The sequence below is a fragment of the Paenibacillus sp. FW104-T2 genome, from assembly GCF_058789975.1.
This window is the reverse complement of sequence record NZ_JBYTCE010000015.1, coordinates 1-57,671: the sequence shown is the minus strand read 5'-3', so window position 1 is coordinate 57,671 and position 57,671 is coordinate 1. Positions and strand designations below refer to the sequence as shown.

Annotated in this window: 39 protein-coding genes and 1 pseudogene; 8 read left to right on the top strand and 32 right to left on the bottom strand. The window is 47.3% G+C overall.

The annotated features are described in order from the left end of the window. Positions 1-45: 45 nt before the first annotated feature. The 3 genes from AC3WQ3_RS18870 to AC3WQ3_RS18860 form a co-directional block, all read right to left on the bottom strand. Complete coding sequence (locus AC3WQ3_RS18870; RefSeq protein ID WP_336781812.1) at positions 46-1,182, bottom strand: response regulator transcription factor; 1,137 nt, start codon at positions 1,180-1,182, stop codon at positions 46-48. Next, the gene (locus tag AC3WQ3_RS18865) at positions 1,179-2,939 is read right to left on the bottom strand and encodes a sensor histidine kinase (protein ID WP_492473139.1); all 1,761 of its coding nucleotides are present in this window, start codon (positions 2,937-2,939) and stop codon (positions 1,179-1,181) included. Before AC3WQ3_RS18865 ends, AC3WQ3_RS18870 begins: the two co-directional genes overlap by 4 nt. A 161-nt stretch (positions 2,940-3,100) precedes the next feature. Further along, the gene (locus AC3WQ3_RS18860) at positions 3,101-5,044 is read right to left on the bottom strand and encodes a glycoside hydrolase family 127 protein (protein ID WP_492473138.1); all 1,944 of its coding nucleotides are present in this window, start codon (positions 5,042-5,044) and stop codon (positions 3,101-3,103) included. A 141-nt stretch (positions 5,045-5,185) separates the two neighbouring features. Between AC3WQ3_RS18860 and AC3WQ3_RS18855 the strand changes: the two genes are divergently transcribed. Then, positions 5,186-6,031, top strand: coding sequence for an AraC family transcriptional regulator (locus tag AC3WQ3_RS18855; protein ID WP_336781815.1), 846 nt, complete (start codon positions 5,186-5,188; stop codon positions 6,029-6,031). Between the two features lie 15 nt (positions 6,032-6,046). Here the strand turns inward: AC3WQ3_RS18855 and AC3WQ3_RS18850 are convergent, their stop codons facing one another. From AC3WQ3_RS18850 to AC3WQ3_RS18760, 19 genes are all read right to left on the bottom strand, one after another. Then, entirely contained in the window at positions 6,047-6,505 is a 459-nt protein-coding gene (locus AC3WQ3_RS18850) for an EVE domain-containing protein (protein WP_492473136.1), read from the bottom strand. Further along, entirely contained in the window at positions 6,505-7,062 is a 558-nt protein-coding gene (locus tag AC3WQ3_RS18845) for a DinB family protein (protein WP_492473135.1), read from the bottom strand. The genes AC3WQ3_RS18850 and AC3WQ3_RS18845 overlap by 1 nt, the downstream gene beginning before the upstream one ends. A 68-nt stretch (positions 7,063-7,130) precedes the next feature. Continuing rightward, positions 7,131-8,078, bottom strand: coding sequence for a helix-turn-helix transcriptional regulator (locus AC3WQ3_RS18840; RefSeq protein ID WP_492473134.1), 948 nt, complete (start codon positions 8,076-8,078; stop codon positions 7,131-7,133). A gap of 75 nt (positions 8,079-8,153) precedes the next feature. Beyond that, entirely contained in the window at positions 8,154-9,167 is a 1,014-nt protein-coding gene (locus AC3WQ3_RS18835) for an alpha/beta hydrolase family protein (protein ID WP_492473133.1), read from the bottom strand. Between the two features lie 33 nt (positions 9,168-9,200). Further along, positions 9,201-9,836 carry a GNAT family N-acetyltransferase gene (locus AC3WQ3_RS18830; RefSeq protein ID WP_492473131.1) on the bottom strand — a complete coding sequence of 212 codons (636 nt, stop codon included), beginning with the start codon at positions 9,834-9,836 and terminating at the stop codon, positions 9,201-9,203. Then, positions 9,833-10,633 (bottom strand): MerR family transcriptional regulator, encoded by an 801-nt coding sequence (locus AC3WQ3_RS18825; protein ID WP_492473130.1) that lies wholly within the window; start codon positions 10,631-10,633, stop codon positions 9,833-9,835. The genes AC3WQ3_RS18830 and AC3WQ3_RS18825 overlap by 4 nt, the downstream gene beginning before the upstream one ends. 192 nt (positions 10,634-10,825) lie before the next feature. Next, on the bottom strand, positions 10,826-11,287 hold the full coding sequence (locus tag AC3WQ3_RS18820; protein ID WP_492473129.1) for a GNAT family N-acetyltransferase: 462 nt from the start codon (positions 11,285-11,287) through the stop codon (positions 10,826-10,828). A 70-nt stretch (positions 11,288-11,357) separates the two neighbouring features. Further along, the gene (locus AC3WQ3_RS18815; RefSeq protein WP_492473128.1) at positions 11,358-11,963 is read right to left on the bottom strand and encodes a zinc dependent phospholipase C family protein; all 606 of its coding nucleotides are present in this window, start codon (positions 11,961-11,963) and stop codon (positions 11,358-11,360) included. A gap of 159 nt (positions 11,964-12,122) precedes the next feature. Further along, positions 12,123-12,992 carry a putative RNA methyltransferase gene (locus AC3WQ3_RS18810; protein WP_492473127.1) on the bottom strand — a complete coding sequence of 290 codons (870 nt, stop codon included), beginning with the start codon at positions 12,990-12,992 and terminating at the stop codon, positions 12,123-12,125. Positions 12,993-13,282: 290 nt separating this feature from the next. Then, positions 13,283-15,073, bottom strand: coding sequence for an L-fucose isomerase (locus AC3WQ3_RS18805; RefSeq protein WP_492473126.1), 1,791 nt, complete (start codon positions 15,071-15,073; stop codon positions 13,283-13,285). Between the two features lie 5 nt (positions 15,074-15,078). Next, positions 15,079-17,877 carry a family 78 glycoside hydrolase catalytic domain gene (locus AC3WQ3_RS18800; protein ID WP_492473125.1) on the bottom strand — a complete coding sequence of 933 codons (2,799 nt, stop codon included), beginning with the start codon at positions 17,875-17,877 and terminating at the stop codon, positions 15,079-15,081. A gap of 20 nt (positions 17,878-17,897) precedes the next feature. Beyond that, positions 17,898-20,918 (bottom strand): glycoside hydrolase family 2 protein, encoded by a 3,021-nt coding sequence (locus AC3WQ3_RS18795; RefSeq protein ID WP_492473124.1) that lies wholly within the window; start codon positions 20,916-20,918, stop codon positions 17,898-17,900. 28 nt (positions 20,919-20,946) lie between these two features. Beyond that, complete coding sequence (locus AC3WQ3_RS18790; protein ID WP_492473123.1) at positions 20,947-23,988, bottom strand: family 78 glycoside hydrolase catalytic domain; 3,042 nt, start codon at positions 23,986-23,988, stop codon at positions 20,947-20,949. A gap of 104 nt (positions 23,989-24,092) precedes the next feature. Next, on the bottom strand, positions 24,093-25,841 hold the full coding sequence (locus tag AC3WQ3_RS18785) for an extracellular solute-binding protein (RefSeq protein WP_492473122.1): 1,749 nt from the start codon (positions 25,839-25,841) through the stop codon (positions 24,093-24,095). A gap of 81 nt (positions 25,842-25,922) precedes the next feature. Continuing rightward, on the bottom strand, positions 25,923-26,843 hold the full coding sequence (locus AC3WQ3_RS18780) for a carbohydrate ABC transporter permease (RefSeq protein WP_227779495.1): 921 nt from the start codon (positions 26,841-26,843) through the stop codon (positions 25,923-25,925). A 26-nt stretch (positions 26,844-26,869) separates the two neighbouring features. Continuing rightward, entirely contained in the window at positions 26,870-27,811 is a 942-nt protein-coding gene (locus AC3WQ3_RS18775) for an ABC transporter permease (RefSeq protein WP_492473121.1), read from the bottom strand. Between the two features lie 278 nt (positions 27,812-28,089). Continuing rightward, a complete protein-coding gene (locus tag AC3WQ3_RS18770; protein WP_492473120.1) occupies positions 28,090-29,913 on the bottom strand; it encodes a cache domain-containing sensor histidine kinase in 1,824 nt (607 codons plus the stop codon). Next, positions 29,913-31,532, bottom strand: coding sequence for a response regulator (locus tag AC3WQ3_RS18765; RefSeq protein WP_492473118.1), 1,620 nt, complete (start codon positions 31,530-31,532; stop codon positions 29,913-29,915). The genes AC3WQ3_RS18770 and AC3WQ3_RS18765 overlap by 1 nt, the downstream gene beginning before the upstream one ends. A 3-nt stretch (positions 31,533-31,535) precedes the next feature. Then, on the bottom strand, positions 31,536-32,930 hold the full coding sequence (locus AC3WQ3_RS18760) for a glycoside hydrolase family 140 protein (protein ID WP_492473117.1): 1,395 nt from the start codon (positions 32,928-32,930) through the stop codon (positions 31,536-31,538). 280 nt (positions 32,931-33,210) lie between these two features. On the opposite strand from AC3WQ3_RS18760, the gene AC3WQ3_RS18755 reads away from it, so the two are divergent. Then, complete coding sequence (locus AC3WQ3_RS18755) at positions 33,211-36,816, top strand: chitobiase/beta-hexosaminidase C-terminal domain-containing protein (RefSeq protein WP_492473115.1); 3,606 nt, start codon at positions 33,211-33,213, stop codon at positions 36,814-36,816. 227 nt (positions 36,817-37,043) lie between these two features. After that, complete coding sequence (locus AC3WQ3_RS18750) at positions 37,044-38,261, top strand: NAD(P)/FAD-dependent oxidoreductase (RefSeq protein WP_492473114.1); 1,218 nt, start codon at positions 37,044-37,046, stop codon at positions 38,259-38,261. Positions 38,262-38,410: 149 nt separating this feature from the next. On the opposite strand, the gene map is transcribed toward AC3WQ3_RS18750, so the two are convergent. After that, positions 38,411-39,151: a type I methionyl aminopeptidase gene (gene map / locus AC3WQ3_RS18745; protein WP_492473113.1), complete on the bottom strand. Its 741-nt coding sequence runs from the start codon at positions 39,149-39,151 to the stop codon at positions 38,411-38,413. A 101-nt stretch (positions 39,152-39,252) separates the two neighbouring features. Next, positions 39,253-39,456 (bottom strand): annotated as a pseudogene (locus AC3WQ3_RS18740) (VOC family protein); the annotation flags it as partial. Between the two features lie 436 nt (positions 39,457-39,892). On the opposite strand from AC3WQ3_RS18740, the gene AC3WQ3_RS18735 reads away from it, so the two are divergent. Beyond that, positions 39,893-40,348, top strand: coding sequence for a CBO0543 family protein (locus tag AC3WQ3_RS18735; protein WP_492473111.1), 456 nt, complete (start codon positions 39,893-39,895; stop codon positions 40,346-40,348). 115 nt (positions 40,349-40,463) lie between these two features. Here the strand turns inward: AC3WQ3_RS18735 and AC3WQ3_RS18730 are convergent, their stop codons facing one another. Continuing rightward, complete coding sequence (locus AC3WQ3_RS18730) at positions 40,464-40,997, bottom strand: hypothetical protein (RefSeq protein WP_336781837.1); 534 nt, start codon at positions 40,995-40,997, stop codon at positions 40,464-40,466. Positions 40,998-41,101: 104 nt separating this feature from the next. Then, positions 41,102-42,370: a DUF418 domain-containing protein gene (locus AC3WQ3_RS18725; protein WP_336782065.1), complete on the bottom strand. Its 1,269-nt coding sequence runs from the start codon at positions 42,368-42,370 to the stop codon at positions 41,102-41,104. Positions 42,371-42,528: 158 nt separating this feature from the next. On the opposite strand from AC3WQ3_RS18725, the gene AC3WQ3_RS18720 reads away from it, so the two are divergent. Both AC3WQ3_RS18720 and AC3WQ3_RS18715 read left to right on the top strand, forming a co-directional pair. Then, positions 42,529-43,257 (top strand): response regulator transcription factor, encoded by a 729-nt coding sequence (locus AC3WQ3_RS18720; RefSeq protein WP_492473110.1) that lies wholly within the window; start codon positions 42,529-42,531, stop codon positions 43,255-43,257. 41 nt (positions 43,258-43,298) lie between these two features. Further along, positions 43,299-45,053, top strand: coding sequence for a sensor histidine kinase (locus AC3WQ3_RS18715; protein WP_492473109.1), 1,755 nt, complete (start codon positions 43,299-43,301; stop codon positions 45,051-45,053). A 201-nt stretch (positions 45,054-45,254) separates the two neighbouring features. Here the strand turns inward: AC3WQ3_RS18715 and AC3WQ3_RS18710 are convergent, their stop codons facing one another. Beyond that, entirely contained in the window at positions 45,255-46,226 is a 972-nt protein-coding gene (locus AC3WQ3_RS18710) for an aldo/keto reductase family protein (protein WP_471771509.1), read from the bottom strand. 134 nt (positions 46,227-46,360) lie between these two features. On the opposite strand from AC3WQ3_RS18710, the gene AC3WQ3_RS18705 reads away from it, so the two are divergent. Then, on the top strand, positions 46,361-46,738 hold the full coding sequence (locus AC3WQ3_RS18705) for a MerR family transcriptional regulator (protein ID WP_095286613.1): 378 nt from the start codon (positions 46,361-46,363) through the stop codon (positions 46,736-46,738). A gap of 72 nt (positions 46,739-46,810) precedes the next feature. On the opposite strand, the gene AC3WQ3_RS18700 is transcribed toward AC3WQ3_RS18705, so the two are convergent. Then, a complete protein-coding gene (locus AC3WQ3_RS18700) occupies positions 46,811-47,209 on the bottom strand; it encodes a YkvA family protein (protein ID WP_336781843.1) in 399 nt (132 codons plus the stop codon). A 287-nt stretch (positions 47,210-47,496) separates the two neighbouring features. Here AC3WQ3_RS18700 and AC3WQ3_RS18695 point away from each other — a divergent pair, with 287 nt between their 5' ends. Continuing rightward, positions 47,497-48,855 (top strand): alkaline phosphatase, encoded by a 1,359-nt coding sequence (locus tag AC3WQ3_RS18695; protein WP_473828644.1) that lies wholly within the window; start codon positions 47,497-47,499, stop codon positions 48,853-48,855. Between the two features lie 105 nt (positions 48,856-48,960). Here AC3WQ3_RS18695 and AC3WQ3_RS18690 read toward each other — a convergent pair whose 3' ends face one another. The 4 genes from AC3WQ3_RS18690 to AC3WQ3_RS18675 form a co-directional block, all read right to left on the bottom strand. Beyond that, entirely contained in the window at positions 48,961-49,149 is a 189-nt protein-coding gene (locus tag AC3WQ3_RS18690; RefSeq protein ID WP_095286610.1) for a hypothetical protein, read from the bottom strand. Positions 49,150-49,460: 311 nt separating this feature from the next. After that, positions 49,461-55,553, bottom strand: coding sequence for an S-layer homology domain-containing protein (locus AC3WQ3_RS18685; protein ID WP_492473108.1), 6,093 nt, complete (start codon positions 55,551-55,553; stop codon positions 49,461-49,463). Positions 55,554-55,781: 228 nt separating this feature from the next. Continuing rightward, positions 55,782-56,813, bottom strand: coding sequence for a ketopantoate reductase family protein (locus tag AC3WQ3_RS18680; RefSeq protein ID WP_492473107.1), 1,032 nt, complete (start codon positions 56,811-56,813; stop codon positions 55,782-55,784). A gap of 13 nt (positions 56,814-56,826) precedes the next feature. After that, positions 56,827-57,573 carry an acetoacetate decarboxylase gene (locus AC3WQ3_RS18675; protein WP_492473106.1) on the bottom strand — a complete coding sequence of 249 codons (747 nt, stop codon included), beginning with the start codon at positions 57,571-57,573 and terminating at the stop codon, positions 56,827-56,829. Between the last annotated feature and the right edge of the window lie 98 nt (positions 57,574-57,671).

Genomic DNA, 57,671 nt, shown 5'->3' with positions numbered 1-57,671 from the left:
TTGTTAACGCTTACAATCCATTCATCCTACCTTCTCTCCATTCGTCTACCCTCTTCTTGGTGTATTGCGGTACTCGCTTGGCAGCATGCCTACCTGCTCACGGAAAATCCGGCTGAAGTATTTTTCGTCCGCATAGCCCGTATGTTCCGCGATCCAGACAATCGGTTTGGCTGTTTGTGTCAGATAGTCTTTCGCCTTATCGATCCGAATTTTGCGCAGATATTCGTTAAACGAATAACCCATCATTTCTTTAAAACATTGATTGAAATAACTGCGGCTGAGGTTGACCCGCTTCGATACATCGCTGGCGAATAGCGGATTCTGCAATTCATCATGTATGATTTTGACGGCGGTCATGATACTGCTGCTGACCTCCTTGCGCAGATACTGTCCACCCGATAAACGTAGTGCTTCTGCACGAAAGTTCGCCATCCATTCCACCACATCGTTCCATGATGCAAAATGAACAGGTATCGTCATTTCCGTGCTGACGATGTTTTTAAACGTCCGGTTCCAGTCTTCCGTTACACCGTACAGCAACTGCATCAATCGGGGAACAGGCAATCTCATGGTTTTCAAATCATCTAAAAGTTCAATCATATAAGACTCTTCATGTACCCAGCGAAACGAATGCAACTTGTCCTTAACGCTCACATCGCTCGCTTCAACGACTGATGACTCGAACCGTTCACGTTCACAGCGCGAGTCACCGAACGATTGAGTTTCTTTTCCTTGCTCCCCATAAAATAACGCATCCTTTCCGGATTCCATCGTGGCTTCGTCATTGAACCGTTTTCGCCTGTCGGCCTGGATACGATCATGAATGCGCCCAAGCACTTCCTCGAACCGTTCTTTCTCAAGCTGTACTTTGGCAATGTAATCGATGGCGCCCAGACGGAGTGCCTCCTGAATGTATTCAAAATCCTGATGAAGGGTCAGAACCGCAATTGGCAGATCCGGGTATAGCTTACGAGCGGTACGGATTAACTCGATCCCTGACATGACCGGCATGGCCAGATCGGTAATCAATAGATCGACGTGGTTTTCAGACAGAAATTCAAGCGCCTTCTCTCCGTTTCCCGCTTCGCCAACGATCCTCATTTCAAATCTGTCCCAAGGCATTGCGAGCATAAGGCCTTTGCGCACGAGTTGATCGTCATCGACGATGAGTACGTCAATCATGATTTTTCCTCTCCTTCACAGTGAATTGGCAGCTCAATGACGATCCAGGTTCCTTGCCCCGGTTCGCAGGATACGTTCATACTGGCTTGGCCTTCATAATAAGACTCCAGCATACGCTTGACATAATTCATGCCAATCCCCATTCCGACCCGATGACGCTCGGCCTGTTCTTGTTCCAGCAGCGCTTTGATCTTTTCTTCGGAGATTCCCCTGCCGTTGTCTCTGATCGAAATTTCAAGCCTTTCGTTGTGCCTGCTTACTTCAACTTCGATTCTTCCTTTGTCATCCAGCCCATGGTACAGCGAATTTTCAACGAGCGGCTGCAAAATAAACCTCGGCACGGGCACGTTAAGCAGCTTGTCATCAATATGAATACCAACATCGAATTGAAAATTATACCGAATCTGCTGCAGGATCAGATACTGCTTGAGCGAATCAATCTCCTCCCGTATGGTTGAGCTCTGTCCGCCCATGCGCAAATTATAATACAGCAGCTTGTTCAGCGAAGTAACCAGCCGGTCGATCTCCTCCTGTCCATTCATGACCGCCAGCCAGTGCGCAGTATCGAGCGTATTCATCAGAAAATGCGGATTGATCTGGTAGAGCAGCTTTTCAATTTCCAGGTCTGCCCTGCGCTTCTCCTTTAACTCCACTTCGGAATATAACCTTGCAATGTGGGACTTCATTCGTCCAAATTGTGTCAGCAGCATTTCAAATTCAGGTATGCGCGAGTTCGCGTCGACCACGTTAAAGTTGCTGTTCAGCATCAGCTTCATTTCCCGGTGGAATTGGGACAACGGCCGATATACCATTTTCCACAACAACCAGCCGATGGCCAAGCTGACTGCCGCGAATAACACGGTTAACAGAACCATCTGCATGATCCAGCGGTTTTTCTCCTGATCATAATCTGCCTTGGACACGAGCGACACTACGCTCCATCCCTGGTTGCTGTATTGCTGGTACCAATAATATCCCGAAGTGATTCCCGACGTTGTAGAAGGTTCGGAGAGCTGGCCGGAAACCGGGAAATTTGCGTTCTCAGGGAAAGAGTCCCTTAACTCACTGTAAGAGATGCGTCCGTGATTATCCAAAATGAGGTGGGCCGTGTTTTTACTGACATCATCCAGATCAAGAATGCTCTGTGTCAGATTAAACCCGGTTTCAATGTATACATAGGCATCCTCCCGTTCGGGCAGATCCACCTTTCGCAGCGCGGAAAGAACATATTGATCGTTGAACCTGTCGTTACTGATATGAGGCCCGAAATACGTGATACCGTAATAACTCGCCATGATCGGCAATTTCTCCGGATCGAATGAGTCCTTCACCCCCATGGTTTCAAAGAGATAGGTGTCGTCTTCACGAAAATAGTACATCGATAACCCGATATTGGGATTGGTAAACGCAATCAGGTTCAGCTGATTTTTGATCTGGTCGGTCAAATAACTACGGTCATACGGTTGATCTGCAAGCATGAGCTGCTCCAGCTGTTTACCAATGCTTCCCTCGAAGGCGAGCTGCTGAGACACATGGTTCAGGTTGCTGAGAGTGTTTTCCAAGGAAAGTGTCACCTGTTTCAGGTTACTTTGGATACCGGATTGCAATTTCGTCGTCAAAATGGAATGGATTGTTCGGTAGGATAGATAGCAGGATAAAAGGAAAGGAATGAGGGCTACTGCCGCAAAAAGGAAAAGAATTCGATTTTTGAGCGTAATTCGTTCGATACGGGATCTTCGTACATGTTCTGGTTTCATGCATTCATCTCCGCTTCCGGGTTTCGAGATGGCCAGACATGGCGGAAGTCCCTCGGATAATATACGAGGGACCTTCTGTCCTGCCAATATTGAAACCACGCGTTATGTTCAGGTGCCATTCAACCTCTTCAAACAGTGGAGCTGCTTCGATGACCCACGCTTCAGCTGCGCAGCCAGACGCTCATTTCACCCGGTTCACGGTTCCCCCACAGATAATAAGGAATGGCGGTAAAACGTACCGGAATGCGAGGTTTGCGAATCGCTTGGTACAGTTGATTCTCCGGCCATGCTGACCCATCCGTAGTCAGTCCGTCGCCCTCGATAACAACGCATCCGCCAAGTAATTCCGGTGCATCGCGCTCCGTTAAGTTCGCTGCTTCGGCAATGGATAATGAAGCCAGCGGCGCTCCGTTATCCGCCTCTTCCACGCAATATACAAGTGGTCCGCGCTGAATGGCTGCTTTGCCTGCATCAGCTCGAATCTGCGGATGAGCTTCTATCAAGTGTGTTTCAAATGGCAGTAACCACTCTAATGAATCTCCTTCCGACCAAAGTCGTTGGATATGAGCATAACCATTGTTCAATGTATATGCCTGCTCTTCGCCATTCACTCGCAAAACAGGCTGGACAATCTGGAACCAGTTGGGAATTCTGAGCGCGAGTGTGAATGCAGCACCATCTGAGCTGTCTGGAGCAAGCGAGATATTGAAGTTGATTTTTCCGTTCCATGGAAGCTCGGATTGTTGACTCAGCTTGACTGTCCTGCCTTCGGCAGACGTAAATTCTACCGTACTGCCAATGTATAAATGAACATGAACCGTGTTCCCTTCCGCAGAGACATCATAAATATAATCGTTCAGCGAGCTGAGCAATCGCGCGACGTTTGGCGGACAGCAGGAACAGCCGAACCACTTCTGACGGACCGGTTTCACATGATGCTTGTCCGGATTGCGCATGCTGGCCTCTGGCCATACTTCAAGCGGGTTGACATAGAAAAAGTGTTTGCCGTCCTTGGACATGCTGCCAAGCACGTTGTTGTACAGCGCACGTTCCATCACGTCCGCATACTCACTCTTCGCCTCCAGACGAAGCATGCGGCGAGCCCAGAAGATCAGTCCGATGGATGCGCAAGTTTCCGCGTAAACCGCGTCATTCGGCAGATCATAATCGAAAGTGAACGCCTCGCCCAAATGTGTCGCGCCGATGCCTCCCGTAATGTACATCTGTTTGCGAGTTGTATTGGCCCACAGCCGTTCGCACGCTGCTCGCAAGCTCTCATCCTTCGTCAAACGGGCGAGATCGGCCATGGCCGTATACATATAAACGGCACGTACGGCGTGCCCAACGGCTGCTGTCTGTTCCCGTACCGGAAGATGGGATTGGTACATTTCCAAGTTCGGTGAACCGTGCGACCAGATGTTTGTTCTGCCTCCCCGTTCCCATTCCTGGATGAAATAACTTGGGCTGCTGCCCCGCTCATCAATGAAATATTGGCTTAGATTTAAATAACGTTCCTCACCGGTTGCATGATATAACTTGACAAGAGCCAGTTCAATCTCCTGGTGCCCGCAGTATGCCCGTTTCTGGTTCTCTCCCGTACCGAAGAGATTGTCGATTAAGTCAGCGAAACGGCAGGCAATGTCCAGCAGCTTACGTTTGCCCGTTGCATCAGCGTAGGCCACCGCAGCTTCGATCAGGTGTCCGGCACAGTACAGTTCGTGGGCTTCATACAGGTTTGTCCACTCTTTGCCCGGTTCCTTGATTGTAAAATAAGTATTGATATATCCGTCATCCCGCTGAGCCTGCCCGATGAGGTCGATTGCCCCATCTGCGGTGTTCTCCAATTCGGGATCAGGATGACTCCGCAGCGAATAAGCAACCGCTTCCAACCATTTATATAAATCGCTATCCTGAAACACCCATCCGCCGAATTCTCCCTGTTCCAGACCGGCAGCAATTCGGAAATTGCGAATGGCATAGCTGGGTTCCGCCCCTTCGATACGATCATTCAATGCCTCCCATTGATAGGGTATGACGGTTTGACGTACCAGTGCGGAATAATCCTCCCAAAATGAGTCCCGGATATGAACCTGTGTTGTCTGCATCAGTAGTACCTCCTATATTAATTGACTCTTTACGAACTCAATTATATGCTTGGTATAACCGACTTAACAGGAATGGAATGAACCATTTTCTATAAAATATGACACAAGCGAAAGGATGCGAATGTTCTGGGTGAAGACACCATGATTGAACTTCATATGCCCCCGCTCCCCTATTATTTGGGATCAGGCCTGACAGAGTATAAAAGCGGGGACCAGCATCCCCATCGCAGCAACATCGGGGCGTATGATTTGCTGATCCTTGTCCGCGGAGAGATGTATATCGGCGAGAACGGATCACAATGGACACTAACCGAGGGAGACATGCTGCTGCTGCTGCCTGATGGAGAACATTATCCGATCCGACCTTGCGATCAGGATACCGTTTTTTACTGGGTTCACTTTGAGCATGCACCAAGACGGGATGCATTAGTGGCAGAGGAAGTGGAGAACCATACATCACCTTACACAACCAGGCCATTTATTAACCCTTACACGCTGCGATTGCCTAAATACATGCATTTGCCTGACTCACGTACCGTGTTCGGTATGGTAGAACAGCTGCTCACCCAGCCGTCCACGCTTTCCTTTTGGCAGGAACAGCAGCTTCTCGGAGAACTGCTCAGCTTGCTTGAAGAAGAATGTTTCGGCAGAACGGATTCGGTGGCTTCCCGATTGGCTGAACGGACTGTAGCTTACCTTCAAGCTAATTATCGGGAGAAAATAACGAATGAAGCCATCGCGTCCGCCCTGCACTTTCATCCGAATTATATTGTACGATGCATGAAATCGAGATACGGATGTACACCATCCGATTATCTGCAGCAGTTTCGGCTGGAGAGAGCCAAACGACTTCTGGTCACAACCGACTGGTCCATTGACCGGGTCGCGGAGGAAGTGGGCTTCCGTTATTCCCCGTATTTCTCGTCCTGCTTCAAACAGGAATTCGGCTCTTCTCCGCTGCAATTTCGCAAGCAATACTTCAAATAGAATTGAGCTTCATTCCTAACAGATTTGAAAGTCTTCATGATCAGTCATGGAGGCAGCGATTGTCATGAAATCTTCGACCCCAATTTCAAAATGTCCTTTGCGGAATGTAAATCCCCAATTTCGATTTCCGCGTGTAAAGTCGAGTTCGTTTAATAGAGAGGCAATCTTTACTTCCCGACACGGAACATAACGGATATCCCGGCGGAAGGGTACAAATGATTCCGTCATCTGATATTTGTAGACTGGGCTGTCCTTCACCTGGCCAATAGCGGTAAATGCCTGGAGTGGCTTCCCTGTCGACATGTCTGTGCGCGGAGAATAGTATATCAGCCAATCACCTGGGGACATCAGACGCAGTGATACTGCCTTGCCGTGACACAACTGTGCAAATCCGCCTTCTACGGCTGTATGGACATGAGAAGCAGAAACAACGCCAATCCAATATCTGCTTGTCTGATTTGTTATAACCGACATTAGATTTCCCCTTCTCTCTGCCCAATGCCTAATTCCATCTTCAAACGATCCAATTGCAAAAAGTGATGTCTGTAATGCATTTCGATCAATAAAAACCATTCCTGGGCGTCCAGTGCCCCAAGTCTTGGGTGAATGACTTTATCCGTTGCTGGCGATGGACGTAAAACAGCTTCCATGTCCCTCATTCCTGCGATGACTTGATGCAGCCCTTCAACCAGCTGCTCCTTGTTCTCCGGTGACTTCGGAGTGTATTGCGGTGAAGCAGGGACTTTAACACGAATGGCCGGAAATTGTTCTTGCTCGAACACGCTTTCCCCCAGCTCCGTTTTTCCCATATTCGAATGTACCGATGGTTCGCTGTGAACCAAACATTGTTTCGTATTAGGCAGGTGCATAAAGAGCGCTGATTGAATCAAATGCATATACATCTGTCCTATGGACCATTCCTCCTCATCCGTCTTTCTATGTAATTGCTCCATATCCAGCTGTTTCAATTCAGCCAAATACCTCTCTACCGCATTTTCAAAAGATTTTAATACATGAAGTGTGTTTTTCATTCTTCCAGCAACCCCTTTTCATCTTAGATATAATCAAAGTATAAAAAAACACTACTGACAGGGGTATGTCAGTAGTGTTTTAAGATATTTTTCGCAGCTTCTTGAATTCGCAAGCGCAGAGACTCCGGCTCAATCACTTGAATATCCCCACCCCAGCCAAGCAAATGATGCAATAGTTCTTCCGTATGCCGGACACGAAAATGAAAATTCACACCGTCCACATGATCCTCTATGGATTCGATATAGAAGTTGACTCCCTCTATAATCTTGTCTGCTATTTCAGGGTTTGCCCTGATCAGTACCCGTTCATTCCGATCATCAGACGGCCGATATTTGCTTAAGTCAAAACTATCCGGTAAAAGGAAGTGATCCTCCAATACTTGAAGTTCCGTCATACGGGACAGTCGGAAATGACGAATGTCTTGTCGCATATCGCAGTGCGCGATTAAAACCCAATGTTCATGCAAAAGGGATAATCCATACGGAGAAACCTCCCGGAGATGGCTTCGACTCCCGTCTGCCCCCGGCATTTTTTTGCGGTACATAAAACGAATCTTGTGCTTTTCCAAAATGGCGTTGCGTATTTGCATAAGGTACGTTTTAACGGTCTCCCCAGTTAATGGATCACTTCCATGAAGGAGCCGCATGGTTTCCCGAACACGAGTAGATTCATTTCGAATGGATTCTGGTAAAATAGCTTCAATTTTACGTTGAGCCGATTCGGCTTCATGTGCGTATGTATGATCCAATCTCTGTTCAATAAAATCTGCCCCCATGAGCAGGGCTACGGCTTCCTCGGCTGTAAAGCTAACCGGGGGAAGAAAGTATCCCTCCATTAGTGAGTAACCCTGACCAGGTGCTCCTATTATTGGCACCCCAGCTTCGCTTAGTGCTTGCATATCCCGATATATCGTTCGTACACTTGTCTCAAACCGGGAAGCCAGATCTTCTGCCCTTAGCGTTTTGCTGCGCTGTAATTCAAGGGTAATTGCAAGATGCCGCTCCGTTTTATTCATACTTCTATCCTCCGCTTATCCATCATCCAAACTGCATTCATTTTATCATAGTAAGACGTTCATGGAATTCTTACTTTAATTTGGAGTAATGGATCGCAGAAAATCCTCGATTTCATCCATATATCCCTTCACTGTAATGTTACGCGGTGCAAACAAACTGATTAATAATGCACGCGCCGGTGATTCGGCCATAGAGACGGACAGCATGGAGTGCTCTGTGTCTGGCAGGAGTTTGACTCGTAATAATTCCGATGGTGATACATGTTCCCTGTAAACCCTCTCTGTTTCCTGCACGTCGACGTTTATATCCTGATCGCCGAGCATTAGCAGGACAGGGGACTCAAAATTCGAGATATCGTTTGTTGCATCAGAAGTGTAGTTCCGGCTCACGAATCTCCATCGTTCTCTGGACATGGCATCTTCTTGCCCAGCGAGGCACACATATTCTTCATAGGAACTGCCTGCGATCAGCAGCTTCTTAATCCGGTTATTCTCATTAACCTGTTGCTCAATCTCATTCATTGGGCGTCCTTCCTTAGCCATTTCACTCCGTGTGTTGTACTCTCCCTGCTTCAGCCAGTTGATTGCTGGAGAGACCAGAATGCTGAAGGCTAGCCGTTCTTTGCCAGCCAGCTTGGGAATGACCCATCCTGCCTGACTTGCGCCCCATACACCCATGCGACTCGCGTCGATTTCCGGTTGCTGCCTAGCCCACGCCAGTGCCTGCCGTGCTTCCTCTACCCGATCATCCATATGCTGGTCAAGCCAGCTGCCTTCCGATCCGCCGATTCCCCTCTTGTTCAGCGACAGTGAAGCATAACCAAGCCCAGCAAGCCGCTCCCACAGCGGTTTATAGCCGTCGTTGTGTGTGGCGTCGATCGGCCCGTCGCCATGTATGAATAATACTAAACCCACTTTGCCGCTGTATTTCACGGGAAGCGTTAACACCCCCGTCAATTGACCTTGGGGCGTATCTATTTGCACCGCTCGTTGGACCATGTCAAAGCTATTTTGCCATAAAATAATTGTACCCGTCCCTCCTATCAGTAGCAGGATAATCAAGAGCATCGTTCCCCATTTTTTCTTCACGTTTTTTTCTACATCCCTTCCTCTTAAAAATGGCTATCCTTCATGGATCATGTAATTCCATTCCGGTTCGTCAAACAACCATGTCATGAAGGAGCTGCGCTGTACTTCAAGCGTGCGGAATCCCATGCGCTCATACAGTCGTTTGGCTCCGAGGTTACTGCCTGACACATGCAAGCTTGCATATCGTACTCCCGTCCTTGTAGATGCTTCGCGAAGGGTCCATTCCAGCATCGCTCGGCCTACTCCAGTTCCCCGAAACCGTTCATGGACGGTTAGATCGGCAATATACATTTCTCCACGTACCGGACGATGGCTCAAACATGCCAATCGTAGGGCAAAACCGATTGCTCTCCGCCACCCAACGTCTTGAATTCCTTTCCACAAGGGAAGCAGTTCTGTTACTGTAATACTCGAACGGAACTCACCTGACCGAGCCTTTAACTGAAGGCTCAAGCTGCCGAGGATGGCGTCTTCCTTCATGGCAACGATGCGCTCGCTTTTCCCCTGTTGTTCATCCAGCGAGAGACACATTTCAAACAACATCATCATTTGTGCGTTATTCAAATGTGCACCGAATTTGCTGCAAAACCTTTGAAATAACAGCTGGCTGACCGAAGCTTGATGTTCCTCTTTCATTCGCTCCATCTGAACGACAGGACGGATGATCATCGTTTTCCGTCACCACCCACTGCATCGCTGCCTTTATGTTCAATACGTGCAAACAATTCATAATATAAGCTTTCTTGGGTGAACAGCGAGAGATATGACTTCTCCGCCAGAATCCGTGAACCATGTAGTATGAAGCCACTGCGGTCAGCAAAGGCCTGGAATTGACTAAAGTGCTGCTCCAGGTCTTCTTCGCCATGTACTGTAAACCGGTAAGATAAGTATTCGCCTGCTGGTAAAGCGATATCGCCTTTCACGTCATGCACTTCAGTGCACAGCAATACACGGTCGTCTCCCTCATAAACGTAATGTATGTCCGCTTCAAATAACTCTGGCAGCGTATCCCCCTCCTGAACCAACATTCGAGCATCCAATTCACTCTCCATGTGCGTCTCGAACCATGTAGTCAGGACAAGCTGATCACGTTGAATAACCTGAAAGGAAGTGCCCTCCTGTCCGTAGTGCTCGTTCTCGTCCAGCACCTTACGGATAAAGCCGCTTAACGATCGAAGCCTGTCTATTTCAGCTTCCAGCTTGGAAACCGATTGTACAAGCAATTGCTGCATATCATCCGGGGTACCTTCTTCACTCCATTCCCGGATGGCTTTTACCGGCAACCCAACTTTACGGAGAAGTAAAATATGCGCCAATCGGTAAATCTCATTCATCCCATACATGCGATATTGATTTTCATCGATATACGACGGCAACAATGTGCCTTTTTCCTCAAAATAACGAATTTGATGGACCGACACGCCCATCAGTTTCGCTAACTCGCTGATCGTAATTTCCTTTTTCAATTGCTTTCCCCCTCAGTTACGTGGAATATGAGCTAAGCATATACCTTAGGTCAGACCTAAGGTCAAGTCGTGAAAGATACCGTGAACTAAGACTACCTCGGAGGGCAAACGTTCTGATGTATCATAGAGCTGCTGCTCCAATATAAAAAGACCATCATCAGATGGCCCGGTTACGTCACTATTTTTTCTGAATTACTCTATTCGTTTCTCGTATTTGAATAAAATCAGCTTTTGAGTGAGCTGAACCTCTTTAGTCTTTTGGTATCCAAACTTTTCATAAAAGTAATGATTACGAAAGCTTAAATGCGGTGTATATAAGGTCCATAATTTTGTATTCGGAAAATGTGATTCCACAAATTGAATTGCTGCAGTACCTACGCCCTTACTCTGATTAGAAGGAGAAATGAACACCTTATCAATGTGCATGCGCTCATCGTTGCCTCGTACATCAATTGCACCTATAATTGTTTTTTCCTCTACAATGGTAAAGTGTTGATATTTTCTAATATTTTCAGCTAATTTTTCATAGGTTTCACATGCCGGATTAGATTCAAAGTCTTCGTACTTTTCCAAATCCTCTTGAAACGCTGCTTTTTGAAGAAGAAGCAATGTTTCAATATCTTGTAATGTTGATTTCTTAAATGTTATAGACATCTTTTACTCTCCTTTTCCATAAGAAAGCCAGTATACTTATCCGCTTGTCTAAAAGAGCATAGAGGTTCACTTAAGTAAGAATTGTACCTAGCTGTGATCGACATACATCCAAGGCACGATAGGCGGAGCGTTCCATGTATGCCAAGATCTCGTCTAATGAAAAAACACTCAACTCCTGCTGGACATGTTCCACTGGATAATTAAAGTCCTCCAGCGCCTGTTTTTTCAATACGAATACATTCTTCTCATCGAGTTCATCCATAACTGGTATGTATACAGCGGAATTGAGTGCCTCGTACAGTCCCTCAGAAATAAACATCTCATTCAGCTTCGCATTGCACAATCGAAAGTCATGGTGATAGCGATCGTACAGTGCAGGCTCCGTATTCAGTCGCTCTTCCAATCCGCTGAAGTAAGATTTCATTGCCCAAACTTCATCCGCCACCAAATGAGTTAAATAACCCAGCATAAAAGGCTCAGTAATACGCTCCTTATATTTAGTGATGAAACGCCCGTACTCCCATCGCCTGTTGACGCCATACTTGAATTGATCGCCTAGAAAATGGGTATCTCCTTTTTCGGAGGCTGCATCTGGCGCTATGGCGCCAAGGAGCATATCACCACGCTGCTTGATAGACAGCTCCTTACATACAAAATCTGAAATCAACAAATGCATCAACCTAGAGCCCACCTTATCATCTCCTTGATCCATTTCAGATGTTCGTATTCCAATGATAGTACCACATATTGGGATTAACGCTCAAAAAAAAAGCCGATCCATTGATCGGCTGCCTTGATAGAAACTTTGGTGTTAGTTAATCGTAAGCAAAGACCACTAATTCTGTGATGGCTTCATACCCACTAATATCTTAAAGTCCATCGTAATTTGTCTCAGATCCATCCGTAAAATCTGTTCTCTGGACTTTTGTGAAGCCCCCCAAGATAACGGAGTCATCCCAAGCAAAGGTGGAATGAGGTGCTCACTGAGGCTAACTTGATATTGAATGTCTTCAACAGCTATTAAATCGAAACGTTCGTTAAAATAACGAATTGTAGGTGTATTGGAATAGACCTGTTTACCTGTTCCTTTGTAGAGGATATCTCTTATTTCTTTTAGATAATGCTGCTCTGGAACCACTTTAATCACCAAACCGCGATCTGTGAGCAATCTCTGGAATTCGGAATAATTGGCTGGGGATAGAATGTTAATGATGAAATTGAATTGCTGGTTAGCCAGTGGGATGTTTGCAATATCTGCAACACACCACATGACATTTGAATATTCCGCTGCTGCAAGACTGATCCCCTCTTTGGAGATATCGATCCCAACGGCCAATAAAGGGTAACGTTCTCTCTGATTTATTGTAGTTTGTATGCTGTTCAAATGAGAACCTTCTCCGCAACCTGCATCCAGTAAACGTATTGCTTCTTTGGTCTTGTTTTGACTCACCGTTATTTCACTTACTGCAGCCTGCAAGGGATGAAATAACCCGCTCTGACTAATTAATCTTCTTGTTTCAAAGGTTTGTCTATCATACTTAGATTTAATGGAGCGTGAGGATAGATTAATATATCCTTGCTTGGCAATATCGAAACAATGCTGATTCATGCAGATTAAGCTCTGCAAGTGAATCAAGCTCATCGGTTTACTGCATAACGGGCAACGAAATATCTCTTGCGACTCCCTGATTCTCTCAATACTCATCCGCTTTTTACTTTTGTTGAACACAAAAAAGCACCCTTTCATTCGTTTTAGGTTAACGAAAAAAGGCACAGTCAAACAAACCCCGCTTCTTGTTCTAAAAATTCCGGGGGATGTGAGCTGTACCTGTCATTACCTTAAACGAATGAATTGGATGATCATATTTAAGCGCTCCCTATCATGATAACTTTAAAGCACTTAAATACTACCATGTTTCTCTTGTGTGGGGAACGATTACATTCTCTTATTTAACTTAATAGCAATTTCACGTGTACAAACAATGCGTATGCTGCTCATCCATAGAGCGGCCCATACACGGAACAAGCTCTGAAGTCGGCTCCCTCCAGGTCTTTTGTTCCAAAAGCAGACCAGGCGCTAGGCCGGAAAATGCGATCAGCTTCAATATTGTGCATGTTAACCGGAATGCGAAGCATGCTCGCAAGGGTAATTAGATCTGCACCGATGTGCCCGTAACTTACAGCGCAGTGATTGGATCCCCATGCTTCCATCACACCATAGACGTCATCAAAGACCGGGTCACCCGCTAGCCGCTTGGGTACGAACCACGTGGTCGGCCATGTTGGTGTAGTTCGCAGATCCAATTGACGATGCACATCTTCTGGCAATTCCACGGTGTAACCTTCCGCAAGCTGAAGCACAGGTCCCAAACCCGCAACCAGGTTGATTCGTGCCATCGTGACGGGCATGCCACCTCTCGTTGTGAAGTCGGTTGAATACCCGCCTCCTGAAAACTGATCCATATAGGTTGGTCGCCAGCTTACAGCATCCAGGCACGCTTGAACCTCTTGATCCTCAATCTCCCAATGTGGTTTCATCACGGGCTTACCTTCACGTTTCTGTTCTCCTGTCCCGTCGAGCGCAGCGGGTCCCGAATTGATCAGGTGAATGAAACCAGCCGCGGCCAAGCCATCAGGCTGCCAATCAGTAACCCGTTTCACTGCCTCTGGACTCCAGAATGCACGCACATCAGCAAAAATCTGAGCGGTATGCGACAAGTAGTGATTGAACAGCATCGTGACTGCGTTTAGATTGTCATTCTCCGTTGCAACCATGTAAGGCTCACGAATGCCATTCCAGTCGAAGGAACTGCACAGGATAGCTTCCAAGACATCTGCACTGGGCTGGTAATCGGTCCACTCACGCTGACCCTGAAATCCCGATGCAATGGCGTTATAACCATAAGCTTCTTCCTCGTATCCCATCTCGGCAAGTTTTGGGTTACCAATCATCAGATCACGTACGATCAGTGTCATGCCAATAGAGATTTCCCAGTTTTTCTTTTTAATCTCTGGATCAATCTGTACCGATTCCGGATTAGGATCAGGTCCTTCCTTACAGTGCTGTGCAGCCCAGGCTAATGCTGACTGTAATTCCTGCTTGTCGTAGATATGATTCTCCAGCCTTCGACTAACTTCGGTCATGTCGACGTAGGCGTTGCGCATCCCCAGATAACGCTGGTAGAAATGTTCGTCAACAATACAGCCTGCGATGCCCATGGAGACAGAGCCGATGGACAGGTAGGATTTGCCTCGCAGCAGTGCAGCGGCCATACCCGCTCGGGCGAACCGGATCAGCTGATCGCGTACGTCCTCTGGAAGCTTCCGTTCATCCTGGTCCTGTATATGCTTGCCATAGATCTTGAATATGGGCAGCCCTTTCTGATTATGTGCCGCTTGGAGTGCAGCCAGGTAGACCGCACCGGGCCGTTCCGTGCCGTTGAAGCCCCAAACCGCGTGCGGCAGGGTTGGATCGGTCTCCATGGTTTCAAGCGGATAACACCAGCCGCTCGCAACAGTGACAAGCACGCCAACACCTTCCTTGCGAAATTGCTCAGCGCAGCGAGCAGCTTCGGTCATTCCGGAGATGCATGGTTCAAAAATGACAACTTGCACTGGCGAGCCATCCGGATTGCGAAGAACGGAGGTGATCTCGGCCGCAGCCTCACGGGCAAGTTCCAGCGTACTTTCAGCCAACGCTACCTTTACTAGCTTGCGGCGATCCACGATTGGACGAATACCGATTTTGGGAAATCCGCCTTCATAGCGATGTGTCATGTCAAGCATCACGGTTAACCCCTTTGCTGTATTTTAGTCGATGGTTCACATGGAATGGAGAAGGAGTGTTGTCCCGGTTTCAATTCGTGAACACGGGGCCGCTTTGCTGCTGTTACCAGATCATGTGGCAAGACAAGCGTAGCAGCGGTTCCTTCAGGAATCACCACCTGGATATGCAAATATTCGTGTTTCTTTTTCCAGGCTACTTCGATGGTTCCATATGCTGTCCTGAGCGAAGCACGTACCGCATCCAGTTTGGAAGGAATGACAGGTTCAATCCTTATCCTTTCATAGCCAGGGGATTCTGGTGTGATGCCTGCAAGTCGGGTATAAAAGGAAGTACTTATTCCGCCAAACATTGCATGATCGTGGGAATGCATGCCGCCCTTCTCACTCCATTGTTCCCAGAGTGTGGTGGCTCCGCGTTCTATTTGATAGCCGAATCCGGGATACTCCTTCTTGTTCAAAAGCTCCAGAGCAACATCGATATGTCCATGATCAGCCAAAACGTCCATCAGATATCTCGTGCCATAAATGCCTGTGTGAAGATGACCGCCTTTTTCCGCAATAGCTTGCACTAGACGGTCCGCGGCAAAAACGCGTTGTTTTTCTGGCACCATGCCGAGAGCGAGCGGCAGCAGCTGAGCAGTCTGGGAACCACTGCCGTAGACGCCTTCCCCGGAGTACCAACGACGATGGAAGGCATGATTAATCTGCCGGGCAAGTTTGGTATAACAATCACGATCTGCATGGATATCCAGAATTGCAGCTGTTTCGGCAACAATGGAAGTGATTTTGTAATAGATACTGGTATTTACAAGTTCGACTTCATGAAAGTAGTTCTCCCAACCATCGTCGTTAGGAGGACACCAGTCTCCAAAGCCATCTTTCACTTCATGTTCAGGCCATCGCTCATGCAGGTGGTCAATGTAGCCCTTCATGAATGGATAACTTTCACGTAGCGTATTCAAGTCGTTATAGTGCATATAGAGATGCCAGGGAAGGGAGACCTTGTCTCCGCTCCAGTCCGGATTGGTTATGCTGTCTTCGATATCTCCAAGCCACTTACGGTAATAAGAATGCATGTTGAAATGGTGCATCCCCGCTTCCTCAACCACAGCCGAGTCCATAAGACATGGGGTGCGCTCATCACGCTGGCAGCAGTCCGTTGGTATGCTCACCAAATTGTTAAGATAGGACCACCGAATGTTGCTGTATAATCTATTGATGCCTTGATCAGAGCATTCAAAGGTACCTGCCTGCTCTACATCTGCATGAACCGGAACAGCCTGTATGGAGAGCTGAGTTGTCTCCCCGCTGACCTCGACATAACGAAATCCATGATATGTAAAGCGCGGTTCATAGCACTCCCCTTCTTCCCCGTTAAGGATGTATACATCCATCGCTTTGGCGTTTCGATTCGTCCATGGGTCGATGTTGCCTTGTTCATCTACCAGCTCACTGTATCTCAGCCGAACTTCACTACCTGACTGACCTGTTACCTGAATACGGACCCACCCTGCCATGTTTTGACCAAAATCATAAACATTCACACTGGGTACCGGGTTATATACGGCAACAGGTTCTATCGGGTCGAACGGTATGACAGGAGGTTGATGGTTCGGCTCAAGCTCACCCACTGGTGGGTCAGCGACTACTGCCATTGACCAATCCTCACCTTCCAGAAAGTCGGGCTCATCCCAACCTAGACGCATCTGCCTAGCATCATAAGTCTCACCGTCATAGATATCGTTGACAAGAATCGGGCTTGTCGCTGATGACCAGGATTCGTCCGTTATGATTGTCCGTGTGCTGCCATCCTCCAGCATAAGATCCAACTGCACGATAAACGCCTTATCCCGGTTCCACTTCCATCCCCAGCGCGAATAGTTAAAATGGTACCCGTTGCCCAGCCATACGCCCAGTGCATTTTCTCCATCGTGAAGCAAATGGGTCACGTCGTACGTGTCATAAAGCATCCTGCGTGGGTATGGTGTGTTGGCTGGTGCCAGAACTCGGGTGTCTACCCGAACTCCATTAATGCGAAGCTCATACCAGCCTATCGAATAGATGCGGAGCCTGGCTTGGAGTAGGGATGAGGGAATGTCAAACGTTTTCCGAAACAATGGACTGTCTACCGGAACCGGAGCCTCACAGATGGACAGCATATGTCCCTCGACCACCAGCCCATTACCCGAAGGATGTATGGCACCTGCTGTGAAATGAGTTGTTTTCGGATCATAAAACCGGTTGGAATACAACATGCGTCCATCTTTTCCAGTAAGTCTCAAGTCGCGGAAGACCGCCTTCTGTGTACCTGTTGTGCGAAAACCCACCGTTCCCTGATAATCTGCTGCCATGCAGCGATAGGTGTACTGTTGATTTAGCGTGAGTTCCCACTCCCCGTCTTCCTTCGTCAATTTGAGTGTGATATGTTCAGGCTGCTTTTGGGATGCAGGAAGGATGATTTTCTGCAAGGTGTCGCGCACACCAGATTCGATCCGAAAAATATATGCCAGTGTCTGCCGTGCAGCTCCTTCATTCTGATCCCCCTCACTCAGTTCAATACCGCAATGATGATCTTCGTCCTGATAACCGAAAAGAAATGCGGCACCTCCTTCTTCCACACTAATCACAACCTCTGCCTGATACGAAGTCCAATGTTGAGGAGGGGATGTTGACCGGGTAATCCACTTGGCTATCCATTGATCTGAGGTTATGCTTTCCTTGTGTTCCCCCATCTCCTTTGAATCCTGTACTTTCTTCATCACCTTCGCTGAATTCAGTGGTTTGGTTGCCTTCGATGATGTCATATTGGTGCTCCTCCTGTCATTCAATCCACATTTTTGCCATGGTTGCAGCTCACTTCTGAACAATTCCCCTTCACCTCTGGTGCGTTCCAGGCGCTTACCGTCATCCCGGATAGCAAAACCTCGGATCCTGCTTCAAACGGAATACGTCTCTCTTCCCCTGGCTGTATTCCAAAATCGTTATCCTCCAGATAACAGCTCCAATCATCGGGAAAATGGTGAATGATGACCCGAATTGCCGGCACACTCCCGATATTGCGAATGGTAATAATACCGCCCTTATCTTGCCGCTTGATAGACCATTCCAGAAGGGTACAGGGAAGTTCACATAGCGGTGCAGCAGGGAGATCAGCGTACAACGAAAACGCCAGCCTGGCTTGATCCCCCGGATACTCGTTCGCTTCATGTTGATGTTCTCTCTCAAACGCCAGCAGCTCTGCCGTCTTCGGCTGGGCATTGAACCAGTACCACTGATCGGAGATGAGGGCTCCGCTGCTCGCATAGAGCATGATGGCTATCAGGAATGGCTGAATCGCTTCTTTTTCCGGCAAGTTTACTCCCAGCTGATCGATGCAGGCTGCCAGCCCTGGCTTCACAGTCAACGCAGGATACTTCCAAGTCACCACCTCGGTTAATTGGCTGTTATACATCAAGACCTGAACTGCCGCATTGTTAAGAGATTCACGTGAATCGTTGACCACATGCAGTTCTGCGTGGAATCGCTCACCTGGTTCCCAGGTATTGAGCTTGGGGCTGGTGATAAAGGCATTTTGCGGCCGTGAAGCTTGCTTGGCCCGATAATAAGACAACTTGGCTGTGCCGTAGTAATCGACCACTGCCCACGAATGTCCTGGAAAACAATCCGAGAATTTGTAATACCAGAAACCACTCTTGTCTCTCCCTGTTCCCGCTCGCTGTATATCAGCAGTCCAACGAATGGCATCGCCTTGAGCTGTTTGGGAATACGTGATGTAATCCTGCCAGTTTCGGATCGGCCCATAGGCTGCGTATCGCATGACTTTAATGACATCCTTCAGGCCAAACTGGTGAAAATGTGACTTCCAGCCCCTGCTTTCTTCCGTTGGGGGAAACAACTCGAGTGCTTCCTCTGGCATATAGCGTAGACAGCTTGACACGTTCGTCTGGCTGGGGATGCCGAATTCACCATAGAATTTCGAAGGCATCGCCAGAATTGCCTCATCGAGCGGCTCCCCGCCATGGTAGACGTTCCAGTTATGTGTGCTTCCACCCCATGGATCGGTTCGATGAAATGGACGGGATGGATCAAACTCACGACATCTTTTTCCGACCAAAAAGAGACCCTCATCTGCACCGCCATGCTTGCCATTTTCGTTACCTCCGCCCCACATGACCAATGAAGGATGATTTCTCAGTCTTTTTACCGAAAGTACGGTCTGACGATCAAGGACACCGAGGTCCGTCAGGGGAGAATCGGGTGGACCCCAGCAGAGCGGAAATTCCTGATAGACCATAATGCCTTTTTCGTCACACAACTTGTAAAATTCATCACTTTCCACCAGTCCTCCGCCCCAAGCCCGGAGCATTTGCACATTTCCGCGGCGAGCCAGCTCCAGAAGCCGTTCATACTGTCCTTCATGCTGTGTCAGCATGACATCAAGCCAGCACCAATTGGCGCCTTTAATGAACACGGGTTCTCCATTGATAACAAATTGCCAGCGGTATTCGGTTTCCGGCGTTGTACCCGGCATGGGACGCATCTCAACCGTTCGGACGCCAAACGACGTGCGGACTTCGCCCACCTTAGAGAAATCGGGTACTGAACTGGTCGCAGAGGCAGATTCAGTGTCGGATTCAGTTTCCTGTTGAAATTCAGATGTAGAGGTTCCTTGCAGCACGAGCTCATACAGCGGCTGTTCGCCGTAACCTGTAGGCCACCAGACTTCCGGATTGGCCAGCCTAATTACGGTGCTGAATTTGCTGCGACCATATGGCACCTCGATAGAAAAGGTAAAGTGTGCATCCTTTTCCCTGTCCCCATTGGTATTTGAGTCAAAAGAGTTCATATCCCTCTCCGATTGTTTCAGCCGAATCAATCCCTCGATAGCTAATGGGGACCGATTGGTAAGATGGCTCTCTACTGTAAATTCCAATTGAAGCAGAGCTTGATCGGAGGTGTATGACTGTGTTGCTATATAAGGATCCAGCAAAGCAATATCCGACTGAGCTACAATCCTCACATCCTTCCAGATGCCGAGTGAGATGAGGTGCCCATAATGCCAGCCAAAACCTGGACTTGGCTTCATCAGACCATTCCAGCTTTGAGGTGCAGGATCGATTCGGACAACAAGCACATTGGATTCATTCCATTGAACCAGTTCTGTGATGTCGTGAACCGGGCCACCGAACATCCCTTGATGGTGCCCCAGTGATGAACCATTGATAAACACCGTGCCCGAATAGTCAATCCCATCGAACTCCAGGGTAAGCCTTCTTCCTTGCCACTCATCCGGCAGCTCGAACCTTACAGCGAACCACCATTCCTTGCATTCCACACGTGTCCTGCGGAACCAGACTGGGGTTTCTTCCGGTGTGCCATGCTGCTCCAGTTCATCGATGGTGTTGGTGTTCCAGTGGGGATTGTCCATCTGCCCCAGATCCATCAGAGCTCTCTGCACCGTTGTGGGTACGCTAACCACAAGCCAATCCTCTCGATTGTGATCGGGATCGTACCAACGTTCCTGCATGCCTTCGCTGGCCCGGGCTTTTCGTCCAAACCAACCGGTTGCAGGCGCCGGATCTCCAGCATCGGCCGGATCGCCTCCCTTCATTCGCCAAGCACCGGACAACAGCAATGTATCCTTGGTCAAGGATTGGTTATCTGAACCACCATGCCGAATGTCTAGTGAATTCTGCCCTTCATTCGTTATGTAATGGACAGTAATACGGCTCTCCATCTCCACCCACGCGTCCCCATGCAGCGAGGATCGGGAGTAGGCTTCGTCTTGAACTTCATCCAGATACCGCTTGTCTGTATCGGGATGATAATATGAGATATGCTTCATGAACCTGAACCTCCGCTCTTAAACGAATTCATAATGTTTGGTGTATAAGCACTGGCCGAAATCCTTCAGGAGCCTCCATCACAATCGTAATTTCCTTCGGTGCACATACCTCCAGTTGAAATACAAGCTCTCCTTCTTCTTCACGAATCTGCCAGGCTACATCAACTCTTCCGTCACCGGGAAGCGGCACGGCCCCTTTCGCCCATTGCAAATCACCAGGCTGCGGAGCAACACGAATTTGTGTCCAACCATCTGCAATGGAACGAACCCCGAGTACGGATGCGCCCAAAAAGTACCCCGGTGCTGCCGACCAGGCGTGACAATGACTGCGTGTCAAATCTTTGGGATTCGCCCGATTCTCGGTAAATCCCGGGTACATTTCCCAGCAGGTGGTCGCTTCGTGTTTCACCATTTCGCCGAATTGCTTCCTCATGTCCTGCAGCATATAATCCGTCTCACCGCTCATCACGAGAGCTTCATAATAGAAGAACGTCATAAACGGACTTCCGATTGCCACAAAATTCTCAGGCGGCAAGGTTAAATAGGAAATAAGCTTTTCTCTGCGTTCCCCTGTTGCTATTCCGGTAACCAGTGCCATCACCTGGGTCTGCATGCTAAAGATGCTTGAATAAGCACCATTCGCATGGATGCAGTCCACATAAGCCTGATGCTCTTCGCTCCATAAATGGCTATTTATCGCGCGGGTTAAACTTTCGGATGCGGAAAAGTAGGATTGACTCTCTTCTGTGCAGCCTGCCATTTCGGACAATTGGGCCGCATCTGCCAGCGTGCGCGCAAATATCGTATTTTGATGCGTGACCGTCCCGTCGTTGGGCTGCTCCATCGGCGCCCAGTCCAGCAGATTCCAGGCTTTAATGGTAAGAAGTCCTTTGGCATCGATATGCTGCAAATAATGATCCAGCGTGAACTTCACTTTGGGCCAGATCGACGCTGCGAATTTCTTGCTCCCGGTATAGCGGGCATATTCGAGACAAGCGGTGACCCAGAAAAAGGTCCAGTTCGGAATCACGCTGCTCCAGCCGCTGGGCACCTGATCCACATAGAGCGGCGTTTGACGGCTTGATCCTGGAACGAGCTGCAGACAATGTCGTACGATATCCGTTGCACCGAACACATAATAGTTGACGAGCGCTTCATTGCGGCTGTCGCCAACCCAGAAAACCTGTTCATAAGTGGGGCAATCCACAAAAGTATCCTCCATGCACAGCCTGGTGGTATGCTTGCTGATCTCCCAGATGTCATTCAAAAGCGAATCGGAGCAATGGAATCGACCAATCTCTGCCACAGGATAATTGCTCTGCACAAGGGTAACACCAAACAGCCGCACGGGTCTCGTATTCCCGTGTATGGTAAGCATAAGATACCGCAGCCCTCTCCTTACTGGAGATTCATAGCTTTGTCTTCCGTCACGGCAAACGTAACGCAGCGTATTATCAACGCCAAAGGTATCCTGACGCCACATACCCTCCATATACTCAAAACCGTATGCATCAATAATGGTGCCTTCCGAAGCATCCACTTCGAATCGAAGGTAACCGGACCATTCACGGCCAAAGTCCAGAATCAGCTCGGTACTTCTCCCGGCAGAGCTTGTCGGCACGATGGCAGGCTGTCGATTGGCGAAGCATACTTGCTGCAAATCCGCAGGAACGGGACGTGCTTGCTCCTGACTCTTCCAGATGCTGGACGTAAAGATTGAAGCATCCGAGCTGAGTCTCTCAGGAAACGGCTTTATCCAGGCCCGGTAAGGAGCAAGCTCAGAGACGGAGGCCAAATTTCGGCATCGTAGGTACACTTCTGCATCCGGGAAGACCTTTCCATCCAAAGGTTGATTACCGCCAAATCCCTGATATGCCCGGATGGGATCATGATCCGGCTGATGGTCGATATGCACGAGAGTCGCAAAAGGACCTATCAAGGCAAAGGGTGTTTTGCTCGCTTGTAATTCATCAAGAGGCGGTACAACTGTAAAAGGAACGTCGCAGTCGATTCCAAGGTGCAGCCCGCCGCCATGATCCGGTCCAGCCAGCTCGACCAGCAGCAGATTGTCTCCTGGCTGCAGCGTAACACGCTGCATTCTACGTGGATGTTCCCCGCTCATAGCTGTCGCTGGATAATGTGTACCGTTGAGCGTTATGCCACGCAGCGCATGAAAAGCGCTGAAAAGTCCAATGACAGCTTCAGCTTCGCCACCTGCCCGAATAACTGCTGCAGCATATCCGGCAAAGGATACGGGATTGGCATGCATCCTGCTCCCCGGGTCCATCGCTTCTCGCACATCCAGCACATGGGTCCAGGATACGAGAGACACTTCTTTTACTGATTCCAGTCGAATAGGCCATACTTCTTGCTCGGTCAGTTCGGGTATGTCACTCGGAATCAAGTTTTCCCAAGGCGCAATGCCTGGTGTGCCAATGATCCGTGCAGCAGTCCAGCCATCATCCTCAGGATAAGACAACGCTTCTGCTCCAACCCAGCCTTCGTCCCAGCGGGATGCATCCACTTGTTCAGCAAAGCCAAGCTGACAGGACATGCGTGCTGACCGCCGTTCATAACCGGCATGAAGTGCCGTCTGCCAGGATTCATCCGAACCCAGGATAAACTCTCTTCGCGGCAGAATACCGTCCGAGGCATGGTGTACCGATTCCAGTTGAGCGAGAAGTCCTCCCCTCCCCGGCAGATACGTGAACGTAGCCACGCCATAGCTGATCACCAGAACTGCCAGAACATTACGTCCTGTACGAAGCAGATGGCCAACTTCATGCACATGGTAGTTCAGTTCAAAAGGCCAGGAGCGATTGGGTCCTCTGCCACACAGAACACCGTTGACATATAAGACATATCTGGCATCAGCCGTAATGGTCACCTCAGCGCTTCCATACTCCCATTCCTGCAATTCGAATTCCCGCCGAAAACAACGCCATTCGTTACGCGGCCAATCCTCGCCTTCTCCCCAGATCCATGAAGCTCGCCATGTGAATGCCTCTTCAGCGGTGACTTTCCGTGCTGCTGGCATGTCACTCCCGCCAGTTGATAAAATGTGATTCATATCTGCATCAACTCCTGTCAATCCGAATGTTCAAAAGAAAAAGGAGCTAAAACTTCACAGCTCTAGCTCCCCACTCTGCCGCTTACTTTTACAGCCAAGTCTTATTACAGCCCATGAGCTTGACGAAGCCGCTGAACTTCAGCGTTGTACCAGGCAGAAAACTCATCTGCGCCAGCTTTTTTGAATGCCGCAAGTGCAGCTTGTTTGTTCGCTTCGAATGCCTGATCATCCTTGGAAAGAATGATTTTGGCGGCCTCGCGTGCTGCCAACTCTTTGAGCTCGGACTCCTGTTTCTTCAGTTTGTCATCCAAGGTTACGCCTGGAACGGTATTGCGCTGCACAATCTCTTCGTCCGACATGCCGTTCATCCAGGTGGTAAACGTGTTCAATTTGCCTTCATCAATCAACTGTTTGAACACCTCTCCCGAGTAAGAAGCGCCATAGTATTCGGCAAAGTCCTTTTCAAGCGGTGTGGCCGCTTTGGATAACGCTTCCTCTGAAGTAAAGAGGTCGACCGGCATCTTGTCATTCGGATTGATCATGTTGCCACCGAGCCCAATGATGTTGCGGTCCAGCGACAGTCCGGTGGCTTCATACGGTGCACCGCCTGCTGCTTTGAGAGAGAGCGTTTCGTCTGTAAGTGTCGGTTTGCCGTCCACGGTCTTCCAGTGCTTGCCTTCCACACCGTTATACATGGTTCGTGCTCCCTCATAAGAGTAAATATAATTCAGGAATTCCATCGCTTTTTCAGGATTTTTGGACGTTTTCGAAATGCTGTAGGCTTTGTCCTGCCATCCAAGCGGATTGACTGCTCCCGTCCATGCAAGTTTACCGGCAGGTACAACCAGATATCCCTTGCCCTCGCTTGAATGCTGTGCATTGAAATCACCCATTGCCCAAGTGGCTGGACCAACAACGATCTGTCCTGCAGTGGCTTTCGCCATATAGTCATTGTTTTTCATCGTAAGGGAGTCCGGATCAAGCAAGCCTCTACGTTGAGCCTTGTTATAGAAATTAAGTGCTGTCCAGAAATTGGAGGACTCGTCGGTCAAATTGCTGATGAACTCGCTGCCGCCAACCTGGGATGCTGTCAGGTCGCTTGTAGCGCTTGCACTTTCTGTGAAGATGACGGGTGGAATGGTATAAGGCCAGAGCCCCCAATCCTGCCACATGGACACGCCGTAAACTTTTTTCCCATCTTCAGTCTGCGGGTGTTTCTCCACAATTTTTGCTACAACGTCCAGCAGGTCATCCATCGTAGCCATTTCCGGTGCACCGATTTCCTTATACCAGTCCCAACGTATCGTTGGACCAATCGTTATGGGTGCAATGGACGTACCTGGTTTGGATTGTACTTGCGGAGGCAGAAAATACAGTTTGCCCGTACCGTTACTCCAGTTCTGTTTGCTGTATTCAACTACTGTTCCGATGTTCGCCGTAATATCTTTGCCTGAAGTGGCAAGCAACTCGTCAAGTGGGACGATTAGATCCCCTTCAATTAGCTGCTTCTGGTATTTGTTCACATCCGTACGCACCAGGTCGGGCAGATCGCCGCCAGCCAGCAATACATTGAATTTGTTCTCGTCTGCTTCAACGTATTCAATCTTGACACCGATCTTCTCCGCAATAGCCTGCGCCACCTCGTTATTCTGTTGTGTATTCCATTTGGAGCCGGTTTCCATAATGAGCACCCGAAGTGTCACGAGGCCTTTGTCCGAGCCGGTGTCTGATGAACCCGCTCCCCCCGTATCCGTCTGGCCTGTTCCCGAGCCGCCACCTGTACAGGCTGCCAGCAGCATAGACGTCATGATAAACAGTGCCATTACACGGCGAAACGATTTTTTAGTTCTCATGTCATAACCCCTCCTGTTTATTCTTCTATGATTATCGGCAGATGCCGGATAATCCGGTTTGATTGCAGATTCATTTAAACCTTAACCCTTCACGGCACCCATCATGATGCCTTTGACGAAGTAACGCTGCAGCATCGGGTACACCAACACGATGGGGAGCGTGACGAGCATCGTAATCGTCATGCGAATGGATTGAGGTGTCAGTGATCTCACAACATCCCCACGGGTCAATTCTTCCGTCGTCATGTTGGACAGGTTGCTCGACTGATTCAAGAAATTGTACAGCACGAGCTGCAGCGTTTGCAGCTTCGGATTTTCCACCAGAAAGAAGTTGTCGAACCAGGTATTCCACTGACCTACGGCTGAGAACACCGCAATGGTCGCTATGATAGGCATCGACAGCGGAAAAATAATGCTGCGATAGATTCTGAAGTACCCTGCCCCGTCGATCTTGGCCGATTCCTCCAGTGATGCGGGCAGCTGTTCAATGAACGTTTTGATCAGAATAATATTAAATCCAGACATGGCACTTGGGATAATGTATAACAAGAAATTGTTTTGCAAGCCGTAAGTTTTCATGGTCAGATACCACGGAATAAAGCCTGCATTGAAGTACATGGTAATCAGAACAAAGCGGTAAATGATTTTGCGGTACGGCATCTCTTCCTTGGTAATGAGATAGGCAAAGAATGAACAGCTGAAAACCGTAATCAGTGTACCCAGCACCGTACGGGAGACACTTACAATGGCTGCGTCAAGGATGCCTGGCAGCTGAACTGTCGCTCTGTACGCTTCAAGAGAGAAGCCAGCTGGCCAGAGGTATACCCCTTTTTGAACCTCAATGGGATCACTGATGGAATAGATGAGGATATAATAAAACGGATATATGGTGATGATGACAAGCAGTGACAGCATGATGTAATTAAACAGGGTGAACGTCAGATCTTTCCAATCCGTGTGGCGTACCGGACGAAGCATCTGTCCTGCGGGTTGTGTACGCATCTCTGTATTTCTCCTTTCCCTGCGTGTCAGACAATGCCTTGACCGCGAACTTTCTTGGATAGAATGTTAACACTGAAGAGCAGCAGGACACTGATGACGGTTTTGAAAATGCCTACTGCTGTCGAGTAAGAGTAATCTCCGGTCACAAGGCCGAGCCGATATACATAAAGGTCAAGCACTTCAATCCGGTCTGCTATCATGACATTGCTGAATACGAGATATTGCTCAAATCCTGCGGAGAGCAGGTTACTGACCGAGAGCAGCAAGAGCACAATGAAGGTCGGCATAATGCTCGGCAGCGTAATATGCCAAATGGTGCGCATGCGTCCCGCGCCATCCACCTTCGCTGCATCATACTGCTCGCTGTCGATACCAACGATGGCGGCCAGATAGATAATGGCGCTCCAGCCTGCAGATTTCCACAGCAGCAGCAACGTTTGTACCGTCCAGACACGGTCATAGTTGCCCAGGATATCAACTGGGGGGCTGCCGATACCCGTTTTTAACATAATGGAATTGACGGCCCCCTCGGTGCTGAACATGCTGAACGCTAGAGAGAATACGATAATCCAGCTGATATAATTCGGAAGTGTGGACACGGTCTGCACCAGCCGTTTGAACCAGCCGGAACGAACCTCCGAAATCAGGATGGCAAGCAGCATCGGTATGGGGGCTGTTACAATGGACAACAGGCTCAGTGCCAGCGTATTAGCCAGTACGGGTCCCATCCGCGGATCATCGAACATGTTGCGGAAATTTTCCAGTCCCAAAAACGGAGTTTGTTGAAGCGGAATGCCTGGTTTGTAATCAAAGAATGCATAGATCCATCCGAATAAAGGGACATAACTGAAGGCCAGCGTAAACAGGACGAACGGTGTGGCTAGTAGCAGGAGGTGTATGCCGTCCTTGCGGTTCAACTTGCCAGCTCTTTGCTTCACAGAGCTGTTCAGGGTCTCGGTACGTTGCATATGAATTTCTCCTTTGTGCGTTTGCTTTCGTTTGTGCTTATTCATATGGTAACGCTTTCTTTTCTTCGCTTGAATGAAGAATCCCTTGATCTGCTTGAAAAAAACAATTCTGCCTCACAGGCTCACTTGAAAAATTTTAGGCTTTTGCTTGAACAAATCCACCACCACTTTATAAAAAAACGCCCTCATGTGCTGCCTTCCGGCCAAGCTCACGAGAGCGTAGATCATTTTGTGTTCGAATGTTGCTGTACCCACATATCCAGACATAAGCTCCTGTTTTACAGTCGGTGAACTGGCAATGTAACGATCACCTTAGCCCCCTGCTCAGCAGGAACGAAGTGAATGCCGAAGTCCGGGCCATAATATAATCGAATCCGTTTATTGACGTTATTGAGCCCGATTCCACTTCCGCCAACGGTGGATTTGGGTGATTCACCGCTTGCCAGCTTTTCGTTTAGTGCATTGAGGCTCTCCTTATCCATGCCAATGCCGGAATCTGTGACGCATAACATCAGACGATTATGGTCGCCAGAGACACTGATCCTGATCTGGATGGCAAAGTCTTCGCTCTGTCTGCCCGATGCAATGGAATTCTCCAGCAGCGGCTGCAGAATAAAGCGTGGAACCTGACAATCCATCCAATGCTCATCCACGTCCATCGTGAATGTAATGTTATTGTTGAATCGCATGTTGATGATTCTCAAATAGTTGTCGACATACGACAGCTCGTCACGAAGGGAACACATCGAATCTTTGCTGGAGAATACAGGACGCAAAATATTGCCGAGTGCTACAATCGTATTAACAATGTTGTCAGCCTTCACGATGACAGCCATCCATCGGATCATATTCAGCGTGTTATACAAGAAATGTGGATTGATCTGATATTGCAATGCCTCCAGCTCAAGCTCCCTCTTCTTCTCTTGAATCTCATTGTTTTTATCCACCAGCTCAACCATGCTGAGCGACATCTCGTTAAAGCGCCGGATAACTGTGCCCAGCTCATTATTCGGAACATGATCCACGGTGACCCCGAGTTCACCGCGGCTCATATCTTTCATTTTGCTGGACAATTGGTTCAGCGGTTTAATGATTTTGCGCAACCAGAAGTATGAGGCGATAAATATGGCGAGCACACTAATCGTGAATACCAGTACCAACATTCGTTGAACACCCAGGATCTGATCCGCATACTGGCTGAGCGGAATTTCCTTCAGGAGATACCAGCCGCCGTCATGGAGTTTGTAATATACAACCTGCATGCTGCGTCCGCCTTTTTCGTCATCCAAACTTCCGTAAGCTCCATCCGCCAGCTCCACACCAGGTTTCAAGTGACTCTGCGTACCTACCCGATCCGCCTCACTGGCCGATAAAACCATTCCCTCAGCGTTAGCGATGTACATGTCTCCTTCTTCGCTGTTCAGCGCCGTAGAGTATATGGATGACAGATAGCGTTCATCAATATTGATGATCAGTGTGGCACTTGTTGTTGGATCATACATTGCGCGGGTTCCCCGCATCAGACTGATTAGATAACCATCATCTTTCCCGGTGAGGTAAGGATTGTAGAACGATTTTTTGATCCCGGAATGGATAACCAGCTGAGGATACTGTTCAAGCGTCTGAAGAAAGGGTTCGGAGGTGAAGAAACTCTTCTGCCATGCATCCCGATCGTAAACGAGCGTCCGCTTCTGGCTTCCTCCAACCGCTCCCAGGTTGTTCGCCGTAATATAGATGGAATCGATATAATTGTAGTTGTCAATAAAATCGGCAATGACCCGCTGCACATCGTTTTTGGATTCGAGGAACTCCTCTTCCGTTTTCTCTGAAATTTTGTACAAAAATCGCTGAATGTGTTCATCTCGCAGAAAAAGCATGGATAACCGATCAATCTCCTTCACCAGTCCGCCGATATTATGGTCAAGCTGCTGAAACTGCTGGTAGAGCAGCCGTTCATTTTGAATCTTGATCATGTTTTGCATAAAGGAATAAATAAAATAAGAAGCCCCAGCCAGTACGGCGAGGCTGATGACCATAATATAGAGAATGAGCTGGGTTCTCAGCTGTCTGGAATCAAAAAGCGTTTGGAGGGATTTCTTCATTAGGGCACCCTCTTGTCTTTGTTCGTCGTTTGTCTGCGATATTCATTCGGGTTAAGACCGGTAATTTTTTTAAAAACCTTACTGAAATACGTATACTCGGGCGAAAATCCAACCAATGCCGGCACATCGGAAGAACGCAGCTGACTTTGGGCAAGCAGCTCCTTAGCCCGTTCAATCCGGTATCGGTTTACATAATCAATATACGTAATCTGCAGCTCTCTGCGGAACAGGTTACTAAGGTATCCAGGGCTTAATCCAACATGGTCTGCAACCATTTGAAGGCTAATGTTCTCCGTGTAATGTCGCTTGACGTACTCAATGGCCCGGGTGATCTCATCACTCATTTGTAAGCGTTTGCTAATCAAGTCAACCAACGTATCCATATATACGAGTACCTGGTCGAGCATATCCGGCATCGTGTCACAGGTTTCCAGATTCTCGGTCATGCTGAGCAGCAGCGTTTTTTCGTTGTTATGATCATATACATGGGTATTCACCCACTGCACGAACTGGTAGATGGTGATTTCCATGGATTTTCGCTCTTGGCTCATGCCGCATTCCATCTCATCCAGCAATTCATCATATTCTTTCTCTTTGAGTTTCGGCAGCAATTCCCGAATGGATGTGTGGTTTCGAATCTGTTCAAGCCTGGCAAGCACACCAGTATAGTCTGCCCGCCCTGTTCCTTGATGCTGCTGTCCGGAGCCTGTAATAAATTTGCGCTGCAATGCGCGTTGTGCTTCGGCGTATTGTCTGGGGAGCGAATCATACCCTCCGTTGACACTGCTGATCCCAAACGAAACGGTACTGTTAAAGTAATGGCGAATAGTATCCTGAATATGTTCGAGCAGTTGACGAATCTCCTGCACGATGGCTTGTTCGGACAGCAGATCAGCAAAATGCAGTACAAGTGCGTAGTGCCGGTCGTTGATCTGAACCGCTTCTCCTCGTTTATAACCGGACATAATCTCGCTTAATATGTTTAACAGCGACATCTTGACCAGATGACCATGCTCATCCCGGAAACGTTCCTTGAGCGAAACATACCGGTCCACTTCCATCACGCAAACGACCAAGCGAACAGGCGAGAGCCGAAGGCCGCTGTCTGTAATGAAACTGGCAAATTCCTCCGCTGAAAAGATACGGTAGAACATAAAATCCTTAAACATCTTTTCCTTCACAAGCTCCATATCCGGGGATGCTGCAGCTGCTCTGCCCTGAACATGGGTTGAGTTATGCTGCTGATCCAGCTCTTCCCTGACCCCGGTCAACACTTGCTCAATCTCTTCTTCCGTCATCGTCAGCTTCAGAATATAACTGGATACGTCCAGTGTCAGTGCTTTGCGGGCAAGCTCGAACTCTTCCAAACAAGATAGCACAACGACACGTGTATATTTGTCCTGCTTGCGGATGTTGGAGATCAGCTCCATGCCATCCATTCTCGGCATACTGATATCGGTAATGACCACATCGGGTTTCTCGCGCTCATAATAGTCCCATGCAGATTGGCCATCCGGAAAATCGGCGGACACCTCAAGCCCAAATTTGCTCCACTCGACGGAATTTTTCAGTCCGATGCGAACCAGCATTTCATCCTCGACAATCATTACCTTATACATGCATCAAACCCCTTTCAAAATCAAAATCCAGTCGTTCCCTCTTCCGCTGGTTGGGGCTGTGAAACGTTTAATGCCTTGGTTCGGTATTGTAAAATCTCTAGAAACTTCGGTCCTGCCTCCTGTTCTGGGGCAAAACCATATGGCTTTGACCTGTTTGCCCTCAATATACCCCATGACCACGTCAACATACAAGCCACTGGGCAGATATATGTAAGCGTTATATTTATTTTGTGCAGCAACAGCATAATTGGCACCTGTACGGTTGAGGTGAATCAGTTGTGAATTGGGTCTCCAATCCGGACCGATCTCCTCTTCAAGCAGTGTACGAGCATGACGCATCTGTTTCGCTCCTGGGCGATGCAGTGCTTCGCGCCAGGACATGATGAAATAATCGCCCATGCTGTTAGATTCAGCCAGATCATCCGTCCCCTGATACATAGACCATATTGAATGATGACCATATGTGTGACCCAGCGCGCCTGAGAATAGCGCATAATATGCAGCTCTTCTCACATCGGCTGCATCAAAATAGCCTTGTTCACCTCTGAATCCGACGGGAATATCCTCGTAGCATGGCTCAGCATCCAGCGTCGGTTTAACGGGCACACGTTCATAATCTTGTTGTACACGACTGTTGTTGGTAATCTCTCGCTCTCCATGTCCAGACTGAATCATATTGAAATCCAGCCAGGACTCATCATGAAGTTGGCGGGAAGATGAATCACATCCGGGCGGATGGAAGGTCATAAGTTGCCGTGCACCGCCTTGTTTGAGCCCTTGTGCCATGGACGTGACAATGTCAAAATGACGTTTCGTTTCCAATGGACGGTCCCCTCCCAGCACCCAAACGATCTGATGGTAATCAGCATATCTCTCACCTAGCCATTTCCCGAAACTAAACGCAGTTTCTGGTGTGAATATCTCTGGCCCTTTCCCCCACTTCTTATTGAACTTGTCACCCCAAGTCGGCAGCAGCGCCACATAGAGTCCAAGGCTGTCTGCAAGGTCAAGTATGTAATCCACATGATCCCAATAGGAGTAGGTTCCCTCGGTATCCGGTCGGGTTGGATCAGGTTCACCTATTCCACTTACATACAAGGGCAATCTGCCTTGTGCATTTTCCGTTGTGACACCACTGAACTCGGCAAGCAGCACGGTCTGAATGACAGTGAAGCACTGTGCTGCCCTTGTACGTAAATACAGTTCGCTCTCTTCCTGGTTCAGGCGGTGAAGCAATTCCCAAGCCGTGTCTCCCAGCCAGAAAAAAGGAACGCCCTGCAATGTCTCCAGATAACGACCGTTCGCAGCAACCCGAAGGGCAGCAAGGGTACGATTTTTATTTTCAAAGTTTATTTGATTGCATCGTTCTCTGTTCGCTTCACTGTTTGACGTATTCATAGCATGTGTCACCTTCCTAACGTTTGTTCTCTTATCAAGAGCATAGAATGCATATTTCGTTTCGTAAAGGCCGTTTCCGAGCAAAATCGTTCAACTGTGCTTTGTTTTGTTCAACCTGAGCGACTTTTTTTCAACTGTTTCAGTCGATAATTCAAATCCGTATTTTGTTGAAAACGCTATCATTTTAAGTGACGCAAGCGGATCGGCGCACAGGCGGTCTACATGAGATCCTGTATTCTGCATTCGATCTTGCGGTATACCACAATAAAGGAGAGCTGAGATGAAAAGTAAATCTGGTTATCGAACCTCAAGGTGGGGGATTTCGCTCCTCATTACCACGATGCTCACTTCGTTAATTCCCGTTTCTCCTCAAGCATATGCAGCTGTTCAGAACCAGAGCCAGAATGAGAACAGCACCAGTCATACCATAACGATTGATACGAATGATGTAATTCAGGATGATTTTCTCGGCGTTGGAGTCAATACCATTCCAACAGCACTCATGCCCGGTCAGACCCAATACGGGTATACGGAAGCCCACTGGGAGGTGGATAAAAAGCGAATACAGACCATTGAACCCAAGGTCGCCAGAGTTTGGTTCCAGATCGATTGGATGGAGCCTACGAAAGGTACGTACACATGGGACAGTGCCAAAATGAAAGCTTTTTACAAATATCTTGACGCCTTTAAAACCGCTGGAACGGAAGTCGAATTGAACTTCGGCTGGAAAGTCGGATCGACCGTACACGATTGGTTCTCGATACCGGGAATTGATCCGTGGACAAGTGCACCAGCTGATCTGGATGCTTATGCGGCTTCCGCATCTGCTCTGCTTGAGGAATTGATTCAGAACCGAGGATACGACAATGTGAAGTACCTGACGTTTTATAATGAGCCTAACGGAAGTTGGGACTTTGAAGCTCCCGGTGATCAGAAAGCCTATTACGCCGAGATGGTCAATAAAACAAGTGCGAGACTGACTGCGGACGGACTCCGCGATCTGATCGAAATCTGGGGGCCCGAAGAGACAGGCGCTCCTGCCTGGATTGAGTACATGAAAGAGCATGCGGATGACGCCATTGATGGATACAGCTTTCACGTTTATGGAGAATCCTACGATGGACTGGGCAGCGCCTTCGCGCAGCGGAAAGAATACGTGGGGGATAAACCGCTCCATTTAACCGAATTTGGCTGGGCAGACGACAACGCCAGCAACTGGGATGCCGGATATGCGAATTCAGTGATTCAGACAGCCAATATGGGTGTGAAATCAGCTCTGATGTGGCAGTTAAATGGGGTATGGACCAATGATCCTACAGGTGGAACGAACGGTACGTATACGATGTGGGATGCATTGCCCCTGGGGCTGAACCCTCGCAAAACATTCTACATCGCTGGCATGCTGAACCGCTATATTCCTGAGCACAGTGAAGTTTTGGCTGTAGATACGAACGGCTCAACCGACGTTCGCGCAGCAGCGTTCAGAGACAACGATGGCCATTATACCGTGCTCGTCGAAGCAAAAGCAGGTACGGAAAAAGAAATTACCCTGGATTTTGGCAGTACTGCGGTAAACAACACGATCCGTAAAATGGTATACAAAAACGATATCCTTCAAGAACCTAATGCGATCCTTCCTCCTGTAACAGCAACTTTTCCTGGGGGAGCTATGTTAACAGATAGCAATGTGAGCGATGATTACAATGTTATCATTTATACGACCCAGCCTGCAGAGACGCAAGTCAAGCTAGATAACGTAAATCCTACCGTCCGCTCGGGGGATTCCATCACGCTTGAAGCAGAGGTCATTGATAACATCGGAAGTGTGACTTGGAGCGTCGTTGGACAAAACAATGGCACCATTAACAGCGCTAGCGGCGTATATCAAGCACCCCAAGTGACAGACGAAAAGTTAATTGCAGTTCGCGCAATGAGTACGGCCGATCCGTCGGCATATGGTGTCGTTCTCGTACGCGTCCTGCCTTCGTCACTGGCCGGCAAAGTTGAAGTTCCCACCTTTAGCCTAGACCGTCACGTGTTCCCGAGCTCCGAAGTGCTCTATCTGGAGACAGCGACGAGCGGAGCTCAAATCCGTTATACAACCGACGGAAGCGAACCTACAGCTCAGTCCTCCCTTTACGTGAGACCCATTATTCTGAACGAAGGTTCCCTCGCACTCTACAAGGTCAAAGCGTTCAAAACGGGTATGCAGCCTTCGGGCACCGTATCCTCCCTTTATCAAATCGGACAGATCAGCAGTTCACCTGACGGTTACAAACTCTGCATGGTTGAAAATGGCGGTGAATGTTATTTTCAGGGGAAAGCCGTTGTTGCGTACGGCGCAGATGGGTTATTTAATTATTCCATTCAGGAAGACGGTGTGGCCTGCACAAGCGCCATTCTGGGAGATCCCATTCCAGGTGTAAACAAACGCTGCTATGTAAACCCTGAAATTCCGGATGAACTTCCCGTGGTTACTTTTTTTAATGCTGGCTTTGAGAAACCGGCCACCACTTCAGCCCGGCCGGGTCCCTTGACCAACGGATGGGTGTTCGACAGCCACTCCGGTGTGCAGCACAATAATGGTCCATTTCAGGCCCCTGCCGCGCCTCAAGGGGTACAGACAGGCTATCTGAAAACGGATGGCGGTGTATCGGGCACGCTAAGTCAATCCATCCATTTCAAGCCAGGAACATATCAAATGTCATTTAAGGCAGCTAAACGGACCAGTTTTGGGGGCACCCAATCCTTTGATGTTTATTTTGATGATCAGGTAATAGGCTCATATCAGCCCGAGTCCGGCAGCTTCGAAACGTTCAGAACAGATGCCTTCGAGACAACTGGTGGAAAACATACAATCAAATTTGTGGCGACTACAACTCAAGGGGACAACACTGCCTTTATCGATGACGTTAGAATTACACTGCCACTTACCCCTCAGGACCCCTTTATCGGAAATTCAAGCTTTGAGTCACCTGCGGTTACTCATCCGACAGGTGTGGTGACCGGGATTACCGCGGATTGGAGTTTTAATGATCAGTCAGGTATCCTGCGAAATGGCAGCAGCATGACCTCCATGACTGCACCCGCCGGGCTGCAAGCTGCTTTTGTTCGAAGCCAGGATGGTGTGCAAGGTTCACTTCATCAGTCCGTAACGTTCCCGGCAGGAAGTTACGTCTTAAACCTAAAAGCTGCTGCACAGACAGCTGAGCAACCTCAGCCCGTGCAAATTCAAGTGGGCGGTCAGACGGTTGGTACCATTACTCCATCCAGCAGTGCATACCAATCCTTCACAACCGACTGGTTTACCGTTGCCAATGGCTCGCATACGATCACCTTTACCGCAGCGGGAACAGGCACCCATGCAACCTTTATCGATCAGATCACCGTAGAGAAAGTTGATGTACCGGATCATGCAGTTTTGCAAAATAACGGTTTTGAACATCCGGCTATCTCTTCTCAGAATGGTGTATCCGTGGGCAGCGGTGAGGGCTGGAGCTTCAAGAATAACGCGGGCAGAATTCGCAATGGCAGCGTGTTTGGCGCCTCTGACGCACCCGAAGGAACGCAGGCCGCGTATTTGCAAACCCTAAATGGTAAGCAGGGTGAATTCAGCCAATCCCTGATCTTCCCTGCGGGCAGCTATGTCATTCAGTTTCAGGCAGCCAAGCGGACCAGCTTTGGTGGACAACAGTCCTTTGATGTCTATCTGGATGATCAGTCGATCGGTTCGTTTACACCTGGAAGCGGATCTTACACTGCTTACACCAGCAATCCCTTCCAAATCACGAAGCCGGGGAAACACCAAATCCGGTTTGTGGGAACTTCAGGTACCGGCGACAATACGGCATTTATCGATGATATCGTGATTACACCTAATCCTTAAAAGGTAAATCAAGCAGAAACGCACCTGTATGATCCTATAAAAAGTGACTGCCCATTAATCTACAACTATATGAAGAGAGGACAGGCAAAAAAGCCTGTCCTCTCTTCATCATTTTCGATATTATTTTCGATGAATACAGGAATCGCTGCTTATTGGTCTGAATCCTGCATCGAGTTCCCGTGATTTGCCCATACTACGTACCGAATATATATAAGGGAGAGACTCGAATGGATCTGCAGAGCGGTAAATTATACTGGCCGACAACAATAGCTAATCCCCCCTCTTACCCTAGGTTGGAGGAGGACATATCCTGCGATGTGCTCATTATCGGGGCTGGCAGCTCCGGAGCTCAGTGTGCAAATTTCCTTTGTGACCAAGGTGTATCTGTCGTTATCGTCGACAAGAGAAAGGTTGGAGAAGGCAGTACCAGCACCAATACGGCTTTGATTCAATATGCAGGTGAGAAGAGTTTTGTATCGCTCAGCCATTCCTTTGGTGAAGAAATAGCCTCTCGTCATCTGAAGCTATGTGAAGAGTCTATTAATCATATCGAGCAAGTAAGCAGTCAATTACCCATCAATCCTGATTTTATAAGACGTGATAGCCTCTATTACGCAAGCTATGAAGAGGATGTTTCCGCTTTGAATGAAGAATATGCCCTTCTACAGAAGTACGGATTCAAGGTAGATCTGTGGAATGAAGAGCACATATCCGGCTCTTACCCATTCCGGAAAAAGGCAGCGCTGTACTATCACGACGATGCCGAGATGAACCCTTTAAAATTCGTATATGGACTTCTTGAGAAAGTAAAAATTCAGGGAGGAAAGATCTATGAGAACACGGAGATAACAGGCAGACGATTCGAACAGGATTATGCTGTCTTCTACACCAAGGAACGTCGCGAAATCCGAGCCAAACATGTAATTATTGCAGCCGGGTATGAAGATAGTGATTTTAAATCCGAAAAGAATGCTACGCTGGCAAGCTCCTATGCCGTCATTACGAAGCCTATTAATGATTTTTCAAGCTGGCACAAACGAACATTGATCTGGGAAACTGCACGCCCATATGTGTATATGCGTACAACCCCGGACAATCGGGTTATTATCGGAGGAATGGATAAGGATACTTCCTTCGCTTCAACCCGAGATTCAAAAATTCTGGCGAGCAAGGACAAGCTCATTCAAGAGTTTAACAAGCTATTTCCTGACATTCCTGCCGAGCCTGAATACTACCTGGGCGCCTTCTACGGAGGCACGCATGACGGATTGCCTGTCCTCGGCCAATACGAGACATATCCCCACTGCTATATTTTGATGGCATACGGAGATAACGGAACGGTGTATAACGGTGTCCTGGCCAAAATTGTTTCGGATCAGATTCTTACTGGATCGAGTTCGGATCTCGATATCTACCTGCAAACCAGACCGCTTATTTCCAGGTAATCCAAGATAAAAACGACCTTCACGGCAAATGGATGGGTACAGGTCTGCAGTAACATGCTCAGGTTCTCGTTCCCCTGGAACAAGAACCTGAGACACAAAAAAGCCGATTTCACAATGGAAATCGACCTTCGACAACGCTCTTGTTCCCGTTACTCCGTGATAATAATCGGACCATTTTTGGTCAGGATAATCGTATGTTCGATTTGAGCCACATAGCTCTTTTTGTTGGCAAAGGTCCAGCCGTCATTTTTTTGGAATACTTCTTCTTCAGAAGTTGAAATAAACGGTTCAAATGCAATAACCATTCCATCTTTCAGCAATTCATCATCCGATGTATCGTTGTAATTATAAATATGATCGGGTGCTTCATGGATTGTACGTCCAATACCATGTCCTGTAAGATTTTTGATAACCGTTAATTCATGCTGCTTGGCAGTTTGAAACACTGCTTTTCCAATGCCGCTTTTTTTGGAACCGGGTTTTGCTTTTTTAAGCCCTGCTTCAAATGCTTTTTTTGCAACGTCACATATTTTGGTTAATATTTCGTCTCCCTCGCCAACTACAAAGGAGATTCCCGTATCTGCAAAATAGCTGTTCTTGGAGCCGGATACATCTATGTTTACGATGTCACCTTCCTGAATAACGCGCTGTCCAGGAATCCCATGCGCTACTTCATCATTAACACTGATACAAGTGTACCCCGGAAAATCATATTCACTTTTTGGAGCTGACACGGCCCCTTCTTTGGCAAAAAGCTCTCCGGCTATGTCATCGAGTTCTTTCGTCGTTATACCCGGAACGGTCCGCTGTACCAATTCATCGCGTATGGCGGCTACGATCTTACCAATTTCCTTCAAACCATTAAAGTCTTCTTCTGTCTTTGCAATCATTTTTTCTACCTCACTATCTTTTATCATCAGGGCATTTCATTAATGCTATTCTCTCGAAAAACGTACACAAAGTAAATGGTTTCCCATCACTCTTTATAAACTTACATGATGCGCTTGGCAATTGGATGATCCTTGTTCATTTCCAACAGGTCCCCCAGATTACCGTATAAATCTTTAAATACAGCAACGATCCCATAATCTTGTTCTTTAGGCTCTCTAACAAATTCTATCCCTTTGGAGATTATTTCATTATAATCTCTCCAAAAATCGTCGGTGTTCAGAAACAAGAACACTCTGCCTGTACTATTGACTGAATCATACAGGTTGGACTCCAAATCGATGATCCCTCTATTGTGACACATTTACTAATAATAACGCAATGAAGCGATCTTAATTATCCCGTTCAATATAGATTTTAATTCAAAAATATCATAATTTCTTCAAATTGGTTCATCCTATAAAGAGGAATCAAAGTATTTTCCAGAGAGAAGGGGATTGAGATTGAATGGGTTAAATGAATGGCTCAAGCAGATCGCACATAATTACGTACTGATTGTTATTGCGGCAATATTATTTTTTGCAGTTAAAGCCGTAATCGGGTTTATTACATATAAGCATTATGATAAAAAATTAACAATATTAAACCAGAAGCTTAATACCCTACTTGAGGATAAAAATAAGAGAAACTAATGGATAAACTGGCTTTGTGCTAATGGTCGTTGAACCGGAGGAATGATCAACATGTTGGGAAATATTATTATTGGTTTTGTGATTCCTGTTCTAATTGGTGGAAGGATTTTACGGAGACAGCCCAAAATTCTTCTCGTTTTTTATCCGTTGGGCGTAGCCGTCTCTGCTTGCATCAACAGTGTGGGTTTCAACTTTTTCTGGAACATACTCCCTAACTCCAATAATCAGTCCTATACCGCTCTTCCAATGGATCTGGGCATCTACCCGATCTCAGGATGTTTTATGATGTATGCCATTATCAAAAAAGGCAAAAAACCCTGGCTCGCCATAGTCATTACATCCGTGGTTCTTACCCTCATTGAATGGCTGGCCAAAGAAATGGGCCGAGTAGTGTACTTCAATGGATGGAACATCTACTGGACTGCCGTTTCCTACCTTCTGCCTTTAGTTTTAGCATACGTTTACGGTCTTCTTTTCAGAAAGCAGTTCATACATTCAGAACTATAAGAAGAGATTTTACATGTCAGCCATCGTCATTTCTGATTTCTTGTCACCCGGAACACCAATCCTCTATGTCAAAAAGGAAAAGCCCCTTACATCTGTCTAAGGGGCTTTGAGTTGATTATGCTTCTTCCTGTTCGGCCTGACTCGGCCCGGCCATTAGACCTTGGACAGCACCCATGAACGGCTTGATGGACTTGATCATACCGTAGCCCATTTTCACGACGGGTACGAATTGCTGAATCATGCCGAATAGCCGCATCCCGCCGCCAAGTAATCCTCCAGCACCTCCAGCTGCAGCCCCGCCACCGAGCCCACCAAACAAGGAACCCATCAGGGGCAGAAAGGACGAAACCTGCGCTTGCGACATTTGGCGCGAACGCGTAGACGGCTTACGTGTGCCTTTGCCCTGTTTTCTTTTGTGAGAGGAGCCTCCCTTACTGCCTGAAACAGCCTTTCGGTTCCGGTTGGAACGATGGGAGCTGTCTCCTGGTATCGGTGTGCCCAATACGGTTCCTCCACCAGTTAGCACCACTCCACCGTTATTCACTTCAGCGATATAACCAATGTATGTTTCACCATTATGAAGAGTCACGCAGACGGGTTTGGCTTTATATCGCTTTGCCTTTAGGCGTATATCGTTGATTTTAGCCATAAAATTCACCTCGCTCTACTGAATCTCCTGTAGTTTACGCAATAAATGGACTGCTTGCCTGTGCGAATGGGGCATATGTAAGGTATTCTCAACGTGAAGCAAGATCAACCTGTATATCCTTGTTCAGGTTTAAGCGAGTTTGCCTCCCCTTCTATCGTATTCCGTGGTTTTCGCCTCTTCTTTTTCGGCTGCCCTCTCCAGGACAGATACGTCCAGATACGCAAAATGTATTCCAGGGGGCCACTCCGGAACATCTTGAGATAAATTGGGCTAAACCACAACTGAATACAATAAACAGCAACGGCGATCAGCGCCCCAACGAACACGCCAGCATGGCCAAACAGTCCAAGTCCATATCCATAGAAAATCGACGTACATATTACACTTTGCATTAGATAATTCGTGAGCGAGAGACGGCCAACCGCTTCAAACCTTGCTATTAAAGCAGAACGGTGGTTTCCCGTATACAGGAGTGCAAAAGCGTAAATGTAGCCCAGTGCAAGCAGCATACCTCCGAGTGTTGATCCAATACCGGTACCAAGCCAGCTTGCTGCACCCAGTTGCGGGGCTAATACGCCATATGCTTTAAGTAACAGTCCCACCGGCACAAGGACCGCTGTGCGGCGATAATATGTACGTCTCATTGCTTGTGGATTGTCAAATGTTCCGATTCTGGCGGAACGCATGCCGAGCAGAAACATCGGAAGCGTGATGATCGGGGCTAACACGATAACAAGCAAGATGAAATTTGTTCCCATTTCCGCAAATGGATCTGCATTATTGCGAAAGTCCTTGATCTCCATATAGCTGCCATTACCGTATATATCCTGGCTCTGCACAATGTAGTTGATCATGCCCTGTGATGTAGCAGCCATCGGGTCTGACGAATCAGAAGACGGGAGACCAAGAAGCCCTGCAATCGTAAGTAGTATGATGGCCCATACGAATAACGTTTTTGGCTTCCGGTTCAGGAACATCAACAGTAAGAAACCAGTAACTCCGTAAAATGCCAATATGTCCCCTTCCCACAGAAATGTCGAGTGCAGCAGCCCGATAATCAATAGAAGCAGAAAACGGCGGGCTAGATGACATTTCGGCCTTAGTCCCCTTGTTTTCAAGCTTTCCGATAGCTTAATCATCCCGAACCCGAACATAAACGCGAAGATTGGCATGAAGCTGCCTACCACCGTGATATTCAGGAATGAATGAAAAGCCAAGTCCGCCCCTTTAATCCCAAACAGTTGCGGTTCGCTCTCCCCAAACAGACCGTATTGAAAAATCAACATATTCGCCAATACAATGCCTACCAGGCTGAATCCGCGCAGTCCATCGATTAATTGAACGCGCTTTTTATATGTACTCAATTCAATCACCTCTGTATACAGCATAGTGCCCTGCCCTAAATGAGCGTTAAAGCCTACCTTAACATTTCCTTAACGCAGCAATGAAAACAAACTGCTTACTTTAAGCACCGTTAAGGTTTCTCTGGTACAATGACTAATGCAATATGAAGACAAGGAGGAATTTTCCAATGAATTCTGCAAAAATTCTAATCGTGGACGACGAAAAAGCCATCGTGCAGATGATCGAGTTCGTACTGCGCAAGGAAGGCTTCGAGTATATCTATACAGCAGACAATGCGGAAGAAGGAATGCGTCTTCTACTTGAATATGGCGCTGACATTATCCTGCTCGACGTGATGCTGCCTGACCGCACTGGTTTTGAGCTTGGACCGCAGATTCGGGCACAATCTGACGCACATCTGATCTATTTGACGGCTCGAACGACCGATCTAGATAGACTGACGGGCTTTGCTGTAGGTGGCGACGATTATGTTACCAAGCCGTTCAATCCCCTGGAGATAGCTGCCCGAATTAAAGCGCGCTTGAGACGAGGAATTGCCGAATCAACAGTCCAATCGTTAGCCACACCTAACGCGGATCCCCGTCAACGATATGATTTCGGCGGATTTATTCTTGATGAACGGGCAGGCGAGCTGATTGTGGGCGACCAAAACATGCCCTGCCCTGCTCAAGCCTACCAACTGCTACTGTTCCTGTGCCGCAATCCAAACATTGTCTTCTCCAAATCCCAATTGTACGAATCAGTCTGGGGCTTTGACGGACTCGGCGACGATAATACGGTTATGGTTCATGTCCGAAAAATACGCGAACGCATTGAGCCCGATCCGAGCTCACCACGTTATCTTTTGACTGTTCGAGGTCTCGGATATAAGCTCGTGAAGGGCGACAACGTATGAAAAAGCAAGCCAAAAAGATACATAGCCGCTTTAAGAGGCGTTTGGGGTTACATTTTACCATCCAGTTCTTCACCATTTGGCTGTTGGTTCTCGCCATCGTATTAATTTCTTTATTCACCATTATGTATCACATAGGTAACGAACAGCTGAAGACCGACATCCCCTCAGATGTGCTGGATTCACTGGCGATTGAAACCACCATCGAAGGCGACAGCGTGGAACTTCCTTCTTTCTGGCCAAGCCAGCTTGAACAAAAGGGATATTGGCTCCAGATCGTCAACGAAAGTGGTCGGGAAGTTTATAATCTAAACGTACCTGAAGAGGTGCCGGAGCAGTACTCTGCTGCTGATCTACTGCGCATCAGTGATACTAGAAGGCTGAATGAATACCAGGTTACGACCTTGTACGAAGAGATTCTGGGTGACCGAAATCTCTATCTGCTCGGGCGGAAAGACGTGGACGGAGCGAAGCTTGAAGAGTGGTACAAACTATACTCCGAGAATGGAACGGTAACGGACTCCGCGGCTAGAAAATTAGAAAATGAAGTGAAATCAATCGGAGTTTCACTTGTTGTTCTAAACAAGAGCGGTCATATCGTTCAGAGCTTCGGTTTCCCTTCAGGCCATGAGGAATACGGGGCCTTCGCTCTGATTGAAATGAGCCAGCAACCAGCCAAATCCAAGATTGACGTCTCTTATCATTACGACCCCGCTTCCCAATATACATGGCTGATTGAGCGACCACGAGAGGAAGCAGAATCAACGAACCAGCCGATATTACGTACCATGCTAATCGTGTTGGTTACCATCGGCTTAGCGATATTATTGCTGTCCCTTGGTCTTGCTGTCTGGCACGGCTACCGGTACGGCGGTCCTCTGCTATTGTTCATGAGGGGTTTCGAGCGAATGGGCCGGGGCGAGTACGAGGAGGTCTTTACCGAGAAAGAGCGCAAGAAGATTTTTGGCAGAAAAGGCCGTTTTCGTGCCCGTTATAAGCTGTACCATGAGGTCATTGCGGGCTTCTCTGAAATGGCAGATAAATTAGCCTTTGCCCGCAATGAGCGCCTGCGTCTCGAGCAATCTCGTGAAGAATGGATGACCGGCATTTCCCACGATCTACGTACACCACTTACAACCGTTCAGGGTTACGGTCACCTGCTAGAGAGTGGACAGTTCAGCTGGAGTGAGGATGAACTGAGAGAGGTTGGAGGCACAATCCGCGAAAAGAGTACATATATGCTGGAACTGCTGCAGGACTTCTCGCTTACATTTGAACTGAAAAATCATACGCCAGGTGAAAAGCTGGAGCCGCTTGAACTTAATGAATTCGTTCGACGTGCCGTGCTACGCTATGTTAACGATGTAACGTTGCAAAACGTGGTTTTCGATTTCGAAGAAAGCCCGGCTTCTCTTCATATTTTAGCCAATCCAAAATGGTTCCAACGTTTGCTCGATAACTTGATCTCCAACGCTGTCAAGCATAACCCGCCAGGAACGGAAATCACACTGAGCGTTATAAGCGAAGGACAGCTTGCCTTCATTATCGTCCGTGACAATGGGGTAGGTATGGACGCGGAGACGCAATCCCGTCTCTTCGATCGTTATTACCGAGGGACCAACACCGACGAGGGAAGTGATGGTGCGGGACTTGGTATGAGCATCGCTTACGCAGTGGTGGCGGCGCACAAAGGAACGATCATGGTGGAGTCACGTATTGGCGAAGGTACGATGATCAAGCTGACATTCCCTAGACTTGCTTCTCACGATTGCAACAGTAAACCGGAAACTCATCTCTAAAATAAGTGAAACGCTACTTTTTTACTTGAAACGATATGTAAAAGGCCCTGCTGAGAAACGGCAGGGCCTTTTACATCCTTCATTTTTTTCTAAATGGGCAGTATACCGAATTCTACTAAAGTACTTTCAGTCCCCATACGTTTGTTATTCATCGCTCCATCTTCTACGTCGTCTGTCACCTTATAATCAGTTTCTCACTGTCTATCTGAGCGGTGCAAAATGGCTGATTGACGATAGAATCTTCTCCGTTCGTTCGATGATCTCAGAAGTAAGTTCCAGTTCGGTTGCTTTGATGTTTTCTTCAATTTGTGCCGGTCTACTGGAGCCGATGATGGCCGAACTTACAGCAGGCTGACGCAGAATCCAGGCCAAAGCAAACTGGGATAACGTTGCCCCAAGCTCATTGGCCAGTTCAGACAGCTGTACGGTACATTGGAGCACGTCTTCACGCAAGTAACTGTTGATGACCCCATTGGTTTGATCATTGGAAGCCCTTGTTCCTACTGGAATCTGCTGTCCAGGTTTGTATTTGCCCGTCAACACACCTTGTGCTAATGGAGAAAATACGATAAGTCCCTGCCCTTCCTGCTCACATTGTTCAATAATACCTTCTCTCTCGATATAACGTTCAAACATGTTGTAAATCGGCTGATTGGATATGATTGGACGCAGATTCAGGCGTTTGCCGATCCCGGAGGCTTCCGCAATCTGTGCTGCGGTCCATTCGCTGACACCCGCATACAAAATTTTGCCCTGCGCCTGCAAGTCATCTAAAGCTCTCAGCGTTTCATCAATAGGTGTTTCGGAATCAAAGCGGTGGCACTGATACAAATCAATATAATCGGTACCTAATCGCTTTAAACTCGCTTCGCACTGCTCCATAATATGTTTGCGTGACAATCCACGATCGTTAGGACCCGGTCCTTGTGGGAAAAAGAGCTTTGTAGCCAGTACGTAACTGCTGCGTGGATACTGCTTCAATGTACTGCCCATTACCTGCTCCGCACCGGGATAGGAATTGGATGTATCGAAAAAGTTAATGCCCAGTTCATATGCCTGATGCATGCAGGCACGCGCAGCTTCCTCCGATGTAGCCGACCCGTAGGTCAGCCAGCTCCCCAATCCGATTTCGCTTACTTTCAATCCGCTTCTGCCCAATCTTCTGTACTTCAACCCAATCACTCCTTCAATGAATGTTAAAATGAGAGCTTTTCTCCTGAAAACGCTCTATTGAACAATCTTAGGATAGTGGTTAAACTTAGGTTTAAGTCAAGCCATTCAATCGATTTTTTGAAAGGAAGATTTGCTTGGAATTTACGATTAAACAAGTCGCGGAACGCACCCAATTACCGCCTTCCACGTTACGCTTCTACGACAGGGCAGGTTTAATGCCTTTGTTGAAAAAGACAGAATACGGCACCCGCCAATATTCCGAAATGGATATCTGCTGGCTGGAGTTAGTCCGCTGCCTGAAGGACAGCGGCATGTCCCTGGAGGATATCAAAGCATTTATGCTGTTATGCCTTGAGGGTTCTTCCACGAGTGAACAGCGAAAGGTTATGCTGGAGCAGCATCGACAAAATATACTGAAACAACTGGATGTGCTGAACTGCAGTCTTGGTACCATTGACTATAAGCTGGAGCATTATAACGAAATTGGCATCTTTCACATCGACTCTAAATAGCATATCGATTGCTTAATATTCTAATAAGAAAGAGGCCCATCTGAATCTGCTAGTTCAGGTGGGCCTCTTCATTTAGGTGAAAAGTTTATAGCAGATCGAACCAATCCAGACGGCAAAGACGATCCACGCAAGGATAAACAATCCTCCTGTAATCCAATTCGTGGGTTTACCTTTCTTTCGGATCTCCTCCGCTTTATCCCTACAATCCCGGATGACTTCTTGAGGAATCAGCTTCAAAGCTATTGTAATGCCGAGCGGCACTATAATCAGGTCATCAAGATACCCAAGTACAGGTATAAAATCAGGGATCAGGTCTATTGGACTGAACGCGTAAGCTACTACGCCGACAGCAATTAATTTTGCAAACCAAGATACCCGAGGATCCTTGTACGCCAGGTACAAGACGAATACATTTCGTTTAATCTCCCTCGCCATGGCTTTTACTTTATCGATCCATTTTATTTGTTTCATCTTCTGCCCTCGCTGCTTGTCATCGTAATGAATTGATCATAAACCATTCACCTCCGGTTTGATAGCAAATTATGAGTATACTTCAGGCATCATACTCACAGCATTTATCCACAGGGCTTCCTTCCATTCCTTGTCTGCACTTGCTGGTCCACTTTTTTTGTAAACTTTTTACACAACGATTACAGAGGACTGGGACTTCTTTTACAGTCGAATGATAATGTTCATATTGACGCACAAATGAATAAAGCTACATATGTTCATGTTTAATAATAAAAGGAGGAATTAACGTGAAATTATCCAAAAAAGTACTACCTGCAGCTGCACTCAGCCTGGTCTTTGCTGCTTCTACCGTCTTGTCTGCCGGTCAAGCCCACGCGGTACAAGCCGTTAGTGTAGAGACAAAAAAAATCAAGAATATCATCTTCCTCATCGGTGACGGCATGGGAACGGCTTATACATCCGCATACCGTTATATGAAGGATGACCCTTCGACTAAGATCATGGAGAAAACGGTATTTGATCATTATCTTGTGGGCGCTCAAATGACCTATCCGGATGACGAGACACAAAACGTAACTGACTCGGCTTCCGCGGCGACCGCAATGTCTGCTGGTGTGAAAACGTATAACGCAGCTATTGCTGTTGATAATGACCATACTGAAGTGAAAACGGTTTTGGAGCAAGCCAAGGAAAATGGAAAGTCCACCGGACTTGTAGCTACCTCAGAGATCACTCATGCTACACCTGCTGCCTTCGGCGCTCATGATATAAGCCGGAAGAACATGGATGCAATCGCAGATGATTATTATGATGAATTGATCAATGGAGAGCACAAAGTTGATGTACTTTTAGGTGGAGGAAAAACCAATTTTGTACGTGAAGATCGTGACTTGACGAACGAGTTTCAAAAAGCCGGTTTTAGCTACGTGACTGATCGCAGTGCCCTTCTCAAGGATACAAATAAACAGATTCTCGGACTATTTGCTGACGGAGGTATGGACAAGTTGATTGACCGTACTAGCGAAACGCCTTCGCTGGCCGAGATGACCAATACAGCTATTGACCGCCTGAGCTCAAACGAAAATGGGTTTTTCCTTATGGTTGAAGGAAGCCAGATCGACTGGGCGGGTCATGATAATGACATCGTTGGGGCTATGAGCGAAATGGAGGATTTTGCTGCAGCATTCGAGGCGGCTATTGATTTTGCCAAAGAAGATGGAGAGACACTTGTCGTAGCAACGGCTGACCATTCCACTGGTGGACTTACGCTCGGGAAAGACGGAGAATATAACTTTTTCGTGGATCCGATCAAAGCCGCTGCACGCACTCCAGATTTCATGGCAGCTCAAATCGCTAAAGGGGCTTCCGTGGAAGAAACACTTAAGAGCTATCTCAAACTTGGGTTAACTTCCGAGGAGATTCAATCGGTAAAAACCGCAGCTAAAGACGCAGATGTCACGACGATCGACAATGCCATCGAAGCGATTATTGATAACCGCTCGTTCACTGGCTGGACGACAGGCGGACATACGGGAGACGACGTGCCAGTCTACGCTTACGGTCCGGCAAGTCATCGATTCTCCGGCCTGATTGACAATACGAATAATGCAGAGATCATTTTCGATATTTTAAAGAAGCATAAATAATAATCTGTCTCTCACCAGTAGCCCTTCTCTATTTCCGACAGGAATCGAAGAAGGGCTTATTCTTTATCTTCATACCTAATGAGAGAATAATAAGAAATGATTCAACTATTGGTTTAACTTTTCAGGATTCTTCACTTTGATCGATACCACTTCTCCGCAGTTCAGACAAACGGTATACACCTTTTCAGATCCAATCGCTAGTTTCTTATCCACCGGACGGAGGTTGATAAAGTCTGAAGCTTGTACAAATGAATTTCCTCCACAATCATGACATCTCTTTTCAGTTGCTTCCATGTAGTCTGATTCCTCCTAGTCATTTACTTTGCGGATTCTTATGAATGAATTCTCCTATATATAGGAAATGAACCACTTTCAATATACCGTATTAACCTAATCAGGACAATATTAACACGTGCCATAAATGACAATAACACTGCGTGCGTTTGTAACCTAAATCTATAAGGATAACACCAGTTTGATTTTAAAGCTCGCCGACTAGAAACTGAGTGAGGGTAAATAATAATTGTTCAGATAAAACAAAAAAAGCCGCCATTCAGGCGACTTCCTCTGTGTGAATTACATGTGCGAGATGCATGGCAAGATGTTTATTCATGAATCAGCATATACACTATTTTGGCCATTTCTGCCCGTGTGACTTTACCTTTCGGATCAAAGCGTAGGTTCGCTTTGCCTGTCATCAGTCCAAGAGCATTGACATGCTCTACAGCAGCTTGAGCCCAAGCAGAAACCTGGCTTTGGTCAGAGAATACTCCTTTTACCGTGGATTCCTGCTTCTCCTTAAATAATAATTGCTGTGCTTTCATCAGCATCACGGCTGCCTCCTCGCGGCTGATTGAATCCTTCGGCCTGAAGAGATTACCATTTCCTTGTACAATACCAAGTTCGGTCGCCTGAGCAACGGCTGCTGCATAATATGCATTCGCTGGTACATCGGCATAAACCTCGGTTTTTTCAGAAGAATTCAACCCCGCCGCACGCATGATCAGGGTAATGAAGTCGCCTCGACTTACCTGTAAGGCAGGACCGTAGTTCTCTTTGTCCATCCCCTGAATCAGATGTTTTGCAGCCAACGTATGGACATATCGTTCTGCCCAGGAGTCCTTCATATCCTTGAATTGTTTGTGATATTCCAGGATTGCGTACAAGCCTGGCTGCTCCGCCTCAAAAGTCACCGTTCCAGCTACGAAGCGACCACCTTGATATTCCATTCCTTGACCAAGCAGATATATACCCGCATATTCAGATTGAATCTGTTTTTGCTGTTCAGCCGTCAAGATTCGATTAATCTCGACCGGACTGCCGAATTTCGTAACCTCCGTCTCGTTCTCCCCTTGGATCAAGAACATACGAAGCGATTGCACAAACTCCGTGCGGGAATAATGCTGCTCTTCCAATAGATTGTTATCCAATACCTGCTTCGCATTATTGTCATATACAGTACTGAGACGCAGCAGCAGATGGTCTGTCTCTCCCCATTCTTGCGGCAGGGAACCAGCCGGGAGCGTGACTTTTAATACAGGTGATGAGATCTCTATGGAGAGCCCGTCTGCTTTCACCTTTTTCACCGCACTGGCAGGTAGGTATACATCAAACTTCCCGTTCTTGTTCTGCTCTTGTATGCCAGCAAGTGTAATGACTACTTCCCCTCCACTCGCTGAACCGGCGGCTTGCTCCAGCGCTTGTGCTTCGGCACGATAACTACCATCTGAAGATGGATTAAGCGTAATTTGACCATTGCTGATCGGTGCTGCTGGCTTCGTCACACTATTATTATCTGCTGGAGCTGCCGGATTACTGTTACCTGAACCTCCTCCATTACCCGGAGTCTGTCCCCCAGGAGCAGAGGTCCCTGTAGAGAATCCCCAAATATCGGATAGAGCACTTCCACTATGCTGGTCTTCAGCTTTGGCGTACCATTGATAGTAGCTTTCGTTAGAGAGTCCCTTCCATACCACAGAGGCTTCTCGTCCACTCGCTACGTTCGTTTTTGAGCCTATCTTCTCATCTGTGTAAACTTTAACCCCGATATAATCCGTGGCTACTCGCTTTGTTGTTGGTGCCAAACCAAGATCAAGGCTAAACTCATCTTTGCCTTGTTCAATCTCTGGATCGTAATAGTTGTAGTCATCCAGATAAGGTGAATACGTTTTGATATGGAGCTTGTTGTTTGCCATGTCAAACTGCATAAGCCGGATATAACCAAGTCCACCTTCCGGAGCACCTTGATAATCTGCCAGCATTTGATAGACGTTACGGTCAGGAATGCCATCTCCGTTATCATCCAGCTGATCGACCTTAAGCTCGGCATCGTGATAGTGCCCGGAAAGAGCAGCAATCACGTTTTTGTTCGGTTTAACAACCTTCTCAAAAATCTGATCCGCAATCGGTGAACGGTTATTGGATACGAGCAAATACTCATGCAAACAGAGAATTGCTTTACGTTCCGGGTACTTGGAAACGATATCGTTCATCCATTCAATCTCTTTTTCACCAAGTCCCCATCCCATATACACAATGACAAAATCATTACCGTTCGCCGAAACCAAATCATAGTGTCCACGGTTATTCTCGTATGAACCACTAAATACCTGATTATTGATGAATCGATTCGCTCCAAAATACTGCTGGAACTTCGCATAATCGTTATCCTGGTGACCCACGTCGTGATTTCCTGCCAATACTCCATAAGGTATCGAAGCATCCTCAAGTACCTTCATGTTTTTGTCTGCTTCAATCCACTGGTATTCCTGGTCTGCCTTATCGACGACATCCCCGGTATGAATAACGTATTTGATGTTCATATTTTCTTTTTGCCCGGCGATCCAGTTGACGATGTTTTGATAAATTAGTGGATAGCTCTGGGAATAGTACTGCGTATCCGACATCCAAACAAATGAAAAATCGTACGGGTCCTGTGATTCCGGTGTAGGCTTTTTGCCTGCAGCAGCAGCTGTTTCCGCTATTTCGTCCTGAACCATAAGCTGAATGACATCTTCGTTTTCATAATCACCCGCCTGTACCACAGCCTTTAATTCAAAGTCCTCTGTACCGGCAATAATCTGATCCAGCTGATCCCATTTTTGCTCGCTTATGCTCCAGGCATACAAGCTTACTTTCCTTCCTTCAAGCGACTTGCCCTGCCATTCGATTTCAACACGATCTGTACTTTTCACGGTTGAATCAAGCTTCACTTCGAAGCGTTGATAAGGAAACTGCTCAACCGAATCATTGACGAGATATGTTCCGTCTACCGCAGCAATCTTATTGTAATCCTCTGCATTCATGGCCTTTTCTCCGGAAGGAACCATTTCTCTAGGCGGCTCCGTAACGGAAGTATTCAGGTATCCTGCAAAACCCTCGGCTCGGGTTGCATCGTATTTATAACCTTTGTAAAAGGTTACATTCATGGCGTCTTTGCTTGGATCCTGAACTTTAACTGTCAGGTTCGCGTCTGTGCCAACATTGGTTTGATTTTGCTTAGGCGCCACCAATTCCGGTGGTAGCGGGTTCTCATCGGGTACTTCAAACTTTACCGTTCTCTCCGCAGCGTTACCCACCTTATCGGTTGCCTGAATATTCAGGACATGCTTCCCGCCCTGCATCTCTCCCGAAGAGGTTCTTAACGGAAGAGTAATTATTTTGTCATCCAGCTTCACACTAACCTTGTCCACGCCAGCTATCGCATCCTCGATTTCGGCATCAATGACGAATTCTCCACGATATGTCTTACCATCTTCAACGGTCGGCTTAATGTCAGGTGCCGTATTGTCCACCATGACTTTGGCCGTTAACTGCTCTTGACCATCGGTTAGACCGACTTGATGCGCTCCATCGCTGATGCGGGTGGTGTCCCATTCATAGGCTTTAGCCGTAAGATGTTCCGGTTTCAGCTCAAAATGGAAGCCGATTGATTCGCTTTTCCCGGCAGAATCACCCATTTTAATCTGTTTTTCTTTTTCAGCGTAGGCCGGATCCCATATTTCAGTCCCATCAGCCAAAAGCAAGCGAACGTTTTTGACTTCAAAGTCATCTTTGTTCTCCTCCGGTCGCTGATCAAACGGCGAGGTTTTGGAACCTGCCCGGATGTAGATCACATTATCCCCCTGAAGCAAACGTTCCGAATCAATAGGAAAGGATAATGTCGTATAGCTTGTAATTGGGTTCATAAACGTATAGAGAATCGATTCGTCCCCCAGTTCCGACGGACCCATCGTTACTGCATTTTTGAAATAATAATCGACGTTAACTGCTTCGAATACGAAGTATGCATCATGTTCAAGCGCAGCGAAGGTTTCACCTTCGGGTAAAGCTATGCCGTCGATGGTAAGGCGAGCATCCATACCCTCCGTTTGCGAGGTTCCTTTAATTGTATGGACACCTTGAATGATATCCTCATCTTTAACATTCAGGCGAAGCGGTTCATCGCCTACTCCACCGGTCACGGATATGCTGGTCGTTTCCGTTCTCGTTTCGTTAATGCCATCAGAAGCGACAAAGTAATACTCAATGGTTTTGCGTCCGATGAGATCAGCTGATGTCATTTTATAATGGTACATCGTGTCATCGTAATCTTCCGTCAAACGATGCGCCGTGAATTCAGCCTGTTTGTCAGAGCGGACGAATACTTCCACAGACGTCACTTCGCGGTTATCTCTGGCATCGACGATGAGTTCCAATCCCTCGGATTGGTCAACTTCTGTCATGTTTGTCATGTCCTGAACCGTTGGCGGGACTGCGTCCGCCTCCACATGAACAGGTACGGCAGGAACCTGCTCCGGCGTGATACCGCCTGGCGATGGAGATTGCACACCCGAACTTGATTTGATCATCATTGTGCTGCCATTTACAGGGTAGGCGTAAGTGATCGCCCTGTCTTCCTTCGTTTCATCACTTTTGGTTCCATTTTCATAAGTCTGATCAGCATCGTAATAGGCAGAGGATATTTCCTTGCCCGTATTCGTTTTGATCACGAGCGCTCTGCGTCCGGAATTCGCCATACCATCACTCTGGATCGATTGCAGTGTAACATTTGGGAGTAGATGGGTTTGGTAAAATTGGTTGAATTCCTCCACGGTATAGGCCGTGTTTAAGCTATTTTTAATCCAAAATACAACCGATTGCTGCGCTGGAATAACAAAATCCGGATTAACGACTCCCCATTCCACGTCGGCACTTGGTCCTTTATCAGGATAACGATAGTACAGGCTGTAGTTTTTAAAATTAACCGGTTGGTCCGTATTGTTATATACCTCGATATACTCATAGGCATCCGTGGACGTCCCCGGTACGTTCGCCGTATTCGGCACAAGCTCAGTAATAAGCAGCGTTGGTGCTTTGGACGGATCGAATGCATCCCATTGAACCTCTGCAGAATATGGCTTGTCCAGATTACCTGCTTGTATCCGGTATTGCAGCTCAGGCTCTGTAAGTACAGACGCCGGAATCGTTGCGGTATACTCGTCTGTGTCATTTACATTAGTCATGGTGATGACGGTGAATCTCTGTTGGGAAGGCGTTTTGTATAACAGCTTGACCGAAGGTTTGGTTCCATCCGCATTTGTCCCCAGGTTTATAATCTGCGCTTTCACCTCAAAATCCTGAATGGCCAAGGCAGCAGTTGGGACCGTATGCACAATTTCGGTTTGTGATCCTTCATCCACAACAGGCGGAACGGTTTGTTCAGGATCAATGACTCCTGGTGTGGCAGCAACTTTCCCGGAATTCTCCAAGACGCTCATCTGCATGTTTCCGGCAGCCGGATGCTTGAAAAAGATCCCCATATTCGCTTTAACCTGAGCCGGTTCATAAGCTGCGGCAACAATACTTTCGCTCATTTGATTTTTAATCACAAGTGACCTGGCGCTTCCGTTCGCCATACCACCTCCGCCCTGAATACGGAATAAGCGCTCCCCTTCGATTAGGGTTGTTCCGTAATTGTCATTGAATTGCTCTGCCGTAAGATCGTTGTTGCTTCCGTTCAAAATCCAGAATACGGCCGGACTTCGAGCAGGAATGATGATATCCGCATCTTCTTCTGTCTTCCAATTATCCTTATTATTGTAGAAGAAATAATAATCTTTGAAGTTAATGTCATGATCTGTATTATTGTAGACCTCAACGAACTCGTACGCATCAGAGCTGACGTTAGGCAAATTGGTCGTATCCGGTACCATCTCAGTAATCAGCAGCTCTGGTCCTGTGGACAGCTGCATGTGGGACATGGAAGGTCGAATGGCCGCCGAGTATCCTGTCGATTGAATGATTTTTCCTTCCTCATTCATGATGTCAATGGCATATTCTAACTCACGGCCGGTCAAATTCTCACTAGGAATGTTCCCCACATAGGTATCCGGACTCTGCTCTAAGGGGACAAGCTCCACCGGAGCATACATTTGACCGTCTACCGAATAAGAGATACGCCCGGTCCATGACTGGTCAGTGCCATATACTGTTGCAGTAACCGTGTAATCCTGCATTTCGTTAATCCAATCCGCCGGGGTGTGGTCTACCTGAACGTTTACAGCTTGAGTGACTTGTGTCTGTTCATGGCTGTCTCCCTGCGGCAGGCTTTCTGCATAAACTGCTGGCAGTGATGTGAGAGGCATCCCGGTTGTCAAGATCATGCTGCTTAATAAAGCGATTGCAATACTTCGCTGAAGAATCCTTCTTCTGTTCAATTTAACCCGCATCTCCTTTTATTCCATTTTTGCTTGCTCCACTTTGACAAACATTGTTTTATCATAAGTGGGATTTGTTAGGAGAGTGCGCTCCCTACGTAAATGGAAAGTTAACGATAGTACTCTTTCTCGATTAACTAGAGTTGAACAGACCCAACAAAAAAAGCCGCGAATCGCGGCTTTTCATGGAAATCTAATCTCTATTAGCTAGGAATTTATATCAACGCATTAACGTCCTTCTACCAGATGTTTAAATTCTACAATATTCGTCTGAAAATCAGGAACCGTTTGTGTCTCTTCAGCAGATTGGACCAGCTTAACAACCAAGTCGTTATACGGTGTCGCAATTCCTGTACCTTCCGCTTTGCTCGAAACGACTCCATTAATGTAATCAATCTCGGTTTTGCGTTTTTTCTCCAGATCTTGTAGCATGCTTGCTTTGAGCAGCCGGGAAGGTTCCATTACATATTTTAACGTTTTAATTCTCTCAGGAATGTCTTGTTCACTTTTGAGTTCAAGGGAGGCGATATCGAATCCGTTCATTTTGACAAATTCAATCCCATTCGCATGTCCGACCTTGATCGTTTCGTCAGCGATATGAACGGCACTCACAATACCAACTTCATCATCCAGAATGTCTCCGTATTCTCCGTTCAATGCCGCCGACAGACCACTGAACGCATTATTGATCAGCAGCTTGGACCATTTGGTACCAACTAAGTTGTCGGAAATGTGTGTTCCACCTACCAGGTCCAAAACCGATTTTACACGCTGAATGCGATCGGACGTTTCTCCATTTAATTCGCCAATCTGAAAAGCATACTTTTTGAATTGGGCGTACTCCGTTGTAAGGCTTGATACACCTGGTTCCATGAACGTGGCGCCAAACTCAACGGACCCCGCAATAACGCGCCCTGCACCAACAATGGAAGCCACGTTTTCTTCAGGAATCCCATTTTGTAAGGAACACACGATACTCTTTTCATGTAAGAACGGAAGCAATTCCCGAAGGATGGTACCGTTGGATAATTGTTTGGTCAATAGCAGCACAAGATCATATGTCCCTGATTTTTGGTCAGGAGTGATGGCTTTAACTTTTGCATGAAACTCCGTTGTACCGACCACTTTAGCTCCCGTTTGATTCAAGGCATCGACATGCTCCTGATATGCATCAATTAACTCCACATCCATGCCGCCATTCGCCAGGTATGCTCCTACGATGGTTCCTAAAGAGCCTGCTCCTAGTATTGCAATTCTCATTGTAATTTCCTCCTTATTTCTGCTCAAGATAGTTATATACAGGCTGTGCTGCGTTTAAGGTAAGGTCTGTCAGGATATGTGAAACTGAAACAACTTCCAATACAGGCAAGTCGGCAAGGGGTGCGAGTGCATGTTCAAAAAGCTGAAGCCGTGCTGGTCCCGTCCATGCTTCCTTCACTTCGATATCCGTAATTTGGGTTCGAATCAAATCACATATTCTTAAATTCCCACTGTAATCCGTAGCAATTTTCATCATAAAGTTAGGCCGGCAGATTTCATCTCTGGCGAGTTCCTTATCCATCGGAACATTCTTATATCCCATCGTTGCAGTTGCAACACGAAGCGTTCCGTAATCAAGCGTACCCACAAGTGTATCTGAATCAATATATAGTTTTGGTGCACCTAACTTTTTGGGATACGCCGTGAGCTCTCTGCCACTTGCAATCGCAGGAAAGTTATCCACGTACATGGAATGCACATAGTCACCATCCTCACCATTGAATCGCACAGGGATAACCTGCCCAGCTTCGGTATATGCACCTAATCCGGAGACATCCGGCATCCACATCACTTCAAATTTAACCAGCGGTTCAGTAATTTCCAGTGGTTCAGGTACCGCTGCCCGCAGAGCTTTTTCATCCGTTCGATAAATAATATTTAAGTATTCCCGATTCACAAATTTATAGGGTGGCATGGGGTAAGCCGGTGCCGTTAGGGGTGTATTCAGATTTTTGGCTATGTTATTCACATCGATTTTCATGAAGGACACCTACCTTTTATGTTATGTTTTTATCTCTCTCACAAATAAAATTCTACATTAATATTTAAATTTAATATAAAACATAATAAGTACTATAT

Bases quoted from the DNA above. Each gene is read 5' to 3' on its own strand.
- AC3WQ3_RS18865 (WP_492473139.1), bottom strand. From the start codon at position 2,939: ATGAAACCAGAACATGTACGAAGATCCCGTATCGAACGAATTACGCTC.
- AC3WQ3_RS18770 (WP_492473120.1), bottom strand. From the start codon at position 29,913: ATGAAGAAATCCCTCCAAACGCTTTTTGATTCCAGACAGCTGAGAACC.
- AC3WQ3_RS18790 (WP_492473123.1), bottom strand. From the start codon at position 23,988: ATGAATCACATTTTATCAACTGGCGGGAGTGACATGCCAGCAGCACGG.
- AC3WQ3_RS18775 (WP_492473121.1), bottom strand. From the start codon at position 27,811: ATGCAACGTACCGAGACCCTGAACAGCTCTGTGAAGCAAAGAGCTGGC.
- AC3WQ3_RS18855 (WP_336781815.1), top strand. From the start codon at position 5,186: ATGATTGAACTTCATATGCCCCCGCTCCCCTATTATTTGGGATCAGGC.
- AC3WQ3_RS18720 (WP_492473110.1), top strand. From the start codon at position 42,529: ATGAATTCTGCAAAAATTCTAATCGTGGACGACGAAAAAGCCATCGTG.
- AC3WQ3_RS18820 (WP_492473129.1), bottom strand. From the start codon at position 11,287: ATGTCTATAACATTTAAGAAATCAACATTACAAGATATTGAAACATTG.
- AC3WQ3_RS18840 (WP_492473134.1), bottom strand. From the start codon at position 8,078: ATGAATAAAACGGAGCGGCATCTTGCAATTACCCTTGAATTACAGCGC.
- AC3WQ3_RS18750 (WP_492473114.1), top strand. From the start codon at position 37,044: ATGGATCTGCAGAGCGGTAAATTATACTGGCCGACAACAATAGCTAAT.
- AC3WQ3_RS18810 (WP_492473127.1), bottom strand. From the start codon at position 12,992: ATGAGTATTGAGAGAATCAGGGAGTCGCAAGAGATATTTCGTTGCCCG.
- AC3WQ3_RS18800 (WP_492473125.1), bottom strand. From the start codon at position 17,877: ATGACATCATCGAAGGCAACCAAACCACTGAATTCAGCGAAGGTGATG.
- AC3WQ3_RS18850 (WP_492473136.1), bottom strand. From the start codon at position 6,505: ATGTCGGTTATAACAAATCAGACAAGCAGATATTGGATTGGCGTTGTT.
- AC3WQ3_RS18805 (WP_492473126.1), bottom strand. From the start codon at position 15,073: ATGCTTGACATGACACATCGCTATGAAGGCGGATTTCCCAAAATCGGT.
- AC3WQ3_RS18785 (WP_492473122.1), bottom strand. From the start codon at position 25,841: ATGAGAACTAAAAAATCGTTTCGCCGTGTAATGGCACTGTTTATCATG.
- AC3WQ3_RS18780 (WP_227779495.1), bottom strand. From the start codon at position 26,843: ATGCGTACACAACCCGCAGGACAGATGCTTCGTCCGGTACGCCACACG.
- AC3WQ3_RS18675 (WP_492473106.1), bottom strand. From the start codon at position 57,573: ATGAAAATCGATGTGAATAACATAGCCAAAAATCTGAATACACCCCTA.
- AC3WQ3_RS18815 (WP_492473128.1), bottom strand. From the start codon at position 11,963: ATGCATTTGTTGATTTCAGATTTTGTATGTAAGGAGCTGTCTATCAAG.
- AC3WQ3_RS18760 (WP_492473117.1), bottom strand. From the start codon at position 32,930: ATGAATACGTCAAACAGTGAAGCGAACAGAGAACGATGCAATCAAATA.
- AC3WQ3_RS18795 (WP_492473124.1), bottom strand. From the start codon at position 20,918: ATGAAGCATATCTCATATTATCATCCCGATACAGACAAGCGGTATCTG.
- AC3WQ3_RS18845 (WP_492473135.1), bottom strand. From the start codon at position 7,062: ATGAAAAACACACTTCATGTATTAAAATCTTTTGAAAATGCGGTAGAG.
- AC3WQ3_RS18680 (WP_492473107.1), bottom strand. From the start codon at position 56,813: ATGAGAATTGCAATACTAGGAGCAGGCTCTTTAGGAACCATCGTAGGA.
- AC3WQ3_RS18830 (WP_492473131.1), bottom strand. From the start codon at position 9,836: ATGATCATCCGTCCTGTCGTTCAGATGGAGCGAATGAAAGAGGAACAT.
- AC3WQ3_RS18870 (WP_336781812.1), bottom strand. From the start codon at position 1,182: ATGATTGACGTACTCATCGTCGATGACGATCAACTCGTGCGCAAAGGC.
- AC3WQ3_RS18700 (WP_336781843.1), bottom strand. From the start codon at position 47,209: ATGAAACAAATAAAATGGATCGATAAAGTAAAAGCCATGGCGAGGGAG.
- AC3WQ3_RS18730 (WP_336781837.1), bottom strand. From the start codon at position 40,997: ATGGCTAAAATCAACGATATACGCCTAAAGGCAAAGCGATATAAAGCC.
- map (WP_492473113.1), bottom strand. From the start codon at position 39,151: ATGATTGCAAAGACAGAAGAAGACTTTAATGGTTTGAAGGAAATTGGT.
- AC3WQ3_RS18765 (WP_492473118.1), bottom strand. From the start codon at position 31,532: ATGTATAAGGTAATGATTGTCGAGGATGAAATGCTGGTTCGCATCGGA.
- AC3WQ3_RS18860 (WP_492473138.1), bottom strand. From the start codon at position 5,044: ATGCAGACAACACAGGTTCATATCCGGGACTCATTTTGGGAGGATTAT.
- AC3WQ3_RS18735 (WP_492473111.1), top strand. From the start codon at position 39,893: ATGTTGGGAAATATTATTATTGGTTTTGTGATTCCTGTTCTAATTGGT.
- AC3WQ3_RS18690 (WP_095286610.1), bottom strand. From the start codon at position 49,149: ATGGAAGCAACTGAAAAGAGATGTCATGATTGTGGAGGAAATTCATTT.
- AC3WQ3_RS18755 (WP_492473115.1), top strand. From the start codon at position 33,211: ATGAAAAGTAAATCTGGTTATCGAACCTCAAGGTGGGGGATTTCGCTC.